The organism is Coriobacteriia bacterium, assembly GCA_018368455.1.
In the GTDB taxonomy this organism is placed as follows: Bacteria; Actinomycetota; Coriobacteriia; order Coriobacteriales; family UMGS124; genus JAGZEG01.
In genome coordinates this window covers 230,686-288,356 of sequence record JAGZEG010000001.1, presented here as the reverse complement: position 1 = coordinate 288,356, position 57,671 = coordinate 230,686, and the positions used below count along the sequence as shown (strand labels likewise).

The 57,671-nt window shown below is 65.3% G+C and carries 47 protein-coding genes and 3 tRNA genes (2 of these 50 only partly in view); 43 read left to right on the top strand and 7 right to left on the bottom strand.

All coding sequences use genetic code 11. The features are described 5' to 3' along the window. The 3 genes from smc to ffh all read left to right on the top strand — a co-directional run. On the top strand, positions 1-131 hold the final stretch of the coding sequence (gene smc / locus KHZ24_01240) for a chromosome segregation protein SMC (protein ID MBS5449828.1). The gene continues 3,511 nt to the left of window position 1, outside the view; 131 of the gene's 3,642 nt are visible here — the last part of the coding sequence; the start codon falls outside the window, past its left edge; its stop codon occupies positions 129-131. Positions 132-222: 91 nt separating this feature from the next. After that, positions 223-1,137, top strand: coding sequence for a signal recognition particle-docking protein FtsY (ftsY, locus tag KHZ24_01235; protein ID MBS5449827.1), 915 nt, complete (start codon positions 223-225; stop codon positions 1,135-1,137). A gap of 9 nt (positions 1,138-1,146) precedes the next feature. After that, complete coding sequence (gene ffh / locus KHZ24_01230) at positions 1,147-2,577, top strand: signal recognition particle protein (GenBank protein MBS5449826.1); 1,431 nt, start codon at positions 1,147-1,149, stop codon at positions 2,575-2,577. Positions 2,578-2,971: 394 nt separating this feature from the next. On the opposite strand, the gene KHZ24_01225 is transcribed toward ffh, so the two are convergent. Beyond that, complete coding sequence (locus tag KHZ24_01225; protein MBS5449825.1) at positions 2,972-3,673, bottom strand: HAD family phosphatase; 702 nt, start codon at positions 3,671-3,673, stop codon at positions 2,972-2,974. Between the two features lie 197 nt (positions 3,674-3,870). On the opposite strand from KHZ24_01225, the gene ftsH reads away from it, so the two are divergent. From ftsH to hemH, 7 genes are all read left to right on the top strand, one after another. Further along, positions 3,871-5,766, top strand: coding sequence for an ATP-dependent zinc metalloprotease FtsH (ftsH, locus tag KHZ24_01220; protein ID MBS5449824.1), 1,896 nt, complete (start codon positions 3,871-3,873; stop codon positions 5,764-5,766). A gap of 202 nt (positions 5,767-5,968) precedes the next feature. After that, on the top strand, positions 5,969-7,426 hold the full coding sequence (locus tag KHZ24_01215) for a L,D-transpeptidase family protein (protein ID MBS5449823.1): 1,458 nt from the start codon (positions 5,969-5,971) through the stop codon (positions 7,424-7,426). Between the two features lie 401 nt (positions 7,427-7,827). After that, positions 7,828-10,635 (top strand): isoleucine--tRNA ligase, encoded by a 2,808-nt coding sequence (gene ileS, locus KHZ24_01210; GenBank protein ID MBS5449822.1) that lies wholly within the window; start codon positions 7,828-7,830, stop codon positions 10,633-10,635. A 59-nt stretch (positions 10,636-10,694) separates the two neighbouring features. Beyond that, positions 10,695-11,189 carry a signal peptidase II gene (gene lspA, locus KHZ24_01205; GenBank protein ID MBS5449821.1) on the top strand — a complete coding sequence of 165 codons (495 nt, stop codon included), beginning with the start codon at positions 10,695-10,697 and terminating at the stop codon, positions 11,187-11,189. Next, positions 11,186-12,304: an RluA family pseudouridine synthase gene (locus KHZ24_01200; GenBank protein ID MBS5449820.1), complete on the top strand. Its 1,119-nt coding sequence runs from the start codon at positions 11,186-11,188 to the stop codon at positions 12,302-12,304. The genes lspA and KHZ24_01200 overlap by 4 nt, the downstream gene beginning before the upstream one ends. A gap of 112 nt (positions 12,305-12,416) precedes the next feature. Next, entirely contained in the window at positions 12,417-13,751 is a 1,335-nt protein-coding gene (locus tag KHZ24_01195) for a glycosyltransferase family 2 protein (protein ID MBS5449819.1), read from the top strand. A gap of 19 nt (positions 13,752-13,770) precedes the next feature. Next, positions 13,771-14,808 (top strand): ferrochelatase, encoded by a 1,038-nt coding sequence (hemH, locus tag KHZ24_01190; protein ID MBS5449818.1) that lies wholly within the window; start codon positions 13,771-13,773, stop codon positions 14,806-14,808. Positions 14,809-15,056: 248 nt separating this feature from the next. Here the strand turns inward: hemH and KHZ24_01185 are convergent, their stop codons facing one another. The 4 genes from KHZ24_01185 to KHZ24_01170 form a co-directional block, all read right to left on the bottom strand. Continuing rightward, entirely contained in the window at positions 15,057-15,779 is a 723-nt protein-coding gene (locus KHZ24_01185; GenBank protein MBS5449817.1) for an amino acid ABC transporter ATP-binding protein, read from the bottom strand. Next, a complete protein-coding gene (locus KHZ24_01180) occupies positions 15,766-16,488 on the bottom strand; it encodes an amino acid ABC transporter permease (protein MBS5449816.1) in 723 nt (240 codons plus the stop codon). The genes KHZ24_01185 and KHZ24_01180 overlap by 14 nt, the downstream gene beginning before the upstream one ends. Positions 16,489-16,615: 127 nt before the next feature. Continuing rightward, the gene (locus KHZ24_01175; protein ID MBS5449815.1) at positions 16,616-17,473 is read right to left on the bottom strand and encodes an amino acid ABC transporter substrate-binding protein; all 858 of its coding nucleotides are present in this window, start codon (positions 17,471-17,473) and stop codon (positions 16,616-16,618) included. A gap of 233 nt (positions 17,474-17,706) precedes the next feature. After that, positions 17,707-18,606, bottom strand: a complete 900-nt coding sequence (locus tag KHZ24_01170) for a DegV family protein (GenBank protein MBS5449814.1) — start codon at positions 18,604-18,606, stop codon at positions 17,707-17,709. Positions 18,607-18,831: 225 nt separating this feature from the next. Between KHZ24_01170 and KHZ24_01165 the strand changes: the two genes are divergently transcribed. Further along, on the top strand, positions 18,832-20,355 hold the full coding sequence (locus KHZ24_01165) for an IMP dehydrogenase (protein ID MBS5449813.1): 1,524 nt from the start codon (positions 18,832-18,834) through the stop codon (positions 20,353-20,355). A 167-nt stretch (positions 20,356-20,522) separates the two neighbouring features. Further along, positions 20,523-23,147 (top strand): leucine--tRNA ligase, encoded by a 2,625-nt coding sequence (leuS, locus tag KHZ24_01160; protein MBS5449812.1) that lies wholly within the window; start codon positions 20,523-20,525, stop codon positions 23,145-23,147. A 376-nt stretch (positions 23,148-23,523) separates the two neighbouring features. Here the strand turns inward: leuS and KHZ24_01155 are convergent, their stop codons facing one another. Next, positions 23,524-23,877, bottom strand: a complete 354-nt coding sequence (locus tag KHZ24_01155; GenBank protein MBS5449811.1) for a hypothetical protein — start codon at positions 23,875-23,877, stop codon at positions 23,524-23,526. A 31-nt stretch (positions 23,878-23,908) separates the two neighbouring features. Further along, complete coding sequence (locus tag KHZ24_01150) at positions 23,909-24,256, bottom strand: hypothetical protein (protein MBS5449810.1); 348 nt, start codon at positions 24,254-24,256, stop codon at positions 23,909-23,911. A gap of 409 nt (positions 24,257-24,665) precedes the next feature. Here KHZ24_01150 and KHZ24_01145 point away from each other — a divergent pair, with 409 nt between their 5' ends. From KHZ24_01145 to KHZ24_00995, 31 genes are all read left to right on the top strand, one after another. Beyond that, positions 24,666-26,273, top strand: coding sequence for a hypothetical protein (locus KHZ24_01145; GenBank protein ID MBS5449809.1), 1,608 nt, complete (start codon positions 24,666-24,668; stop codon positions 26,271-26,273). Between the two features lie 273 nt (positions 26,274-26,546). Beyond that, on the top strand, positions 26,547-27,101 hold the full coding sequence (locus tag KHZ24_01140; protein ID MBS5449808.1) for a ribosome maturation factor RimP: 555 nt from the start codon (positions 26,547-26,549) through the stop codon (positions 27,099-27,101). Positions 27,102-27,166: 65 nt separating this feature from the next. Beyond that, positions 27,167-28,396, top strand: a complete 1,230-nt coding sequence (gene nusA / locus KHZ24_01135; protein MBS5449807.1) for a transcription termination/antitermination protein NusA — start codon at positions 27,167-27,169, stop codon at positions 28,394-28,396. Between the two features lie 67 nt (positions 28,397-28,463). Then, positions 28,464-28,751, top strand: a complete 288-nt coding sequence (locus tag KHZ24_01130) for a YlxR family protein (protein ID MBS5449806.1) — start codon at positions 28,464-28,466, stop codon at positions 28,749-28,751. Positions 28,752-28,766: 15 nt separating this feature from the next. Continuing rightward, a complete protein-coding gene (gene infB, locus KHZ24_01125) occupies positions 28,767-31,463 on the top strand; it encodes a translation initiation factor IF-2 (protein ID MBS5449805.1) in 2,697 nt (898 codons plus the stop codon). A gap of 27 nt (positions 31,464-31,490) precedes the next feature. Then, complete coding sequence (gene rbfA, locus KHZ24_01120) at positions 31,491-31,937, top strand: 30S ribosome-binding factor RbfA (GenBank protein MBS5449804.1); 447 nt, start codon at positions 31,491-31,493, stop codon at positions 31,935-31,937. A 23-nt stretch (positions 31,938-31,960) separates the two neighbouring features. After that, positions 31,961-32,998 (top strand): bifunctional oligoribonuclease/PAP phosphatase NrnA, encoded by a 1,038-nt coding sequence (locus KHZ24_01115; protein MBS5449803.1) that lies wholly within the window; start codon positions 31,961-31,963, stop codon positions 32,996-32,998. Position 32,999: 1 nt separating this feature from the next. Next, positions 33,000-33,947 (top strand): tRNA pseudouridine(55) synthase TruB, encoded by a 948-nt coding sequence (gene truB / locus KHZ24_01110; GenBank protein ID MBS5449802.1) that lies wholly within the window; start codon positions 33,000-33,002, stop codon positions 33,945-33,947. A gap of 11 nt (positions 33,948-33,958) precedes the next feature. Beyond that, positions 33,959-35,011 carry a riboflavin biosynthesis protein RibF gene (gene ribF / locus KHZ24_01105; protein MBS5449801.1) on the top strand — a complete coding sequence of 351 codons (1,053 nt, stop codon included), beginning with the start codon at positions 33,959-33,961 and terminating at the stop codon, positions 35,009-35,011. Further along, on the top strand, positions 35,008-36,918 hold the full coding sequence (gene dnaG, locus KHZ24_01100; protein MBS5449800.1) for a DNA primase: 1,911 nt from the start codon (positions 35,008-35,010) through the stop codon (positions 36,916-36,918). Before ribF ends, dnaG begins: the two co-directional genes overlap by 4 nt. A gap of 161 nt (positions 36,919-37,079) precedes the next feature. After that, positions 37,080-38,366: an RNA polymerase sigma factor RpoD gene (rpoD, locus tag KHZ24_01095; GenBank protein MBS5449799.1), complete on the top strand. Its 1,287-nt coding sequence runs from the start codon at positions 37,080-37,082 to the stop codon at positions 38,364-38,366. 182 nt (positions 38,367-38,548) lie between these two features. Next, positions 38,549-38,623 (top strand) — tRNA-Asn (locus KHZ24_01090). A gap of 38 nt (positions 38,624-38,661) precedes the next feature. After that, positions 38,662-38,736 (top strand) — tRNA-Asn (locus tag KHZ24_01085). A gap of 137 nt (positions 38,737-38,873) precedes the next feature. Next, a tRNA-Arg gene (locus KHZ24_01080) sits at positions 38,874-38,950 on the top strand. Between the two features lie 127 nt (positions 38,951-39,077). Then, on the top strand, positions 39,078-39,893 hold the full coding sequence (locus KHZ24_01075) for an ABC transporter permease (GenBank protein ID MBS5449798.1): 816 nt from the start codon (positions 39,078-39,080) through the stop codon (positions 39,891-39,893). Between the two features lie 18 nt (positions 39,894-39,911). After that, entirely contained in the window at positions 39,912-40,709 is a 798-nt protein-coding gene (locus KHZ24_01070; GenBank protein ID MBS5449797.1) for an ABC transporter ATP-binding protein, read from the top strand. 13 nt (positions 40,710-40,722) lie between these two features. After that, positions 40,723-41,850, top strand: coding sequence for a glycosyltransferase (locus tag KHZ24_01065; GenBank protein MBS5449796.1), 1,128 nt, complete (start codon positions 40,723-40,725; stop codon positions 41,848-41,850). Between the two features lie 221 nt (positions 41,851-42,071). Continuing rightward, the gene (gene pyrR, locus KHZ24_01060; GenBank protein MBS5449795.1) at positions 42,072-42,677 is read left to right on the top strand and encodes a bifunctional pyr operon transcriptional regulator/uracil phosphoribosyltransferase PyrR; all 606 of its coding nucleotides are present in this window, start codon (positions 42,072-42,074) and stop codon (positions 42,675-42,677) included. Further along, positions 42,677-43,612 (top strand): aspartate carbamoyltransferase catalytic subunit, encoded by a 936-nt coding sequence (locus KHZ24_01055; protein MBS5449794.1) that lies wholly within the window; start codon positions 42,677-42,679, stop codon positions 43,610-43,612. The genes pyrR and KHZ24_01055 overlap by 1 nt, the downstream gene beginning before the upstream one ends. Further along, the gene (locus KHZ24_01050) at positions 43,596-44,897 is read left to right on the top strand and encodes a dihydroorotase (GenBank protein ID MBS5449793.1); all 1,302 of its coding nucleotides are present in this window, start codon (positions 43,596-43,598) and stop codon (positions 44,895-44,897) included. Before KHZ24_01055 ends, KHZ24_01050 begins: the two co-directional genes overlap by 17 nt. Next, on the top strand, positions 44,894-46,153 hold the full coding sequence (carA, locus tag KHZ24_01045; protein MBS5449792.1) for a glutamine-hydrolyzing carbamoyl-phosphate synthase small subunit: 1,260 nt from the start codon (positions 44,894-44,896) through the stop codon (positions 46,151-46,153). Before KHZ24_01050 ends, carA begins: the two co-directional genes overlap by 4 nt. Then, the gene (gene carB, locus KHZ24_01040) at positions 46,153-49,380 is read left to right on the top strand and encodes a carbamoyl-phosphate synthase large subunit (protein MBS5449791.1); all 3,228 of its coding nucleotides are present in this window, start codon (positions 46,153-46,155) and stop codon (positions 49,378-49,380) included. The genes carA and carB overlap by 1 nt, the downstream gene beginning before the upstream one ends. Before the next feature lie 24 nt (positions 49,381-49,404). Next, entirely contained in the window at positions 49,405-50,196 is a 792-nt protein-coding gene (locus KHZ24_01035; GenBank protein ID MBS5449790.1) for a dihydroorotate dehydrogenase electron transfer subunit, read from the top strand. Between the two features lie 11 nt (positions 50,197-50,207). Beyond that, positions 50,208-51,113, top strand: coding sequence for a dihydroorotate dehydrogenase (locus KHZ24_01030; GenBank protein MBS5449789.1), 906 nt, complete (start codon positions 50,208-50,210; stop codon positions 51,111-51,113). 17 nt (positions 51,114-51,130) lie between these two features. Further along, positions 51,131-51,853 (top strand): orotidine-5'-phosphate decarboxylase, encoded by a 723-nt coding sequence (pyrF, locus tag KHZ24_01025; GenBank protein MBS5449788.1) that lies wholly within the window; start codon positions 51,131-51,133, stop codon positions 51,851-51,853. A gap of 205 nt (positions 51,854-52,058) precedes the next feature. After that, the gene (locus KHZ24_01020; protein MBS5449787.1) at positions 52,059-52,367 is read left to right on the top strand and encodes an integration host factor; all 309 of its coding nucleotides are present in this window, start codon (positions 52,059-52,061) and stop codon (positions 52,365-52,367) included. 6 nt (positions 52,368-52,373) lie between these two features. Continuing rightward, the gene (gmk, locus tag KHZ24_01015) at positions 52,374-52,931 is read left to right on the top strand and encodes a guanylate kinase (GenBank protein MBS5449786.1); all 558 of its coding nucleotides are present in this window, start codon (positions 52,374-52,376) and stop codon (positions 52,929-52,931) included. A 57-nt stretch (positions 52,932-52,988) separates the two neighbouring features. Continuing rightward, on the top strand, positions 52,989-53,333 hold the full coding sequence (locus KHZ24_01010; GenBank protein MBS5449785.1) for a DNA-directed RNA polymerase subunit omega: 345 nt from the start codon (positions 52,989-52,991) through the stop codon (positions 53,331-53,333). 22 nt (positions 53,334-53,355) lie between these two features. Then, positions 53,356-54,657: a tRNA 4-thiouridine(8) synthase ThiI gene (gene thiI, locus KHZ24_01005; GenBank protein MBS5449784.1), complete on the top strand. Its 1,302-nt coding sequence runs from the start codon at positions 53,356-53,358 to the stop codon at positions 54,655-54,657. A gap of 451 nt (positions 54,658-55,108) precedes the next feature. Beyond that, entirely contained in the window at positions 55,109-55,849 is a 741-nt protein-coding gene (locus KHZ24_01000) for a ComEA family DNA-binding protein (protein ID MBS5449783.1), read from the top strand. Between the two features lie 155 nt (positions 55,850-56,004). Continuing rightward, on the top strand, positions 56,005-57,671 hold the 5' portion of the coding sequence (locus tag KHZ24_00995) for a ComEC/Rec2 family competence protein (GenBank protein ID MBS5449782.1). 1,054 nt of this gene lie beyond the right edge of the window; 1,667 of the gene's 2,721 nt are visible here — the first part of the coding sequence; the start codon lies at positions 56,005-56,007; the stop codon falls past the right edge of the window.

Below are 57,671 nucleotides of genomic sequence, written 5' to 3'. Positions count from 1 at the left end.
ACCAACGGCGCACGATGGAGCGTGCTGACGTCCTGTATGGCGTCTCCATGCAGGCCGATGGCGTGAGCCGCGTCATCTCGCAGCGCATCGGCGAGGCGACAAGCGCTGCTGCGGCTGCAAAACGCGGGTAAAAGGCTCTTCGGGCACAGGAGCGCCCCGAGGGGCGTTCGTCGTGTGGTAGGGTAGAAACGCTGTGCATGTCTGAGAGGAAAGGCACGACGTATGGGATGGTTCCAACGGCTCTCCGAGGGCCTGAGCAAGACGCGCAAGAAGATCACCGGCGAGCTCAACGTCCTGTTCGAGCTGGGTCCGAAGGTAGGCGACGAGTTCTGGGACGACCTTGAGGCCACGCTTATCATGAGCGACATCGGGGCGGGAGCCGCCGAGCAGGTGACGAGTCAGCTGCGCGAGATTTCACAGCGCGAGGAGCTCACCGGCGTGCGCGAGGTCAACAAGGCTCTCGTCAACTTGCTGGCCGAGGCGTTTACGCCCTGCGAGAGCGATCCGTTCGACGACACGCCGAGCTGCGTGCTGTTCGTCGGCGTCAACGGAGCGGGCAAGACGACGACCGTCGGCAAGATTGCCTCCGAGGCAAAGGACCGCGGCCTGCACCCCATCATCGGCAGCGCAGACACGTTCCGCGCGGCTGCCATAGAGCAGCTTGACGTGTGGGGCGAACGCGCGGGTGTGCAGGTCGTCAAGCGCGAGCGCGGAGCTGACCCCGCCAGCGTGTGCTACGACACACTCGACGCCGCCGAGCGGCAGGGGAGCAACCTCGTGCTCATCGACACGGCCGGTCGCCTGCAGACGTCGACGGACTTGATGCGCGAGCTGCAAAAAGTCGTGCAGGTCACGCGCAAGCGCGCGCAGATGCCTGTGCACGTCGTGCTCGTCATCGATTCGACGACTGGTCAGAACGGCCTCTCGCAGGCAGGCGAGTTCAACAAGGCGCTCGGCATCGACGGCGTCATCATGACGAAGCTCGACGGCACGGCAAAGGGTGGCATCGCGCTGGCCGTCTCGCACGACCTGCACCTGCCCATCCTGCGCGTAGGCGTCGGCGAGACGATCGAGGACCTGCGACCCTTCGACGCGCATGAGTTCGCCCAGGCCCTCATCACCGGTCAGGAGGACTAGCCCATGGCCATGTTCGAGAACCTCTCCAACCGCTTGCAGGACACGTTCGACAATCTGCGCGGCAAGGGGCGCCTCACGGAGGCCGACATCGACGTTGCCATGCGCGAAGTACGCATGGCCCTGCTCGAAGCCGACGTTAACTTCAAGGTCGTCAAAGAGTTCGTCTCGAAGACGAAAGAGCGCTGCCTGACGTCTGAGGTGCTCGACTCGCTGACGCCGGCGCAGAACGTCGTGCGCGTCGTGCTCGACGAGCTCATTGAGCTGCTCGGCACAACGGAGAGCCGCCTCGTGCTTTCGAGCCGCATTCCGAACGTCATCATGCTCGTCGGCCTCCAGGGCTCAGGCAAGACGACGGCGGCCGCCAAGCTCGCCTATCTGCTCAAGGGACAGGGGCACGCGCCCCTGCTCGCCGCGTGCGACGTCTACCGCCCCGCCGCCGCCGACCAGCTCGAGACACTCGGCGGAGAGCTGGGTGTCAAGGTGTTCCGCGGCGACGGCCAGCACCCTGTGCAGATTGCCAAGGACGCTATCCGCGCGGCTGTTGACGACATGAAGGACGTCGTCATCGTCGACACGGCGGGTCGCCTGCAGATCGACGAGGCCATGATGCAGGAGGCCGAGGACATCAAGGCCGCCGTGAAGCCCGATCAGATCCTCATGGTCGTTGACTCCATGACGGGCCAGGACATCGTGAACGTCGTGCAGGCGTTTGCCGAGCGCGTCGACTTCGACGGCGTCATCATGACGAAGCTCGACGGCGACGCGCGCGGCGGCGGCGCCCTGTCCGTGCGCAGCGTCACGGGCAAGCCCATCAAGTTCATCTCCACCGGCGAGAAGCCCGACGCGTTCCAGGTGTTCCACCCCGACCGCATGGCCCGTCGCATCCTGGGCATGGGCGACATGGTGTCCATCATCGAGAAGGCCCAGGAGCAGGCAGACGAGGAGCAAGCCCAGGCTGCGGAGCGCATGCTGAACCAGGGCCTGACGTTCGATGACTTTCTCGTGCAGCTCAAGTCCATCGAGAAGATGGGTGGCTTCGCGTCTATCCTGTCGGCGCTGCCCGGCGGCGACCGCATCATGCAGAAGATGGGCACGGGTGGTCTGGACGAGTCACTCACGAAGAAGACCGAGGCCATCATTCACTCCATGACGAAAGAGGAGCGCGCGAAGCCCAAGGTCATCAACGGGTCGCGTCGCGCCCGCATCGCTCGGGGTGCCGGCGTCGAGGTCTACGACGTCAACACGCTGATCAAGCAGTTCGATCAGATGAACAAGATGATGGGCAAGATGCGTACGATGGCGCAGCAGCAAGGCGGCAAAGGCAAGAAGAGTCGCAAACGTGGCTTCGGCGGCATGCCGGGCCTCGGCTCGCTCGGCGGACTGGGGAACATGGCCGAGATGCAAAAGCTGATGAAAGACATGATGTCCAAGTCGCAGTAGGCCGAAGCTTGGGGGCGTGTGTTGGAGCCCCTGGTTGTCTCACGTTGGGGGCTTCGACACATTACTCTGTGCTCAAACAGCTTCGCCGCAAAGGGCGCGGCTGCAGAACTGCGCCAGAGCAATGTGTCGAAGCCCCTTCGCATGCGCGTTCGGGGCTCCAGTGGGGGACGCTTGCTAGAGCTTCGGCTGCGCCCTTGGCATCATGTCGGAAGCGTGACTTAAAAACACTAAGAGCAAACTTTTTTCTTCTTCTCTTTTCCGCTCGAACGGCGCGCCTGCCGGGGTTTGGGCTCGTGCTCTGGCGCAGTTCTGCAGGGCTCGGCACATAGTGCCGAGCGGGCCGAAGCTGTTTGAGCACAGAGCACCAGCCCAAACCCCCAGCACAGTAACCTTGCTACGACAGCACCCGCGACCCGTACCGCCCCGCCACGAACTCCTCCACGTCGATCTCGCCGTACCCCCGTATCGCGTGATCGGCCAGCGCCGTGAGCTCCTCGTAGGTGCCGGAGTCGTCCTTGTCGTAGATGCCCATCGTGCGGAAGCGCGTCGGACTCAGCGTACGCAGGGCGTAGGCGGCGTCCTCGAAGACCCACGTCGCCTCGATGGGGCTCCCGAGGAGCGTGCGAGCATGTTCGTAAACAACCGGTTCACGCTTTGAGACCCCCACGTCGTCGGTTGAGACGACGGCGAGCAGCAGCGTGTCGATGCCCGTGTGCTTCACGCCGGCGTCGAGCATGGAGTGCGGGCTCGACGACGCGATGGCGCACGGGATGCCTCGCTTGCTCAACTCCCTGAGAAATTCCAGCGCGCCGGGACGCAGTACGCTGCGCTCGGCGTAGTAGCCCACGGCGTAGGCCTCGATCATGTCCTTGACGTCCTGTTCGTTCACACCTAGGCCGAGCTCGTGATGGTAGTAGCGTGCCGTCTCGTCCAGGGTGAAGGAGCGCAGCATGTCGTGCTCGGCATCGGAGAGCTCGTGGCCGCAGCGGACGGCAAACTCGTCCTCCATCGTGAGCCACAGGTCCATCGTGTCCATGAGCGTGCCGTCGCAGTCGAATATGACGCCCTGGACGGGTGTTGCGGAGACGCTGTTCATCGGCATGCCTCTCTGTTGGCGACGGGCCGGGTTGTCTGAGCATAAGGCTACACGTTTTGTGTGCAGGGTCGCACATGCGCGTCACCAAGCGCAGAATACCCTCCCAATCGGGGTACAAGGGCGCAGGATTGACGTAAACAATACGCTGCTCCTCGGGTTTGCCTGGGGCGCGACGGAGAAGGGACGGGGTATCGCCTATGGAGATGGATCAGAGCAAGAAGCGACGCACAATGATCTTGTATGTCATCATCGGCATACTTGTCATCGTGTTGCTCAACACGCTTGTCGCCCCCAACCTGGGGCAGGGCAAGGTCGAAAAGGTCTCCTATACCGACATGGTTCACATGGTCGATGCCGGGGAGATCGAGGAGTTCAACTACAACGTCTCGACGGGCGAGATGACGTTCTCCGCCAAGCAGGGAGAGAACGGCGAGCTCAAGTACTACGCCACGACGTACTGGCCCGGCGACGACAACCTGCTGCCGAGCCTGTACAACTCGGGCGCCAAGGCGTCAACGCAAGTTGTGAGCTCCAATGGCGGAACGGCCATGCTCGTCTATCTGCTGACGTTCTTCCTGCCGCTGTTCATATTCATCGGCTTCGGCTGGTGGATGAACCGCAAGCTCAAGAAGCAGATGGGCGACGATAACCCCTCGATGAGCTTCGGCGGCTTCGGCATGACGGGGCTGGGCAAGTCGGGTGCCAAGATCGTAGCCGAGAAGGAGACGGGCGTCACGTTCGCCGATGTTGCCGGTCAGGACGAGGCCAAGGAGCAGCTCACCGAGATCGTCGACTTCCTCGACAAGCCTGAGCGCTACGAGGAGATCGGCGCAAAGCTGCCGCGCGGTGCCCTGCTCGTCGGCCCTCCCGGCACAGGCAAGACGCTGCTCGCCAAGGCTGTCGCAGGCGAGGCTCACGTGCCGTTCTTCTCCATCTCCGGCTCCGAGTTCGTTGAGATGTTCGTTGGTCGCGGCGCTGCCAAGGTCCGTGACCTGTTTAAGCAGGCCAAGGAGAAGGCGCCCTGCATCGTGTTCATCGACGAGATCGACACGATCGGTAAGAAGCGCGACACGGCGGGCTTCTCGAGCAACGACGAGCGCGAGCAGACGCTCAACCAGCTGCTCACCGAGATGGACGGCTTCGACAACCACAAGGGCATCGTCGTGCTCGGCGCCACGAACCGCCCCGAAACGCTTGACAAGGCCCTGCTGCGCCCCGGGCGCTTCGACCGCCGCGTACCGGTCGAGCTGCCCGACCTCAACGGCCGCACGGCCATCCTCAAGCTGCACGCCAAGAACGTGAAGATGGCGGGCCCCATCGACTTCGGCATCATCGCGCGCTCCACCTCTGGCGCGTCGGGCGCCGACCTCGCCAACATCGTCAACGAAGCTGCGCTGCGTGCCGTGCGCGAAGGCCGCAAGGGCGTCATTCAGGAGGACCTGCAGGAGTCGGTCGAGGTCGTCATCGCCGGCCAGCAGCGCAAGTCCATGGTCATATCCGACGAGGAGAAGCGCATCGTCTCGTATCACGAGATCGGCCACGCCATCGTCGCCGCCAAGCAGAAGGGCACAGCCCCCGTCACGAAGATCACGATCGTGCCGCGCACGTCGGGCGCGCTCGGCTACACGATGCAGGTCGACGAGGACGAGAAGTTCCTGACGACGGAGAAAGAGGCTCGCGAGAAGCTTGCCACGCTGTGCGGCGGACGCTCGGCAGAGGAGCTCGTCTTCAACTCGGCGACGACGGGTGCGGCTAACGACATCGAGCAGGCCACGAAGCTCGCGCGCAACATGATCACGCGCTTCGGCATGAGCAAGGAGTTCGGCATGGTGGCGCTCGGCACCGTGAACAACCCTTACCTCAGCTCGGACACGACGCTCACGTGCTCCGACGGCACGGCGCAGCGCGTCGATGACGCCGTCGTGGCGCTTGTCGAGGATGCCCACCAGACGGCGCTGCAGATCCTGCGCGAGAACATGTTCAAGCTGCACGAGCTTGCCGCCTACCTGCTGCGCAAGGAGAGCATCACCGGAGACGAGTTCATGGCCATCCTCAACGACACCGGCCAGGCTGGGTCCACGCCTCAGGCATAGGGCCACGTGTGAGGGCGTTGCACTTGTGTTGCACGCGCCGATGTAAGATTGCGGGGTGCTTGCAGTCGAACGCAAGCACCCCGCTTGCGTTTATATTCAGCCTGATGACACAGGTTGAGCACCCTGACGCGCCATCGTTACGTTACGATGACACATGTCGTTTCCGATCGAAGAGAGGAGCGCACGGCCTATGCCAGCGCACATGGCGCATATGGAGCAGCGTCCTGTTCCGCAGCCGCAGAGCCACCGCGCCCTGCGTATTGCCGGCATCACGGCGGGTGTCGTTCTCGCCCTCCTGGTTATCGCCTATGCAGCCGGTTGCATCTTCTTCATGGGTCGCCTGTGGCCGAACACGCACGTCGACAACATTGACTTCTCGCTCAAGTCGCGCGCCGAGGCCCTCGACGAGCTCGCGACGATGTCGTCCGACCTTACGATGCGCGTGAGCGGGCAAAACGTCGACTTCACGCTGACGTCGGCCAACGCTGGCCTTAGCTTTGACACACAGGCTGCTGTCGAGCAGATGATCTCGCACGTCTCTCCCTGGCAGTGGCCCGTACAGATCGGCCTCATGCACGACGAGAGTGACGTCGTGTCGACGTCCTTCAATCGCGACCTCATCCAGGCCGCCGTCGAGGCCGCCATCGCCCCGTACAACGCGACGGCCAGCGATCCCGTCGATGCGTCCGTGGCCTACGACCCCACGTCGATGTCCTACGTCGTGCTGCCGGGTGCGCTCGGCACGAAGCTCGATCCCGTCGCCGTGACGGACGCCATCGTGGCGGCCCTGTCGAACGAGAGCGAAAGCGCGACGCTCACGAGCGACGTGCTCGTGCGCCAGAACATCACGGCGGACGATCCCACGCTGCAGCAGAGCGCGGCGACGGCAAACTCCTATCTCGGCGCGAGCTCGAACCTTACGGTCAACGGCACGGTCGTGGCGACGATCAACGGCAATCTCGTGAAGGACTGGCTCGTCTTTAACCCGGACGGCACGGTCGCGCTCGACGACGCGCGTCTTGTCGAGTGGGTCAACGCCCTCGAGGCACAGATCGATGACGTGGGAGGCACACACACGTACACACGTCCCGACGGCAAGGTCATTACGGTATCGGGCGGCACGTACGGCTGGATCACGGACGGCGCTGCCATCGAGCAGCTCGTGCGCGACACGATCACGAACGCCGTTGTCGGCGACCAGGAGCTGCCGTTCAAGCAAACGGCTGCCGTCTATAACCCCGGCGGCCAGGTGTGGGGCGCGCGCTACGTCGACGTCGACATCTCGGAGCAGTACGCCCGCTTCTACGACTACGATGGCTCGCTCATCTGGGAGACACCTGTCATCACGGGCGCCACGTTCGACGACCGCGAGACGCCGACGGGTGTGTACACGCTCAACAACAAGGCGCTCAACCAGACGCTCATCGGCAAGGCGGACCCAGTCACGGGCGAGCCCATCTACCGCACGCCTGTAACGTACTGGATGCCGTTCATCGGCAACGCGGTCGGCCTGCATGACGCGAGCTGGCAGAGCTCGTTTGGCGGCACGCTCTACACGACGGAGGCGGGAAGCCACGGCTGCATCAACCTGCCTCCGGACAAGGCGGCAGAGATCTGGGACCTGATACAGATCGGCGACGTTGTCATCACGCACTACTGATCTGTAGGTAGCGTGGGAAGGGCATTGTGACGAATGCCTTTCCCGCCCTGGTCGGTATGATGCTTTCCAAAGCTGTGATGGGGACGAGTAGGTTGGGTTGCGCGGCCTTGAGCGAGCGGGGATGGTGAGAGCCCGCGGTTGCGTCCGACTGAACATCACCCCGGAGCTGCGGCCCCAAAGGAGGCGATACCAGTCTCCGAGTAGGCGTCGCCGGATTGGCCGCCGTCACATGGCCAGCCGAGTATGGCGGATGTCCGCTCGCTGGGTGGTTCACACACGAAGTCACCGCTCCCGCTTATCGCGAGAGCATCACGGCGCTTCGTCCCAGCAAAACGGGACGGGGCGCCTTTTTCGTGCGGGACGCCTCGGCAAGAACGCGTGTAAGAGGAAAGGAAGCAAGGGTGTCCAGCGACTACAAGCACACGATGAACCTGCCGAAGACAGACTTCCCCATGCGCGCCGGCCTCGCGAAGAGCGAGCCTGGCCGTCTGGAGCAGTGGCGTGAGAACGACGTCTATCACCTCGCGCTCAAGAAGAACGAGGGCCACGAGAAGTTCGTGCTCCACGATGGTCCGCCCTACGCCAACGGCCCCATCCACCTGGGCCACGCGTTGAACAAGATCAGCAAAGACATCATCAACCGTTACTGGATGATGCAGGGCCGCGAGGTTCCGTTCGTCCCCGGTTGGGACTGCCACGGCCAGCCTATCGAGCACAAGGTCGAGGAAAAGCTCGGTACCAAGAAGTTCAACGAGACGCCTGTTGCGCAGATCCGCGAGATGTGCCAGCAGTTCGCCGTCGAGAACATCGATCTGCAGCGCCAGGGCTTCCGCCGCCTGGGCGTGCTTGCCGACTGGGACAACCCGTACCTGACGCTCTATCACCAGCACGATGCCGCCGACATCGAGGTCTTCAAGGCCATCTTCGACAAGGGCGCCATCTATCGCGGCCGCAAGCCTGTGCACTGGTGCAAGCACTGCCACACGGCTCTCGCCGAGGCTGAGATCGAATACGGCCCCGAGAAGGGCGCGTCGCTGTTCGTCGCCTTCGAGTTCGTCGACCGCCCCAAGGGCCTCGAGGCCTTCGATGGTCCCGTCGACGTCGTCATCTGGACGACGACCCCCTGGACGCTGCCGGCCAACGCCGGCGTCGCGTTCCACCCCGAGGCAGAGTACGTTGCCGTCGCCCATGACGGTCGCGCCGCCGTCATGGCACGCGCCCTCGTCGAGCGCGTGTGCGGCAAGGCCGGATGGGAGCCCACGCTCGTCACGAACGCCGATGGTACGCCGTGGGCGCTGCCGGGCGCCGCGTTCGAGGGCCTGACGTACAAGCACCCCATCTTTGATGGCGTCACGGGTCGCTGCATCTATGCCGACTACGTGAGCCTCGAGGACGGCTCTGGCTGCGTCCACACCGCTCCTGGCCACGGCGTTGACGACTACAACGCCGGCGTGCGCTTCGACCTGCCCATTGTCATGCCTGTCGACGACGACGGCCGCCTGTACAAGGGCGACGAGTATGGCAAGGGCGGTCCGTTCGGCGGTCTGGACACCGACGAGGCCAACCCCAAGATCATCGCGTGGCTGCAGGAGCGCGGCACGTGCGTGGCGGTCGGCACGCTCGAGCATAGCTACCCGCACTGCTGGCGCTGCAAGCAGCCTGTCATCTTCCGCGCCACGGACCAGTGGTTCGTGTCCATGGACAAAACGGGTCTGCGCGAGGAGGCCGGCCACATCATCGACAACGAGGTGACGTGGTACCCGGCGCACGCCTCGAAGCGCATCGGCGCCATGGTGGCGCAGCGTCCCGACTGGTGCATCTCCCGCCAGCGCAACTGGGGCGTGCCCATCCCGAGCTACACGTGCGCTGACTGCGGCGAGAAGGTCATGAACGACGCGACGCTCGACGCTGTCATCAAGCTGTTCCACGAGAAGGGCTCCGACGCCTGGTTCACCGACGAGCCGGCCTCGTATCTGGGCGACGCCTGCACATGCCCTGCGTGCGGCGGCCACAACCTCAAGGCCGACCGTGACATCCTCGACGTGTGGTGGGACTCCGGCGTCTCGTGGAAGGCCGTGTGCGAGGGCCGTCCCGAGCTCGTCTACCCGTGCGACATGTACCTCGAGGGTTCCGACCAGCACCGCGGCTGGTTCCAGAGCGCGCTGCTCACGAGCGTCGCCGCTAACGGCGTCGCGCCCTACAAGGCCGTCGTGTCCCAGGGCTTCACGCTCGACGGCCAGGGACGCAAGATGTCCAAGAGCCTTGGCAACGTCGTCGACCCCAACAAGATCTGCGACCAGCTCGGCGCCGACATCATCCGCCTGTGGGTCGCCTCTGTCGACTCGTCCGTCGACGTAGCCTGCGACGACGAGATCCTCAAGCGCACGAGCGACGCCTATCGTCGCTTCCGCAATGTCATGCGCTTCCTGCTGTCTGAGCTGTACGACTTCGACCCCGCGACCGACGCCGTCGCCGTCGAGGACCTGCTGCCGCTCGACGCCATGGCGCTGGCACGCATGTGCGAGGTACACGACGCGGTGAGCGAGGCCTATGCCGGCTATCGCTTCAACGTCGTCTATCGCACGCTGTACGACTACGTGGTGACGGAGCTTTCTAACGTCTATCTCGACGCGCTGAAGGATCGCACGTATTGCGACGCGCCTGCCTCGCGCGAGCGTCGTAGCGCCCAGACCGTCATGGCCCAGATGCTCTCCATGCTCGTGCATGACCTGCAGCCCGTCCTGGCGTTCACATGCGACGAGGTCATGGGCTTCCTGCCCGAGGCGCTCAAGGAGGGCCAGACATACGCGGCTCTGCTCGACTGGTATGTCAACCCGCTGAGCCGTCCCGACGAGGAGCGCCTGCTCGAGGGCTATCGAACGGCGCTTGCTGTCCGCGACGTCGTGACGAAGGCACTCGAGGACGCCCGCGCTCAGAGCGTTGTCTCCAAGAGCCAAGAGGCTGCCGTCACGGTCCGCGCCCCGCAGGCCACGGTTGACGCGCTGGCTGCCGGCGGCGCCGACCTCGCCGAGTTCTTCATTGTGGCGCGCGTCGACGTCCTCGTTGGCGAGGGCGACGACGTCACAGCGGACGTTGCCGTTGCCCAGGGTGAGAAGTGCCCGCGCTGCTGGAACGTGCGCGAGCTGGGCGAGGACGGCTTGTGCGCGCGCTGCCACGATGCCGTGCACGCCGCCGAGGTCACCCAATAGTGACGCCTCGCGCGTCTCATAGAACGCTTCCGACCAGGCGCTGGGTCCTTGTCGCCTTCGTGGTCCTCGTCGTCGCTATTGTGGCGCTCGACCAGGCCACGAAGGCGGCAGCCCGCGCCTGGCTCTCTGCGGGCGACGGTGTCACGCTTGTGCCCGGCGTCGTCGAGCTGACGCTTGTGCGCAACGTCGGGGCGGCGTTCGGCGTGCTGGGCGGGCACATCGGTGCCTTCGTCGCCTGTGCCGTCGTCGTCGTTGCCGTGTGCGTCGCCTGGCTTGCGCTGGCTCGGGGGCACACGCGCCTCGAGACCGTCGCGCTCGGCATGGTGTGCGCCGGGGCGATCGGCAACGTCATCGACCGGCTCGCCCTCGGCTATGTTACGGACATGATCAGGCCGCTCTTCATTGATTTCCCGGTATTCAACGTGGCGGACATAGCTATCACCTGCGGTTTCGTGCTGTTCCTCGGAGCAGTCATCTTTGGGAGCGGCGCGCTGGGATCGCGGGCGGGTACACAGGACGACGAGAGCGCAAGCGGACAGGAGGCGGGCCGATGAGTGACACCGTGGCGTGCGACGCACCGTATGAGGAAGACGACGAGCTCACACTTGGCGACGCGTCCCGTCACTGCGAGGGACCGCGCTCAACGTATCGCGTCTTGGTCGATGCAGAGGCCGACGGCCGTCGCCTTGATGCCTTCCTCGGCGCCCAGACGCCCCTGGCGAGTCGCAGCCTCGCGGCGCGCCTCATCGAAGGCGGAGACGTGCAGGTCAACGGCGAGGTACAGGACTGCAAGCGCTTCGTCGTGCACTCAGGCGATCGCATCGAGGTCCTGCTGCCGCCTACCGCTCCCCAGTCCGTCACGCTGGAGCCGCAGCGCATCCCGCTGGATATCCGCTACGAGGATGACCACCTCATCGTGCTTTCAAAGCAGCGCGGTCTCGTCTGCCACCCCTCGCCGGGCCATCCCGACCACACGCTCGCAAACGCCTTGCTGTTCCATTGCGGCGCGTCACACCTCGGCACGCTGCAGGGCGAGGACCGCCCCGGCATCGTGCATCGCCTCGACATGGACACGACGGGCCTCATGCTCGCCGCGAAGGACAACGACACGCAGGCTGCTCTTCAGGACGCGATTCGACTCCGCTCCGTTGACCGCCGATACGTCACGCTCGTGCAGGGCTACATCGCTCCGGACACGGGCATTGTCGACGCCCCCATCGCCCGCAGTACGCGTGACCGCCTGCGCATGGCCGTCTCGGAGGACCCGCTTGCCCGCCAGAGCGTCACGACGTTTTCCGTACTCGAGCGCTTCGAGGCAGGGCGGCGCGACGATGGTTACACGCTGCTCGAGTGCAAACTGTTCACGGGGCGCACGCACCAGATCCGCGTGCACATGGCCTATATCCACCACCCCGTCGTGGGCGATCAGCTCTACGGACGAGGCTCGGAGGCTGCCAACCTGGGTCTGGACCGCCAGTTCCTCCACTCGTGGAGCCTTGCGTTCGACCATCCCGTCAGCGGGGAGTCCCTAGGATTTATCGATCCGCTGACCTATGAGCTGCAGGAAGCACTAGAATCGTTGGATGGTCGCTCCATGGGGCGCACCGAGCGCGGCGTCGAGGTTCTCAGCGCGCTCGAGGCCGCAGCGGAGCAGGATCGCTATTGGTAGGTCGCCAAAACGCCGCGCGGCCCGATGTCGATCCAACGTAGGGCGGCCGGCGTGCAGGCGCGCGCCTCGGTCGCGAGGGCGGACAACGAGCAGAGAGGCGAGTCGGCGCCGTATGGAGATCACCCCCATCTTCGTCTTCAACCTCATCATCTTCCTTTTCTTCCTCTTCGCGTTCTTCTACCAGATCGTCTACATCCTCGTTGCGCTGCGACGTCATCATGCGCCGGACCACGAGGCAACGACATTGCATCGCTACGCGTTCGTCATCTGCGCTCACAACGAGGGCCTTGTCATCGGCGAGCTCGTTGACTCCATCAAGGCGCAGGACTACCCCAGCGAGCTCATCGACACATACGTGTTTTGCGACAACTGCTCGGACGACACGGCAGCTCGGGCTCGCGCGCATGGGGCCATCGTGTACGAGCGTCCTTCGGGCGGCCAAGTCGGCAAGAGCTGGGTCATGGACTACGGCCTCGAACGCATCATGCGCGAGAAGCCCGGAGCCTACGAGGGTTTCTTCGTTTTTGACGCCGACAACGTGCTCACGCCCTCGTACGTGCGCGAGATGAACAACGTGTTCGACGAGGGCCGCTACGCTGCGGTCACGAGCTACCGCAACTCGAAGAACTTCGACTCGAGCTGGATATCGCGGGGCTACGGCATCTGGTTCCTGCGCGAGGCGACCTACCTCAACAACGCGCGCATGATCCTGGGCACGTCGTGCGCCATCTCGGGCACGGGCTACCTCATCTCGGCGCGCGTCATCGAAGCCATGCGTGGCTGGGATTTCCACCTGCTGACGGAGGACATCCAGTTCTCCATATTCTGTGCCCTGCACGGCCTGCGCATCGGCTATGCCCACAAGGCTATGTTCTACGACGAGCAGCCTGTGACGTTCTCGGCGTCCTGGAAGCAGCGCATGCGCTGGACGAAGGGCTTCTACCAGGTGTTCGTGAAGTACGGGCCAAGCCTTGTGCGTTTCCGCTCCCAGAAGGCCACCGTCGTCGGAAACGACGCCTCGGGGGATGCGGCCGTGTCCAAGCAGCGCCATCGTGGCGGGTTTGCCGTCTATGACATGCTCATGACCATTGCGCCCGCCATGATCCTCACGCTCGTCTCGGCATCGGTTAACGGCATCTACCTCATCATCGGTCTGCTGTTCCCCGGCTTTGTGACGCCGTATGAGACGCGCATGTGCCTCGGGTCGTTCGTCATGACGTTCGTGAGCTTCTACGTCGTGTTTCTTGTCCTGGCGCTGCTCACGACCATCACGGAGCGCAAGAACATCCACGACACGACTGGTCATCTCATCTGGAACCTGTTCACGTTCCCCGTCTTCATGCTGAGCTACGTGCCCATCGCCCTGGCTGCTGCCGTGAAGAAAGTCGACTGGGTCCCGACGCGCCACACGATCTCGAAGTCCCTCTCTGACATCAATTCCGACTAGCGCCGCAAGGAGCCAGCTCATGATCACGAACACGTCTCCGTCTGCCGATATCGCGTGCGGAAAGGCGCTTTCTCAAAAGACGGGCGTCCTGCTCGTCACGACAGGCTCTCCCACGGCACCGACACCGCAGGCCGTGCACGACTATCTCGAGGCGTTCCTCTCCGACAAGCGCGTCGTCGACTTGCCGCCCTGGCAGTGGCAGCCTATCCTGCGCGGCATCATATTGCCGCGCCGCTCGCCGAAGAGCGCCAAGCTCTATGAGGACATCTGGATGGGGGAGGGTTCACCGCTCACGGTGTACACGGAGCGCCAACGCGCCGGCATCCAGGCGGGCCTCGTGGCAGCCGGGCATGCAGATGTGCCGGTCGTGACAGCCGTGCGCTACGGTGAGCCGTCCATTCGCTCCGGCCTGGGCAAGCTGCTCGACGAGTACGGCGTCGGTCGCGTCATCGTGTTGCCGGTCTACCCGCAATACGCGTCGGTGACGAATGGCACGATGGCCCAGGAGGTCCTACAGGTTCTGTGCGAGCGCAAGCGCATCCCGGGGCTCGACTTCATCGACTCGTTCTGCTCGGACGAGGGCTATCTGGACGCCCTCGCGGCCAACGTCGCCGCGCACTGGACGTACGTTGACGACGGCCGCCATGCCATCGTGTTCACATATCACTCGACGCTCGTTGCCGATGTCGAGGCGGGCGACGTCTATCGTGCTCAAGCGGAGCTGACGGCCCGCGAGGTGGCCCGGCGCCTCGGCATCCCCGAGCACGCCTGGCATATCGGCTTCCAGAGCGTGTTCGACAAGCGCCCTTGGCTCGGCCCGCTCACGGCAGAGGACGTGCTGCCCAGGCTTGCCGCAGAAGGCGTGACGAACGTCGCCGTCTGCGCCCCAGGCTTTACATGCGAGTGCCTCGAGACGCACAACGACATCGACGTCGACCAACGCGGCGTGTTCGAGTCCCTCGTGCCCCAGGGATCGTTCACGTACGTTCCCTGCCTCAACGACGACCCGGCCTTCCTGAAAGCGCTCACGAACCTCGTGCTGCGCCACCTTGTATAAGAGGTTCCTTCAACCTGCCGGGTCGACGGGTATGTCATCCGGCGCTTCCACATTGCATTCGCGTGCCGTGGCCATCGGAGGAACGTGGGGTATTTCGTCCGCCGCGAGTTCCGCAGTGCATAAAAGAGGGGCGGAAGTTGCGTTCCTATCTTTAGGATACGCAGCTTCCGCCCCTCTGCATGTGCGGGACGAGGACTGTCTGAGCGCCGGATGAATTACCCCACGGTCCGGCTGGTCAGGAAGACGGGCTAGAGCACCTTGCTCAGGAAGTCTTGCGTGCGCTTCTCCTTGGGGTGGGCAAACAGCTCGGCAGGGGAGCCCTGCTCGACGATGTTTCCTCCATCCATGAACAGGACGCGGCTCGCGACCTCGCGCGCAAAGCCCATCTCGTGCGTCACGACGACCATCGTCATGTTGTCCTGCGCAAGCTCGCGCATGATCCCGAGGACCTCGCCGACCATCTCAGGATCCAGGGCGCTCGTGGGCTCGTCGAACAGCATGACCTTCGGGCGCATCATGAGCGAGCGGGCGATGGCGATGCGCTGCTTCTGGCCGCCGGAGAGCTGGCTGGGATAGGCGTCTGCCTTGTCGGGCAGGCCGACGCGCTCAAGCAGGCGCTTCGCCTCTGTCTCAGCCTCCTCTGCGCCCATGAGCCTGAGCTTCGTCGGCGCCAGTGTGAGGTTGCGCTTCACGGACAGGTTGCTGAACAGGTTGAAGTGCTGGAACACCATGCACATCTGGCGGCGCACGGCGTCGACGTCAACGTGGGGGCGCGTGATGTCCTGGCCGTCGAACACGATCTGGCCCGACGTCGGCACCTCCAGCAGGTTCAGGCAGCGGAGGAACGTCGACTTGCCCGAGCCTGACGGCCCGATGATGACGACCTTCTCGCCAGGGGCTATGTGCTCGCTGACGTCATTGAGCACCACGTGGTCGCCAAACGCCTTGACGAGGTGATTAACGGTAATCACTTTGACGCAGCCTCCTCTCGATGGCGCCGAACACGAACGATAGGATCATGACAAGCGCCAGGTAGATGAGGGCGATGGCCACGAACGGAATGAGCGCCTGGAACGTGTTGCCCTGGATGATCATCGCGCCCTTCGTCAGGTCCTTCAGCCCGATGACCGTGACGATGGACGTCTCCTTCATGAGCGTGATCGCTTCGTTGCCCAGGGCGGGCAGGATGTTCTTGAACGCCTGGGGGATGATGACGCAACGCATGGTCGTGGCGTACGACAGGCCGAGCGAGCGGCCGGCCTCCATCTGGCCCGAGTCAACGGACATGATGCCCGAGCGCACGATCTCGGCCACGTAGGCGCCTGAGTTGAGGCCGAATGTCACGACGGCGCACGCGATCATGTTCGGCTGCGTCGCACGCGCCGAGGCCCACACGACGAACCACATGATGAGCAGCTGTACCATCGTCGGCGTGCCGCGGATGACCGTGATGTAGACGACGGCTACGGCGTTGAAGAACCCGAGGATGGGGTTCTTGCGCCGCCCGGGCTGCTGCTGGTCATGCGCCGATCGGATGATGGCCGCCAGCACGCCCAGGATGAGGCCGAGTATGCAGGCGAGCGCTGCGACCTCGAGCGTGACGACGATGCCATTCAGGAAGTACGTGTAGTTGTCCTGATAGATGAATGTCTGGTAGAAGCCCTGCTGGATGGTCTGTATGAACTCTTCCACAGGCGCACCCCTTTCAAAAGAAAGGGTCAGGTGACCACGAAGCTCACGGCCGCCCGACCCTTCGTCCTATCCCGCACGACGTAGCCCGCCGGAAGCGACGGGAGAAAGTCGCCCGTTACTTCTTGTCGGCAGCCGCGCTGTCAGAGGACGCCTTCGTGTCAGCGACAGACGAACCGGCAGCCTCGCCGTCGTGGTCGCCGATGTACGTGTCGAGGACCTCCTGGACGCTGCCGTCGGCGATGAGCTCCTTGAGGGCACCGTTGATGGCCTCGAGCAGGGCGTCGTTGTCCTTGCTGACGGCGATGGCGTAGTCCTCCTTGACGTACTCCGTGTCGAGGATCTTGAGGCCGGGGTTGGCGGCCACGAAGTTCTTGGCAGGCTCGTTGTCGATGACGACGCAGTCGACCTTGCCGTTCAGGAGGGCCTGGACGGCGGTAGCGCCGTTCGTGTAGGGGATGACGCGATCCTCGCCATAGTCGTCGGAGCAGTAGATGTGACCCGTCGTATTCTCCTGCACGCCGATGAGGTAGTCGGTGTTCTCTGCCAGCGAGTCAGGGCCGGTGATCTCGGAGCCCTCCGGAACGATGATGACCTGGATGCCCGTGGCGTAGGAGTCCGTGAAGTTGACGTTCTTCTTGCGCTCGTCGTTGACGGTCATGCCAGCGACGCCCATGTCGATCTTGCCCGTCTGGACGGCCGTGATGATGGAGCCGAAGTCCATGTCCTGGATCTCGAGCGTCAGGCCGAGCTTCTCGGCGATGAGGGCAGCCACGTCAGCGTCGATCCCGATGATCGTGTCACCGTCATAGTACTCGTAGGGAGGGAACGCGGCGTTCGTGCCCATCGTGAGCACGCCCTCTGCCACCGTGGTGAACGCGGGCTTGTCGGAAGCAAACGCCATGCTGCCGCCCGCAAGCAGGCCAACGGCGAGCCCGGCAGTGGCAGCGCAGAAACGACGACGAGTGACGACCATGAAATGCTCCTTCGCAACAGTGCCCCAAGGCACATCCAACTCACGTGTGCAACGTCGACTGAATGCGGCCGACATGCATATTTGCACTATATCTTTCTTTCTAATGCATAGACTCGGCATTCAGAAAAAACGTTTCGCCGTTCAAGCGGCCACAAAAATGAGGCCGTCAGCCCACACTCGACGAAAGGCGAGGGGACTGACGGCCTGGGAAGATGTGCCAGGGGGAGCGAGGCCTAGCGGTGAGATGCCTCCGCGTCGTAGTAGAACAGCGCGAGCGTACCCGGTCCGGAGTGCGCGCCGATGACGGGATCGACGTAGGTGATGAGCGGATATGGCATCGGGTCGGACGGGTTGGAGCACCGTTCCATGATCATGTCGGCCAGCAGCTTGGCGTCGTCGTAGCAGTCGCCGTGCGAAATGTAAATCGGCCGCTGGGACAACGGCTCCACCGGCGTCGAGTTCACGAGATGGTCGAGCAGGGCGGAGATGGACTTGCGGCGGCCGCGCACCTTGTCGACGACCTTGAGCGTTCCGTCCACGTCGACGTGCATGACGGGCTTGATGCCCAGCGCCGTGCCGAACACGGCGGACACGGCCGAGACACGTCCACCGCGCTTGAGGAACATGAGGTCATCGACCGTGAACCAGTGACAGATGTTCAGGCGGTGCTCGAGGGCCCACGCGTAGCACTCCTCGATGGAGTGCCCCTGCTCGCGCATGCGGGCGACGTACGTGATGAGCAGACCCTGACCTGCGCTGGCGGCCAGCGAGTCCACGCACAGCAGCTTGCGATGGGGGTATTCGGCCGCGAGCTCACCCAAGACGCGCGACACGAGCTCGTACGTGCCTGACAGGCCAGAGGAAAAGCCGATGTAGAGAACGTCCTCGCCCTGCTCGAGCAGCTCGCGCGCCAGGTGCTGGGCCTCGGCGGCATCAGCGAGCGACGTCGTGGCGACCTTGCCCGAGCGCAGCTTGTCATAGAACGCGCTGAAGTCGGCCTGGACGCCGTCGGTGAAGCTCGCATACTCCTGGCCGTCGATGAGATAGCGCAGCGGCATCATCGCGAGCTCATACTCCTTGACGAGCTCCGTCGGCAGGTTGCAGCTCGTGTCGGTCAGGATGGAGAAGCTCATGGCTTGCCTCCTTGATAAACTGCCTCGGATGGGGCGTAGTTGTGGAACAGGTGTGTTGACGTGCGCATTGTATCAGTTTCAAGAGAGCGAACATCGCGAGCAGTTCGGCGGTTGCCTTCGCATACAATTCAGCAAATGCCCCCGTGACGGTGACCCAGCGTCGTCGCGGGGTGGGACGTCCCCGTCCCACCGTCGGAGAGGGTGACTACAGAAAGGAACCGGTAGATGGCGTACTACTACCCCGAGGCTGCGCACACGTTCAGCGAGTACCTGCTCGTTCCGGGATACAGCTCCTCCGAGTGCATCCCTGAGAGGGTGAGCCTCAAGACGCCGCTCACGAAGTTCCGCCGCGACGAAGAGCCGCGCATCACCCTCAACATCCCGATGGTCTCGGCCATCATGCAGGCCGTTTCCGGCACGCGCATGGCCGTGTCTCTGGCCACTGAGGGCGGCATGTCGTTCATCTACGGTTCGCAGACGCCCGAGCAGGAAGCCGCGATGGTTCGCGAGGTCAAGAGCTACAAGGCCGGCTTCGTCAAGAGCGACTCCAACCTGTCGCCCGACATGACGCTCGCCGACGTCCTCGAGCTCAAGGAGCGCACGGGCCACTCCACGATGCCCGTCACGGCCGACGGCACGCCCGGCTCGCGTCTCGTTGGCATCGTTACGAGCCGCGACTACCGCGTCTCGCGCATGGATCCCTCCACGAAGGTCTCCGAGTTCATGACGCCGCGCGAGAAGCTCGTTTGCGCCCCGTCCACGTGCACCCTGTCCGAGGCCAACGACATCATCTGGGACAACAAGCTCAACTCGCTGCCTGTCGTCGACGATGAGGGCCGCCTGCTTTACCTCGTGTTCCGCAAGGACTACGACTCGCACAAGGCCAACCCCAACGAGCTGCTCGACAAGCACAAGAGCTACATGGTAGGCGCTGGCATCAACACGCGCGACTACGCCGAGCGTGTCCCTGCCCTCATCGAGGCCGGCGTCGACGCACTGTGCATCGACTCGTCCGAGGGCTATTCGGAGTGGCAGAAGCGCACGCTCGACTGGATTCGCGCCAACTACGGCGAGGACATCCCCGTGGGTGCCGGCAACGTCGTCGACGCCGAGGGCTTCCGCTTCCTGGCTGAGGCCGGCGCCGACTTCGTGAAGGTCGGCATCGGTGGCGGCTCCATCTGCATCACGCGCGAGCAGAAGGGCATCGGTCGTGGCCAGGCCACGGCCCTCATCGACGTGTGCGCCGAGCGCGATCGCTACTTCGAGGAGACGGGCGTCTACGTGCCCGTGTGCTCCGACGGCGGCATCGTGCACGACTACCACATGACGCTCGCCCTTGCCATGGGTGCCGACTTCATGATGCTCGGCCGCTACTTCGCTCGCTTCGATGAGTCGAACAGCCGCCGCGTCAACGTGAACGGAACGTACATGAAGGAGTACTGGGGCGAGGGCTCGGCGCGCGCCCGCAACTGGCAGCGCTACGACCTGGGCGGCAAGAAGAGCTCCATGTCGTTCGTCGAGGGCGTCGACTCCTACGTTCCCTACGCGGGCTCGCTGAAGGACGGTGTGGCGGGCTCGCTTGCCAAGGTGCGCTCCACCATGTGCAACTGCGGCGCGCTCACGATCCCCGAGCTGCAGGAGAAGGCCAAGATCACGCTCGTCAGCGCCACGTCGCTCGTTGAGGGCGGCGCGCATGACGTCGTCGTCAAGAACGCAAACCAGACGGTCACGGGTACGAACGCAGAGTAACCGCGGCCTGCGACGCGCTGCCCAAGCAATGCTTCGCAGCTGAACCAGCACGTTTATGCGCGGCGGGAGACGCCCCACGGACTCCCGCCGCGCTTCGCGTATCTCAGGCGAGGCGTCCAGCGGGCGCAGGATCTCGCCTTCGATAGGACCGCACGACGCACAGGAGGATGTCAGACATGACGCAGAGCGATACCGAGCGTCCCGAGGGCCGCGTCCCGGCCTACGACGCGCAGGCGATCGAGACGAAGTGGCAGAAGGTCTGGGACGAGACGAACCTCTATGCCACGGACGAGGACCCGGCCAAGCCGAAGAAGTACGTGCTCGAGATGTTCCCATACCCCTCAGGCGACCTGCACATGGGTCACGCCCGCAACTACACGATCGGCGACGCCATGGCGCGTCAGGCCCGCATGCGCGGCTACGACGTGTTGCACCCCATGGGCTTCGACGCGTTCGGCCTGCCTGCCGAGAATGCGGCCATCAAGCACCACACGCAGGCCGGCGCCTGGACGTACAAGAACATGGACAACGCCCTGGCCACGATGCGCCGCATGGGCTTCTCCTACGACTATGACCGCCTCGTGCGCACGTGCGACCCCTCGTACTACAAGTGGGGCCAGTGGCTGTTCGAGAAGATGTGGGAGCGCGGCCTCGTCTACCGCAAGAAGAGTCCGGTGAACTGGTGCCCCACGTGCAAGACGGTGCTCGCCAACGAGCAGGTCACCGACGGCGTCTGCTGGCGCTGCGGCTCCGTGCCTGAGAAGCGCGACCTCGAGCAGTGGTACCTCAAGATCACCGACTACGCCCAGGAGCTGCTTGACGACCTCGACAAGCTGACGGGCTGGCCCGAGCGCGTCAAGCAGATGCAGGCCAACTGGATCGGCCGCTCCGAGGGCGCCGAGGTCGACTTCACGCTGTGCGACGCCGATGGCAACGCGACGGACACGAAGATCACCGTGTTCACGACGCGCGCGGACACGCTGTTCGGCTGCTCGTTCTTCCTGCTCGCGCCCGAGTACAAGGGCCTGCTCGACCTCGTTGCCGGCACGCAGTATGAGGCCGGCGTGCGCGAGGTCATCGAGGGCAGCGCCAAGATCACGGCCGTCGAGCGCGCCCAGGGCGACCTCGAGAAGCACGGCGCGTTCACGGGCCGCTACGTCATCAACCCCGTCAATGGCGAGAAGGTGCCCGTCTGGGTCGCCGACTACGTCATCTCCGACTACGGCACGGGCGCCGTCATGGCCGTGCCCTGTGGCGACCAGCGCGACTTTGAGTTCGCCCGCAAGTATGACCTGCCGATCATTCCGATCATCCTGGGCGAGGACGACCCGCTCTACCCGCAGCTGCACGCCGAGCAGGGGCGCATCGTGACGTCTGTCGACTGGGATAGCGCCATGGTGACGGAGGGCACGCTCGTCCAGTCCGGCAAGTACACCGGCATGACGGGCGGCAAGCACTCCGAGGGCGAGGCGGCCATCGTCGCCGACCTCGAGGCGTCTGGTGCCGGCCACCGCACGGTCCAGTTCCGCCTGCGTGACTGGCTCATCTCGCGCCAGCGCTACTGGGGCAACCCCATCCCCGCCATTCACTGCGAGCACTGCGGCATCGTGCCCGTGCCCGAGGACCAGCTGCCCGTCACGCTGCCCGAGAACCTCGACCTCGGTGCCGGCGAGACGCTGGCCCAGTGCGCCGACTTTTACGAGACGACGTGTCCCGTGTGCGGCCGTCCCGCCCGCCGCGAGACGGACACGATGGACACGTTCACGTGCTCGAGCTGGTACTACCTGCGCTACTGCGACCCGCACAACGACACGGCGCCTTTCTCCAAGGACGCCGTCGACCACTGGATGCCCGTCGACAACTACATCGGCGGCATCGAGCACGCCATCCTGCACCTGCTCTACTCGCGCTTCTGGACGAAGGTCTGCCGCGACCTGGGTTTGTGCTCCATCGACGAACCGTTCACGAATCTGCTGTGCCAGGGCATGGTGAAGGACGAGCACGGCGAGACGATGTCGAAGTCCAAGGGCAACGTCGTGCCCCCGTCGTCGGTCATCGAGCCGTACGGCGCCGACACGATGCGTCTGAGCATCCTGTTCATCGCACCGCCCGAGAAAGACTTCGACTGGGATCCGAAGGCCGTTGAGGGCTGCAACCGTTTCCTCAAGCGCTCATGGCGCGTCGCATGCCTGCTTGCCGGAAGCGCCGGCGCAGCGGCCCTGGAGGCTCCCGACGCTGCGCCCGCCGTCGACGTCGCCACACTCGACGAGGCAGGCAAGACGCTCTATCGCGAGATCCATCGCACGCTAGCCCAGTGCACGCGCGATTTTGACCGCCAGCAGTTCAACACGGCCATCTCCGCTGTCATGGAGCTCGTGAACGCGGCGAGCGCCTACCTGAACGCAACGGAGGGCCCCGACGGTCCCGACGGTGCGGGCGTTTGCCGTGACGCCAACCTGTGCGCCCTGGCCGCAAGCGACATCGTGCGCGCGCTGGCACCCATCTGCCCGCACTGGGCTGAGGAGCTGTGGCACGCGCAGCTCGGCCAGAGCGGCTCTGTGTACAACGCGGCGTGGCCGGCGTTTGACGTCGAGGCAGCCAAGGCCGACGACGTCGAGGTGGCCGTACAGGTGAGCGGAAAGCTTCGCGCCCGCATCAGCGTGCCGCGCGGCGCCGACCGCGAGACGCTCGAGGCCGCAGGACGCGAGGCCGTCGCGAAATGGCTCGAGGGCAAGAGCGTCGTCAAGGTGATCGCGGTGCCTGACAAGCTGGTCAACATCGTGGCGAAGTAGTCGCTGGCAGCACGGGCTCGGGCCCTCTGCCCGGCGCCCGGGCAGTCCTCGTACCGAAACGCTGGAGGGGCAGGGGTTGCGTTTCCTTAAGATGGGAACGCGCCCCTGCCCCTCCTCGTTGCACTGCGGAATCTCGCGGCGGGCAGAGGGCCCGAGCCCTGCGTCGCGTACTAGCCTTCTCTTTGGAGAGAATAAAAGCCCCCATGCTGTCGTGGTATTGCAGCATGGGGGCCAGGGACGATGGGGTCTAGGATTGCTACGAGTCGCAGAGAAGCGCCCCGTTGAATCCTTTCATGTCGTCGCTTGCCACGCTACGCATGGCCACGGCTAAGCGCGTCAAGCGTTGCCACTCTCTGCCTCATCTCCCGAGCTTGCATTAATAATATAAATCGGTGTTGCAGAGAATCTTCCCGTTGTCACCCTTCGAGTCGTTACGCGCTGCGCTCATGGCACCAACGACAGCGCATACAACGCCGAACGTTAAGACCGAGGTGATGGCTTCGCTTTTGTTGCAGCCGCCTGCCACCGAGTCGAGCTCGGCGTCGGTGATTTCGCCCTGCTCGGCCGCCTTTGCCTTCAGGAACTCCGTCAGCTGCTCGGGCGTCGCGTCGCAGCCACGCTCGGCCAGGAAGGCGGACAGGCCCTCGGGGGTCTTTGCGGCTTCGGCGAAGGCCGCCCTCTCGGCCTCGTCGGCGAGAACGGTGCTGTAGAGCTCGTCTAGCGTCGCCATGGTGCGTCCCTTCTTCCGGGAGATCGCATTCCTAGTCAAATGTGTCGCAGAGAATTTGCCCGTCCTTTCCTCCAGGAGCGTCATATACCGCACTCATGACGCCCATGATGGCGCAGGCAACGCCGACGGTGACGGCCGAAGACACACCTTCCCAGACGTTGCAGCCACCGGCCACGGAGTCGAGCTCGGCGTCGGACATCTCGCCCTGCCCGGCCTGCCTCTCCTTGAGGAACTCGGCCAGCTGCTCGGGCGTCGCGTCGCAGCCACGATCGGCCAGGAAGGCGGACAGCCCCTCGGGGGTCTTTGCGGCCTCAGCGAAGGCCGCCCTCTCGGCCTCGTCGGCAAGCACGGTGGTGTAGAGCTCGTCTAGCGTCGCCATGGTGCGTCCTTTCTCGTGGGTTCTCTCCGTGCGGGCAGCTGCAACCACGCTGCCATTATACGTGTCGCGCTTCGAGGTCCTTTCCTCAGGGGAAGGGAGCCGGTCCAAGAGGAACGAACGTTCCCGTGCGCGACACGAGCGGAAAACCAGCGCCCTAACAGCCAATATCCCGCACCGTCAATGTCACGATAACCTGGGCCTTGCAACAAAAGGACAACAGGAGATGAACCCTGTCTTCGCCGGTATGGGGGCGACCCTCAAACATGACAAGAGCGTAAAAGCGCACGCGCGCATGGGGCAGAAGCGGATTGCAGGGATTACTATAGCGTCGGCTTATGCCATGCCCGAATGGCGTGAGATACACGCCAAATTGGGACAGGGGAGCAAAATCACAAGAAGGGTCTGGACGATGATCTCGTTCGAGACGAGGGGGACTTCCATGAACAAACAAGGTCATACTGAGAAGGACACGCCAAACGTGGGCCTGCGCATCGCGGCAGTGGGAGGATTAGCCGTTGTCCCACTTGTGCTCGCCATCGCAGGTTGTTCTATCCCCAAGCTCGGCACGGAGCTTGACGGTAGCAACCCGGCGGCTACAGCCTCGTCAGCTGCATCCGAGGAGACCGAGCACGCCACAACGTCTGTGCAAGACGCCACGTCCTCGGCTGCGCAGGAGGAAGAAACGCCCCTGCCTGTTCGCTATGGCACCGTTTATTCCGAGGTAACGCCAGAGGGCGTCACGATTTCAACGCCGCACTACGACGTAGTAGTTCCCGACGGCACGCTGCCCGAGGGGTGGTCTTTTACGTACCGTGACGCATACACGGACGTGCGTTCCATGGGTGTCGAAATGAACGATCTCGGCCTTCTTTCAGGCCGTGCCCTGACGTTCTATGACGCAGATGGCGCCGAAGTCGCACAGGTCCTCTGCGCCTCTGGCAACTGGGATGGCCTCACGCAGGCGTATGCGACATATAACACGGGCCTCACGCTGCCCGACGAGCCGACGACGCATATCGTTGTCGCCGTTCCTTACCCTGCGGATGCAGTACCGTATGCCGACGCCTTCGATGATCAGGCAGCTAAGGAGCTGGCCGGGGCGCTTTCCATCACGCCCAAGCTCACCGTCTCTTCCACGGCGTTTGGCTCGACAGCCAAGGATGGCGAAGCCGATTCCACGGGCGCTTCCGCTCCCGCCGGTAGCAGCGCAAAGTCGTCCTTTTCGCGCGATAGGGTCGGCGCATCCGATGGGGAGGTCGGCAGCGGCACACACGTTGTGGCAACGCCCCTCTCTCCGTATGACGCCTCGGGCAAGGTGGCCAGCGTCGCGCAGACTTCAGAGGGGACCTCGATCTATACGCCTTATTACGCCGTGACCGTTCCTGCAGATCTGTTCAAGGGTGCATGGGACTACACGTACAGCGATGTGCTCCTGGCACAGGACGGCGACAACATCGCTGGCCACGCCCTAACGATTTACCCGATGGGCAGTCCTGCGAGCCTGGAGTCGGTGACGTTCTTCGCGGCAAAGGGCGACCCAGCCACGCTGTCGCTCGATTCCTCCATCGACCTCAGCGACGCGGAGGTGCAGGCTGTCGGCGCGCTCGCGGCCGATCCGAACTGGACGGTATACGTAGCGGTGCGCAACCCGTATTACGGGCCCCACGCCGCTACGGGCATCTCCGACTTCTACGACGCGGCGTCCTCTCGCCAGGACGCGCTCGACGCGTGGGCTGACGCGCTCGACGTGGCGTGCTACGCGAGCACAGTCAGCGTGGTCGAGGCTCCGGCCTCCTCTCTCGATGGGGCAGCCTCCTCGTCCTCTCACGAGTCCGCCGGTCTCGATAGGTGCTCCGCCTCGTCGAGCGCAAAGGGCGACGCCATGGCCAGCTCTGGCGCCGATCCCATTGCGTCAACCGATGGCGAGGTCGGCGGCAACGCTGAGCTTGCCAGCGAAGATGGTAGCGAAAGCTCCCTGAGCGACGAAGACGCCGCCTCATCGGAGCATGACGCGTAACATCCCATACACGTGGCTACCAACCGGGTTTATGGGTGTTTTTCGCGCTCGGCAAACATCGGCAAGCTCGCTCTAGCCGTGGCTCTAAGGGCGTGCTAAACTCGCCATGGTAGTTAACCTGTGATGGTAATGTGAAGGAAGTGGGAGTCATCCCACTTCCTTTTTTTGAGACCAAATCACGGTGAAGTCGCATCGCATCGCGCGAGGCGCTTGTCAGATTGATCGGTTGGTGCGCCCCCGTGGAGCGCAGCGGCCAACAGGGAAGGATATGCCGTGGCGCAGAAGGACAAGGCGAACGACATCCTCGCCGCCCTTGAGGCGGTTGCAGGGGAGCAGGGCCTCGACATCGTCGACGTTGAGGTTGCAGGCCCGGCGAGCCACCCCATCGTGCGTGTGCGCATCGACACGCTCGACGAGCAGGGCACGATCGACATGAACGAGGTCGTCGCCCTCACACCTTGGGTGTCTGACGTCGTCGAGGGGCTCGACCCGTTCCCTGGCTCATACGAGCTCGAGGTTTCCTCGCCCGGTCTCGATCGACCGCTGCGCCGCGAGCGCGACTTCGCCCGCTTCATCGGCGAGCGCGCTGAGGTTCGTGCGAGTCATCCCGTGGAGGACCGCACAAAGGGCACGGGCGTCATCGCAGCCGTCGAGGACGGCGTTGTGACGCTGAGCGTCGACGGAGCTGAGTGGCACATTCCGGTGAGCGACGTCTCGCGTGCCCAGCTCAAGCCCGACTTCGACAAGGTATTCGCCGCCGCAAAGAAAGCCGCCAAGCAGGCCGGCGATCTCGAGGCGGCCGGCGAGGACGACACTGACGAGGCATAAAGACAGACATGACGCGGCCTGCGAGGTCGCGAGAGCGTAGCAGCAGGTAGGAAAGGACAGGACAGATGGCCACTGAAATGATCGAAGCGCTGCAGGCCCTGGCGCAGGAGAAGCACCTCGACGAGCTCTACGTGCTCGACCGCCTCGAGCAGTCGCTCGCCAAGAGCTATGCCGACATCCTCGACCTCGAGTGGGGCGCCAAGGTCACCATCGACCGTCAGACGGGCAAGATCTACGTCTACGAGCTCGTTCCCAAGGGCGAGCCCGACGAGGAGACCGGCGACTACACCGAGTTTGACATGAAGGACGTCACGCCGCGCGACACGAGCCGCATCGCCGCCCAGCACGCTAAGGCCGAGATCGCGTCCATCGTGCGCAACGCCGCCCGCGAGCAGATCTACGAAGAGTTCTCCAAACGCGTCGGCGAGCTCATCACGGGCACGGTCCTGCAGACGACGCCTGACTTCACGATCCTCAAGATCCGTGAGGGCGTCGAGGCCGAGCTGCCTCACTTCGACAAGCGCCGCAACCCCGACGAGCGCAACGAGCGCCCGAACGGCGAGTACTACCAGCACAACCAGCGCGTCCGCGCCATCATCATCGACGTGCGCGACCCGAAGGCCGCCCAGAGCGGCACGTCGACGCGCGGCGAGCACAACCGCCCGCCCATCATCGTGAGCCGCACGCACCCCGACCTCATCCGTCGCATGTTCGAGCTCGAGGTCCCCGAGGTCTACGACGGTGTCGTCGAGGTCAAGGCCATCGCCCGCGAGCCTGGCACGCGCTCGAAGGTTGCCGTGAACTCGCTGGACTCGCATCTCGACCCCGTGGGCGCCTGCGTCGGCCCCAAGGGCTCGCGCGTCCGCATGGTTGTGTCCGAGCTGCGCGGCGAGCGCATCGACGTCGTGCTGTGGGACGCCGACCCTGCCCGCTACGTCGCCAACGCACTGTCGCCCGCCAAGGTCACGCGCGTGCTTGCCGACACGGAGAATCAGTACGCCACCGTCATCGTGCCGGACGACCAGCTGTCGCTCGCCATCGGCAAGGAGGGCCAGAACGCCCGCCTTGCCGCCCGCCTCACGGGCTGGCACATCGACATCAAGAACGAGTCGCTCGCCGCAAACCTCATGGGCTCCATCGCGCCGCTCATGAACACGTCGGACAGCGCCGAGCCCGCAGGCGACGCACGCTGCGAGTACGTCGACGAGACGGGCACGCGCTGCCGCAACCAGGCGCGCCCCGGCTCGCGCTTCTGCGGCGTGCACGAGCACATGGACGATGACTCGCTCATCTAAAGCTCTTCCAACGCACCGTAGCGTGCGTTTATGGCATCATTGGTGAGTCGCAGGCGAAAGGGGCGCGATGGCGCAGATACGCGAGAGGACGTGCGTCGCATGCGGACAGACGGGCAGCAAGACGACGCTCGTCCGCTTCGTCCGACATGCCGACGGAACGGTGGACGTCGACCCGACGGGTCGTCAGCCGGGCCGCGGCGCCTACCTCTGCGCCGAGCAGACCTGCTTTGACGTGGCTCACAAGCGTCACGCCCTGGATCGCGCGCTCCGGGTGCGTATTGGCGAAGACGGCTATGCGCGCCTCGGGACAGAATTCGACATGCTGTGCGTCGGGCACAGTGACGACGTACAGTAAGGACAGGTGGTGTACATGGCCAAGATTCGCGTGCATGAGCTCGCCAAGGAATTTGGCATGAGCAGCAAGGAGATGCTCGGTCATCTCCAGGATATGAAGATTCCCGCCAAGTCGGCGAGCTCGACGCTCGAAGACGCCTACGTCAATCTTGCGCGCAAGAACCTCGCTCCCATCCTCGAGCAGCGTGCGGCGGAGATCGAGGCCGCGCGACAGGCTGAGGAAGAGGCAAAGCGCGCCGAGGAGGAGGCCAAGCGCATCGCGGAGGAGAAGGCCCGCCAGGAGGCGGAGGCCCGCCGCGAGGAGGAGCGCCGCATCGAGGCTGAGCGCCGTGCCGCCGAGGAGGCGAAGCGCGCCGAGGAGGAGCGCATTCGTGCCGAGGAGGAAGCCGCTCGCAAGGCCGAGGAGGAGAAGCGCAACCACGGCGACAACGCCCCGAAGTCGACGCCCTCGTTCTCTTCGCTGCTCGAGCAGATCGCCCAGCAGGAGCGCGCGCTTGCCGACGCCGCCAAGGAGCGCGAGCGCCAGGCTGCTCAGAAGAGCGAGGCCTCCAAGGCCGGTGCCGCTGACCGCTCCGGTCGCGGTCCCAAGCGCTCTGGCTCGAACGCCACCCCTGCGCCCAAGGGTCAGCGCGGCCCTGTCGCCGCTCCCGCCGGCCGCCCCGCAGCTGACGCCGACACGGCGCGCTCTGGCAAGAAGGGCCGCAAGGCGGGCCGTGACGCGGCTCCCGTCGCCGAGGCAGCTGCAGGCGAGGATCACTACGCCCGCATGGCCCGCGAGGCCGAGGCCTACAACCGCGATCGCATCCTTGCCGAGGCCCGCGAGGCCATCGCTGAGGCGAACCGCGAGACTGGCCGCCGCAAGAAGCGCAAGGAGCGTCGCGAGGCCGCCGCGGAGGAGGAGCGTCACGAGGCCGCCATCAAGGAGGCCCTCGCTAACGACCAGAACCCCGAGGATCTCGACGTCGTCAAGCTTGGCGAGAACCCGACGGTTTCGGAGTTCGCGGAGGCGCTTGGCGTTCCGGCCAACGACATCATCAAGCGGCTGTTCCTGCTCGGCTCCCCGCTGACGCTCACGCAGACGATGAGCAGTGACCTCGTCGAGCTCATCGCCGACGATCTCGGTCGCCGCGTCAAGATCATGACGGCGGAAGAGGAGAACACGTTCTCCTTCTATGACGACCCGAAGGATCTCAAGCCGCGTCCCCCTGTCGTCACGGTCATGGGCCACGTCGACCACGGCAAGACGTCGCTGCTCGACGCCATCCGTCACACGGGCGTTGCTGCGGGCGAGGCCGGCGGCATCACGCAGCACATCGGCGCGTCCGAGGTCAAGATCAACGGCAAGGAGATCACGTTCGTCGACACGCCCGGCCACGAGGCCTTCACGGCCATGCGTGCGCGCGGCGCCAAGGTCACGGACATCGCCGTGCTCGTCGTCGCTGCTGACGACGGCGTCATGCCGCAGACGATCGAGTCCATCAACCACGCCAAGGCCGCAGGCGTGCCCATCGTCGTTGCCGTCAACAAGATCGATAAGCCCACGGCCAACCCCGACCGCGTGCGCCAGGAGCTCACGGAGCATGGCGTCATCCCCGAGGAGTGGGGTGGCGAGAACATGTTCGTCAACGTGTCGGCCAAGAAGGGCATCGGCATCGACGACCTGCTCGAGACGATCCTGCTCCAGGCCGAGGTGCTCGAGCTCAAGGCAAACCCCGACACGTTCGCGTCTGGCTACGTGCTCGAAGCCAAGCTCGACCGCGGCCGCGGACCCGTCGCGTCCGTCATCGTGAAGCGCGGCACGCTGCACGTCGGCGACATCGTGCTCGCCGGCATGTCCTACGGTCGCGTACGTGCCCTGCTCGACCAGCACGGCCGCCGCATCAACGACGTTCATCCCTCCGAGGCCGCTGAGATCCAGGGCCTGGGCAGCGTCCCGGCCGCCGGCGATGAGTTCCGCGTGTTCAACGAGGAGCGCCAGGCGCGCGAGCTCGCTGACCAGCGCGCGCTCAAGGCCCGCCTCGCCGAGCAGGAGAAGCGCAAGCACGTCACGCTCGAGAACCTGTTCGAGACGATGGACGAGAGCGACGTCAAGGAGCTCAGCCTCGTCGTGAAGGCCGACGTTCAGGGCTCCATCGAGGCTCTGGAGGGCGCGCTCGAGAAGATCGACCAGTCCGAGGTCAAGATCCGCGTCATCCACGCCGCAGTTGGCGCCGTGTCCGAGACCGACGTCACGCTTGCCGCCGCGTCCAACGCCATCATCATCGGCTTTGGCGTGCGCCCCGATCCCAAGGCGCGCGACGCCGCCGAGCGCGAGGGCGTGCAGATCAAGACCTACCGTGTCATCTACCAGGCCATCGACGACATCGAGGCTGCTCGCCAGGGCATGCTTGCGCCCGAGTTCGAGGACAAGGACACCGGTGCCGCTGAGGTCCGCGAGACGTTCAAGGTGCCGCGTGTTGGCACGATCGCGGGCTGCATGGTCACGAACGGCGAGATCAGCCGCGACGACAAGGTGCGCGTCGTGCGCGACGGCGTTGTCGTGTACGAAGGCACGATCGGCTCGCTGCGCCGCTTCAAGGATGACGTCAAGAGCGTCAAGAGCGGCTATGAGTGCGGCATCGGCATCGACGGCTTCCAGGACATCCACCTGGGCGACGTCATCGAGTCCTACAAGACCGTCCAGATCGAGCGCACCGCAACGCCGTCGAAGTAACTGCCGCGCGGGGAGGAGGGTTTCACCATGAAGCAGAACGCCGCAACGCGCCGCCTGGCGCGCGAGGCGCGGGAGAAGATCGCCTCGATTCTCATGCTCGAGGTCTCCGACCCGCGTCTTGACCTGATCACGATCACGTCGTGTGAGGTGTCGGTCGATCGATCGCTGTGCCGCGTGTACGTGGCGGCACAGCCCGGCACCTACGACGACGTACTCGCCGGCCTCGAATCGGCTAAGGGGCGCATTCGTTCGCTGCTTGGCCGCTCGCTCACGTGGCGCGTCACGCCCGAGCTCGACTTCGTCATCGATACGACGACGGACGAGGCCATGCGCATCACGGAGGCGCTCAAGAACGTGCCTCCAACAATGAGCGTGCCTAAGGACGAGTTCGGCTATCCCATCGAGGATGACGCGGACGTCGATCTCGACGGGGATGACGAGCAGGACGACCCGGCGGGTGGTCAGGCGCTGTGATGTCCTCATCCACCTGCTGGCCCATGCCGCTCGATGAGCGCGAGCGTTCGGCGTTCGCGCTCATCGAGGCGGCCATTGAAGAGGCCGACACCATCGCCATCTCGGGTCACACAGACCCTGACGGAGACGCGCTTGGCTCCAACCTGGGCCTTGCTGCCATCATCGCCCAGCGCTGGCCCGAGAAGCACGTCACATCCCTGCTCGCAAACGACGCCGACGTTCCGCGCGTGTACGCTCAGCTTCCTGGGGCAGACGGGCTCGTGTGGGCCTCGAAGTACACAGACACACCCGACCTGTTCATCAGCGTGGACACGCCGATGCCCGAGCGGCTCAAGAATGGTGCCGCCGTGTTCGAACGTGCCCGCGCAACCGTCGCCATCGACCACCATCCCACGCTGCAGGAGTTCGCGCAGATCAACCTCGTGCGCGACACGGCCGCTTCCGCAGGCGATATCGTGTACGACTTCATGCGCTACCTGGGCGTGGAGCCGTCGCTCTCCGTGGCGACGTGCCTGCTAACGGCCATCCTCACGGACACGGGCCGCTACCAGTACCAGAACACTGACGCCCACGCACTGCGGGCTTCGGCCGACCTCATCGACGCCGGCGCGTCCCCCGCCCAGATCGCGACGTGGGTGTACCAGAGCGACACCGTCGCCTGCATGCACCTCAAGGCTCTGGCTATGGAGCGTCTCGCCCTCGACGAGACTGGGCGCATTGCTTACAGCTGGGTTACGTGCGAAGACCTCGAGCGCCTGCATGCGAAGCCCGAGGACTGCGAGGGCCTCATCGACGTTGTACGCTCCGTCGCCGACATCGATGCGTGCGCGTTCTTCCGCGAGCGTGCGGACGGCACGGGCGTGCGCGGCAACCTGCGCTCCAAGGGGAGTCTCGACGTCGCGTCCGTCGCCGAGCGCTTCAACGGGGGAGGGCACCGCTCCGCCGCCGGCCTGACCTACGAGGGCGCCATGCCCGACGCCCTGCGCGACGTCGTCCAAGCCCTCTCGCAGGCCCTTACGGCCCACCACGCGGCCGTGGCGCCGCATGCGTGCGAGGCGTAGCATGGGACGCCGCCCCGCATCGACGAGCGGGCTCAACCTGCTCGTTGGCATAGACAAGCCAGCCGGCATGACGTCGCACGACGTCGTGGCCCGCGTGCGCCGTGCGTTGCACGAGCGCCGCATCGGCCACGCCGGCACGCTCGACCCGCTCGCGACGGGCGTCATGGTGCTCGGTGTAGGTCAGGCGACGCGCCTGCTCGGCTTCGCGACCGCAGAAGACAAGGAGTACCTCGCCCGCGTCTCGTTTGGCCATGAGACGACGACCGACGACGCCGAGGGCGAGACGCGCTGCGAGGCATCGACCCCCGAGCATGTGCTCGACCTTGCCTTTGCGCAGGACTCCATGAACTTGCTACTCAACATGACGCAGCAGGTCCCTCCGGCGTACTCGGCCATCTCCGTCGACGGCGTGCGTGCGTATGCCGCAGCGCGTCGCGGCGAGGAGGTCGCGCTTGACCCGAGGCCGATCCGCGTACTCTCCGCCCTGGCGCTCGCGACGGGCACCGACGACGACGGCGCCCCGTTCTGGGACATCATCGTGCATGTCTCCAAGGGCACGTACGTGCGCGCCCTCGCGCGCGATCTGGGGCGCGAGCTGGGTAGCGCGTGCCACCTGCGCCAGCTGAGGCGCACGCGCTCTGGCAGCGTCTCGCTGTCGCAGTGCGTCTCTCTGGATGAGCTCGAGTACCTCGGGGTACAAGCTCTTCGCCCGCTCGACCCCGCTGCCGTGCTCGGGCTACGCACCCGCGCACTGTCCGAGCGGGAGAGCGCCGCCGTGCGCAACGGCACGCCGGTTGACTGCGGCGTTCTGGCAAACGCCCGAGAGGGCGAACGGGTCGCGCTCGTGTCCGGCGGGCTGCTGCGTGCGGTCGCGACGGTGCGACGCGGGCGCCTCGAGCCTGCGGCCGTCTTCCCAGACGGCATCGACGGAATGAACGACGAAGGGTAGCGATGGTGACGATGGACGACATCACCCCCCTGGAGCTCGCACGTCGCGCCTTTCTCGTGCAGCCCTCTCATGACGGCGCCTCCGCCTCGCCTGCACAGGGCTCCGCCAGCGAAGCGCGCCTCATACGCCTCGATCTCGACCAGGATGCGCCATACATCGGCCCCGCGGTCTGCTCGATCGGCGCGTTCGACGGCGTCCACCAGGGGCATCGCTTCCTGTTCTCGCACGTCGTGCAAGACGCGCGTGACAGAGGTATCGCCAGCGCCATCGTAACGTTCGAGCCCGACCCCGACGAGCTCTTCTTGCCGCGCGAGCGCGTGCGAAAGCTGCTCAGCGACGAGGATCGCGCCGCGTACCTGCGTACGTTCGGCACCGACTACGTTATCATCGTCTCGTTCACGCGCGAGCTTGCCTCGCACAGCTGCGAAAGCTTCCTGCACGACGTCCTCGGACGCGTCATGGAGGTCAAGGCCATCCACGTGGGCGCCGACTTCCGCCTGGGGGCCGGCAACGAGGGGACGGTCGACAGTCTGCGCGCAGTGGGGGAGCGCGACGGGTTCGACGTGCACGGCCACGTCCTGCGACGCTTCGACGACCGGACCGTCAGCGCAACACGCGTCCGCAACGATCTGGCTGCCGGCAACATTGACGAGGCGACCGATCTGCTATGCCGTCCCTATTACCTGAGGGGCACGGTCGTCAACGGTCGCCACGAGGGTCGCGACCTGGGATTCCCCACGGCTAACGTGCAGATCACCTACCCGTACGTCATGCCCGCCGAGGGCGTGTACGCCGGCTTCGTCGAGGCGCGCGGCGTCGCGTGGCCCGCTGCCATCAACGTCGGCATTCCGCGCACGTTCGCCGGCAAGCAGGGGTGCGCGGAGCTCGAAGCGAACCTCATTGGCTTCACCGGCGACCTTTACGGCGAGTCCGTGCGCGTCGCGTTCACGAAGTTCCTGCGCCCGCAGCGCAAGTTTGACTCACTTGACGAGCTCATCGCCACGGTCAACGGCAACATTGACTGGGTTGCCTCCGCCTACGGCACAAAGGGTCTGACGCTGTGATCAGCCCCGAAGAGGTCCAGAAAGTCCGCGAGGCAACAGATCTTGCCGCCCTCGTCGGCGAGACGGTCGCGCTGCGGCCGCAAAACGGCGAGCTGTGGGGCTGCTGTCCCTTTCACCACGAGAAGAGTCCGTCGTTTCACATTCGCACGCGCCTCGGCACGTGGTTTTGCTTCGGCTGCCAGCAGGGCGGTGACTGCTTCAAATACGTGCAGCTGCGCGACAACGTCGAGTTTCCTGAGGCGGTTCACATTCTGGCCGACCGTGCGGGCATCGAGTTGAAAGACGACGAGACCCGCTCGCGCCGTCACGGCTCGTCCTCGCGCAAGGCCCGCCTGTTTGCAGCCATGGAAGCGGCGACGGCGTTCTACCACGCGCAGCTCACGCGCGTGCGCGACGGGGGGCCTGCCAAGGCGCGCTCCTACCTCGCCGGCCGTGGCATGGGCAGCGCGGTCGCTGACCGCTGGAACCTGGGCTATGCCCCGGGCGGCGGCGCACTCATCGGCGAGCTCACGCGCCAGGGCTTCACGCGCCAGGAGCTCATCGACGCCCGCCTTGCCTCCGACAAGGGCGGCAAGTTGCGCGATTTCTTCTTCGACCGCGTCATCATCCCCATCTGCAACCCCGAGGGCCGCGTTATCGCGCTCGGCGGGCGCTCCCTCGACCCGAGCGCGCCGGCGAAGTACATAAACTCGGGCGAGTCGACGCTCTACTCAAAGAAGCAGACGGTCTTCGCGCTCGACCGGGCAAAGTCCGGCATCACGGCGGCTCAGGAGGCCATCATCGTCGAGGGCTACTTCGATGCCATATCCATGCACGAGGCGGGCATCAGCAACGTCGTCGCCCCGTGCGGCACGGCGCTAACGCCAGCGCAGATGAAGCGCATCACGTCGTTTCTGCAGAGCGGCGCCTCGTCAGTGAGCCGCGGCCGCATCGTGTGCCTGCAGGACGCCGACTCCGCCGGCCAGAAGGCTGCAGAGCGCGCGTTCGAGTATGCGGGCACCGTGCCTACACCCATGTATCGCCTCACGCTGCCCGACGGCAAGGATCCCGACGAGTTCCTGCGTGCCCACCCCGTCGAGGAGCTGCGCTCGCTGCTCGACGGCGCTGTGCCGCTCGCGCGCTACGTCGTCGACAGGCATATCGACCAGTTCGACACGACGACGCCCGAGGGGCGCGTCAACGCGCTCGCCGACGTCGTGCAGGCCATGGGCCCGGTCAAGGGAACGCCGTTGGGCGAGGAGTACGTGCAGTACGTCGCGGACCGTCTCATGACGGACGCGACGACCGTGCGCACGTCACTTGCGCGCGTCCAGTGGGCACCCCGCCCCGACTACGACGACGCCCCCGACGAGCCCATCGTTTTCGAAACGCGCACGGACCGACTTGACTTGCGCGACGACCTGCGTCCCCCCGCCACGGCGTCCGCTCCGATGCTCGCGACGTTGCTGCCCGGCGACGCGCGCATGATCCGCGTCGAGCGGGAGGTGCTTGCGACGATCGCCGCAGACGTTGACGCGTCGCGCGCCTTTGCCGACCGCGTCGCCTCCATCGTGTGGGCCGATCCCCGTGACGAGGCCATCGCCTGGGCCCTGCTCGCCACGCCGGAGGGGACAACGCCGCTGCAGGCCATCGGGGCAGCAGAGTCCGTTGTGCCCGAGGGGGCGACCATCCTCGCAGCCGGCGACTCAGCCCTTGCAAGCGAGCAGGACAACGGGCGTGCGCTCAACATCCTGCTCGATGACCTCGAGATGAAGTCGCTGCGACGCCAGATCGATCAGGGCCGCGCACGCCTCAACGCCCTGGACGCGACGGGTGATCCCGATGCGTTCAACACGCTGTTCGCAGAGCTGACGGGCTATCAGCGACGCCTCAAGGAACTCGAGACCGGCTTGCGTGCGATGAAGTAGGGGAGATCGAGCACCGCGTGCTTGAATGACTGCCGCTCGGCGTGGATAATAATTCGTTTGTAAGAGACGCATCGGTTTTGGGTACACGGCAGAGGAGGTTTAGTCTCGGCCGTGCGCATTATGCGCGACTCACGGTGAAAGGACAGGGTTTGACGAAGACGATGAAGGACGTTGCCCTCTCGGACGAGCTGAACGCTTCGGTTGAAAAGCTCGTGCTCAAGGGCAAGACCGAGGGTTCCATCACCGAGGACGACATCCAGATAGCTCTTGCCGACGTCGACACGGACGGCGACGAGCTCGAGGCTGTCTACGATGCCATTCGCGCTCAGGGCGTCGACATCAAGGCGTCTGGCGATGCCGTCGATGCCGAAGAGGAGGAGAGCTTCGCCGAGGAGGAGATCGAGGACGAGATCGACACGTCGGAGGCCGCCGTCGTCGACATCGAGCTCCCCAAGGTGACTGCCCCCACTAAGTCGCGCCGCAAGGCACATGGACGTCGCAACGAGCCGCAGGCCCCCGTGCTGCTCACGGGCGACCCCGTGCGCATGTATCTGAAGGAGATCGGCAAGGTAGACCTGCTCTCCGCCTCGGAGGAGATCGACCTGGCCATGAAGATCGAGGCGGGTCTCGAGGCCACGAAGCGCCTTGACGACGCCGAGGACTCGGGCGAGGAGCTGCCCCGCGCCGAGCTGCGCCGCCTCAACCGCGTCGAGCAGGTGGGTCTCGACGCCAAACAGCGCCTCATCAGCGCAAACCTGCGCCTCGTCGTCTCCATTGCCAAGCGCTACGTCGGCCGCGGCATGCTGTTTCTCGACCTCATCCAGGAAGGCAACCTCGGCCTCATCCGCGCAGTCGAGAAGTTCGACTACACGAAGGGCTTCAAGTTCTCCACGTACGCCACGTGGTGGATCCGCCAGGCCATCACGCGCGCCATCGCCGACCAGGCCCGCACGATCCGCATCCCCGTGCACATGGTCGAGACGATCAACAAGCTCGTGCGCGTCCAGCGCAAGCTGCTGCAGGACCTCGGCCGCGACCCCACTCCGGAGGAGATCGCCGAGGAGATGGACATGACGCCCGACCGCGTCCGCGAGATTCAGAAGATCTCGCAGGAGCCCGTGTCGCTGGAGACGCCTATCGGCGAGGAGGAGGACTCCCAGCTCGGAGACTTCATCGAGGATGGCCAGGCTATCGTGCCGCCCGACGCCGCAAGCTTCTCCATGCTCCAGGAGCAGATCAACCAGGTGCTCGACACGCTGGCCGAGCGCGAGCGCAAGGTCATCGAGCTGCGTTTCGGCCTGACGGACGGCCATCCCCGCACGCTCGAGGAGGTCGGCAAGGAGTTCGGCGTCACGCGCGAGCGCATCCGTCAGATCGAGAGCAAGACGCTGGCCAAGCTTCGCCATCCCAGCCGCTCCAGCAAGCTGAAAGACTATCTGGAGGACTAAGCTCCTGACGCGATTCCTATCGTCTTCCGCGCGGCCCGGGCACGCAGCGATGCGCCCCCGGGCCGCCTTCTTTCTCGGAGGCCTACGTCTCCGAATTTATGGACTCATCTCCATATCCGAAGTTTCTGCTTGCGTTGCAGGGCAGCTTGTCTATACTAATCACCGCTGTTTGAGCGCCGCATTCCCCGATAGCTCAATGGTAGAGCACTCGGCTGTTAACCGAGTTGTTGTAGGTTCGAGCCCTACTCGGGGAGCCACTTGCTTTTCCTCCGGGAGCATACCTCCCTTTTGACATTCCCCGATAGCTCAATGGTAGAGCACTCGGCTGTTAACCGAGTTGTTGTAGGTTCGAGCCCTACTCGGGGAGCCAGCTCCTCTAAGACCCTCGCATTGCGGGGGTCTTTTTGTATATCGGTCTACCTCTGTCTCACTGCGCATGTATTTCTGTGACGCCTGCACCTGGTTCTGGCAGCGGCGCCATCCCTGTGGTACCATCGCTTGCGCAATGCCCCCTTAGCTCAGCGGATTAGAGCGTTCGCCTCCGGAGCGAAAGGTCGACGGTTCGAGCCCGTCAGGGGGCACCAGCTTGCCTTCATTACGCCCCGCGGCGTCTTTCGAGATGTCGCGGGGCGTTTTCGAGATGGGATTGTGCCGGTGACTGACACCCAAGCCTCGACCACGCCCGCATCAAAAGCCGCCTCGCGCCAGGTCATGCGCAGCACGCTGTTCATCCTTCAGCAGCTCGTCACGAAGGACTTTAAGCTCAAATACCGCCGCTCGGTGCTCGGCGTTGCATGGAGCGTTCTGAACCCGCTGCTCATGATGGCCGTCATGACGCTCGTGTTCAGCAATATGTTCCGCTTCAACATCGACCACTACCCGCTGTACCTCATTTTGGGTACCGTGCTGTTCACGCTGATGAGCGACGCAACGTGCGGGGCCATGAGCTCCATTATCGACGCCGCGCCGCTCATCAAGAAAGTCCGCGTGCAAAAGGCGGTCTTCCCGATCGAGAAGGTGCTCTTTTCCCTCGTGAATTTCGCGCTTTCCCTCGTCGCCGTCGCGGGCGTCATGCTGTTCTTCCACTTCACGTCCCCGGCTGACGACCCGTTCTACATCCACGGCACCACGATGCTCATGGGCATCATCCTTGTGCTGTACGTCGTCGTGTTCTCCGTGGGCATCGGTCTCATCCTGTCGGCACTCTCCGTGTTCTTCCGTGACGTCATGCACCTGTGGGGCGTCGTCATGACGGCATGGAACTACCTCACGCCCGTGTTTTGGCCGCAGAACCTCGTCGAGTTTACGGCCGGCATGCCTAACCCGGGCCTCGCCCAGGCGCTCGTGGCCGTTGAGAACTTCAACCCCATGTACCACTTCGTCGTCTACTTCCGCGACGTCATGATGTATGGGACGATCCCCGGCCTGCAGGAGAACCTCATTTGCCTTGCGTTTGCCCTCGGCACGCTTGCAGTGGGCATCCTCGTGTTCCGTAAGACGCAGCACAAGTTCATCCTGTACATCTAAGGGAGGCGCACGCAGCACATGAGCGACGAAAGCATGCAAACGCCCGACGTGAGCCATGCGGCGCCGGCGAAGGACACGCGCGACGTCATTGTGGACGCCAGCCACGTCAGTATGGTGTTCAACATGGCCTCAGAACAGCTCAATAGCCTCAAGGAGTACTTCATCAAGCTCATGAGGCACGAGCTGATGTTCAAGGAGTTTCGCGCCCTCAACGACATCACGTTCCAGGTTCGCCGCGGCGACGTGTTCGGCCTCGTCGGCACGAACGGCTCCGGCAAGTCCACGATGCTCAAGATCGTGGCGGGCGTGCTTGAGCCCTCGGAAGGCAGCTGCACCGTGCACGGTACGATCGCGCCGCTCATCGAGCTCGGCGCCGGCTTCGATATGGAGCTAACGGCGCGAGAGAACATCTACCTCAACGGCGCGCTGCTCGGCTACTCCAAGCAGTTCATCAACGAGCACTTCGACGACATCGTCGACTTCGCCGAGCTGCGCGACTTTCTGGACATGCCGCTCAAGAACTACTCGTCGGGCATGGTGGCGCGCATCGCGTTCTCCATCGCGACCTCGACGCGCCCCGATCTGCTCATCGTCGACGAGACGCTCTCTGTCGGCGACTTTCTGTTCCAGCGCAAGTGCGAGGAGCGCATCCAGCGCCTCATCAACGACGACAACGTCACGGTCATGATCGTCAGCCACGAGACGTCACAGATCGAGCGCCTGTGCAACAAGGCCGTGTGGATCGAGAAGGGGCACTTGCGCCAATTCGGCCCGGCAAGCGAGGTCTGCGCGGCCTATCGCAGCCTGGGCGCCTAGAGAAGGAGCGCGCATGACCACGCAGAACATCGACGTCACGCTCATCGTGCCGACGTACAACACGGGCGCCTTTCTCGACCAGGCCCTGTCGACAGCGCGTCAGAACGACGTCGCTCGCATGGAGATCCTCGCCGTCAACGACGGTTCGACCGACGACAGCCTCTCCATCATGCGGCGCCACGAGCAGGAAGACCCGCGCGTGCGCGTCATCGACAAGCCGAACGGAGGCTACGGCTCAGCCTGCAACCGTGGGCTGTCTGAGGCGCGCGGTACCTATGTCGCCATCCTTGAGCCTGACGACTACGTGCGTCCGCACTTCTACGACGAGATGCTCGCGTTCGCGCGGACGTTCCCCGAGCTGCCCGACGTCGTGAAGACGCCCTACACGCGCGTTTACCTGCCGTGCACGCCCAAGGAGCGCCTGTACCACTGCGCGTACGCCCACCGGCTCACGCTGGCACACCAGCCGTTCACGATCTTTGATGAGCCACGCCTGCTTCAGCACCACCCCAGCATCTGGTCGGCCATGTACCGCCGCGCGTTTCTCGAGGAGCACGGCATCCGCTTTAAGGAGGCCAAGGGCGGCGGCTGGGTTGACAATCCGTTCCTCGTCGAGACGCTGTGCCAGGCACGCTCCATCGTGTTCCTCGAGAAGGAGTTCTACTGCTACCGAGAGGACCTGCCCGGTTCGTCGTCCATGCTGCGCGCGACCAATCTGGCGTTTGAGCGTTGGAACGACATGACGGACGTCCTCGATCGCCTCGGCGTAGACGACGCCGGCGTGCGCCGCGCCCACGCAGTTCGCGGCGTGTCGTACCTCTCGGGCATTATGGAGGAAGCCAAGATCGCCGGCAGCGACGCTGAGACGCAGATGCGCCACATGTTCGAGCGCATGCCGGTCGACAGCGTCTTCACGAACCCGAACATCTCCAACCCCATCAAGACGCTGTTCTGTACCGTCCGGGGCATCGAGCCGACGTTCGACAAGGGCCTGTACCGCCGCGCACTCGTGAACGAGTTCGTCTACAGCGTGCGCAACAACGGCCTGGGCTTCGGCCTGTCGCGCTTCGCCCTGTTCATGGGGCGTCGCTCGCGCATCAGCCGCAACAACCCCAACATCACGCGGGGCGCCGGCATCTAGCTTGCACCCGTTCGCCGTGGTGATCGGGTGCGCGGGGTATGCAAGAGCAGTGGTGAGCGCTACACTACGTCTGACCTTTAAGCGCGGTACTGAGAGACCGACAAGGTGGCGCAGATGAAGACAGCGTACGACTCACAACCTCATCGTATAGCGGGACGTCCGGACGCGCGACGCGCGTGCGGGCGTCCTTTTTTGTGCGTCAGCGTTAGGAAGGAGGAGGCATGAGCGATACCACCACGTTCGCTCCCAAGGCCATCGTCATGGACGGCGAGGCCATAGAGCGCGCGCTCACGCGCATGGCCCACGAGATCCTCGAGACGAACGACGGCGCGTCAAACCTGGCGCTCGTCGGCATCGTCACGCGCGGCAAGGTGCTCGCAGAGGCGCTGGCCAGCCGCATCGAGCAGATCGAGGGCGTGAAGGTGCCGCTCGGCTCGCTTGACATCAGCCTATACCGCGACGACTTCGGCACGCGCCTGTCGCCCGTGCTCCACGACACGTCGCTACCGTTCACGCTCGACGGGACGACGGTCGTGCTCGTCGACGACGTGCTGTTCACGGGCCGCACGATCCGCGCTGCGCTCGACGCCCTCATGGACTACGGCCGCCCCTCGTGCGTGCGCCTGGCCGTCGTCGTGGATCGCGGCCATCGCGAGCTGCCCATCCGTGCCGACTACGTGGGCAAGAACGTGCCGTCCTCCCGTGCGGAGACCGTGCGCGTCGCCCTGCCGCCCTTCGACGACCACGCGGCCGTCGAGATCTGGGACGGGGCCACGTGGAAGCAGGCCAAGGCCGCCCGCGCGAGCGCAAAGGGAGGCAACCTCTGATGCTGAGCGTGCGCAACCTCATCAACACGACGGACCTCACCGTCGACGACATCGAGCAGATCCTCACGGCGGCGCACACGTTCGAGCAGGTGAACTCGCGCGCCATCAAAAAGCTACCCACGCTGCGCGGGCGCTCGATCGTCAACCTGTTCCTCGAGCCCTCGACGCGCACGAAGAGCTCGTTCGAGCTGGCGTGCAAGCGCCTGGGCGCCGACACGCTGTCCGTGGCCGGGTCTTCGTCGTCCGTCGTTAAGGGCGAGTCGCTCGTCGACACGATCCAGACGCTTGACGCCATGGGTGTCGACATGTTCATCTGCCGCGCCAAGTTCGCCGGCTCGCCCGAGATCATCGCCCGCACGACACAGGCGCGCGTCATCAACGCCGGCGACGGCAAGCACGCGCACCCCACGCAGGCCCTGCTCGACCTCTACACGATCCGCAAGCACCTGCCGAGCTTCGAAGGCCTGCGCGTCGGCATCGTCGGCGACTGCATCCACTCGCGCGTCGTGGGCTCGCTCGCTCCGGCGCTGACGAAGATGGGCGCCCGCGTCACGCTCGTTGGCCCGCACGCATTCATGCCGGCCCGCCCCGACGTGCTCGGCGCCGACTTCACGGACGACCTCGACGCCGTCCTGCCCGAGCTCGACGTCCTGTACATGCTGCGCGTCCAGAGCGAGCGCCTCGACGGGGCAACGCTGCCCTCCGAGCGCGAGTACCGCACGCTGTTCGGCGTGGACGGGAAGCGCTTTGCGCATGCCAAGCCGACGGCCATCGTCATGCACCCCGGTCCTGTCATGCGCGGCGTCGAGCTGAGCTCCGAGGTCGTTGACGACGCCCGCTGCGTCAAGAACGAGCAGGTCAACTCCGGCGTCTCCGTGCGTATGGCCGCCATCTACCTGCTGCTGGGAGGAGAAGCCAATGGCATATCTGATTAAGGGCGCCCGCGCCGTCGATCCGCAGGTCGACCTCGACGCCGTCGTTGACGTGCTGCTCGCTGACGACGGCACGATCGCCGCGCTCGGCGACGCCGTGCAGGCCCCCGAGAGCTGCACTGTCATCGACGGTGCCGGCAAGGTGCTTGTGCCCGGCCTGTTCGACATGCACGTCCACTTCCGCGACCCCGGCCAGGAGTACAAGGAGACGATCGAGGGCGGCGTGCGCTCGGCAGCCAAGGGCGGCTACACCGACGTCGCCACGATGCCTAACACAAACCCCGTCACGGATACGGGCGCGCTCATCGAGTTCCAGCGCGCCAAGGCTCAGCGCGCAGGCTTGGCGCGCGTGCACCCCATCGGCGCCATCACGAAGGGGGAGAAGGGCGAGGGCCTAGCCGACATCGCTGACATGGCTGCGGCTGGGGCCTGCGCGTTTTCCGACGACGGGCGCGGTGTGCAGCTTGCCGGCATGATGCGCTCCGCCATGGACTACATCGCCCAGTTCAACCTGCCCGTCATCTCGCACTGCCAGGACGAGTCGCTCGTCGGCCACGGCGTCGTCAACGAGGGTGCCGTCTCGACGCGCCTTGGCTTGGCGGGCTGGCCGGCGCTGGGCGAGGAAGTCCAGGTCGACCGCGACATCGAGATCGCCAGGCTCACGGGCTGCCCCTTCCACGCCGCCCACGTCACGACGGCGGCTGGTGTCGCCTACGTCACACGCGCCAAGGAGGAAGGCGCCGACGTCACGTGTGAGGTGTGCCCGCACCACCTGTTCCTCACCGAGGACGACATCACGGACGCCTACGACACGAACTACAAGATGAACCCGCCGCTGCGCACAGCACAGGACGCCGCGGAGCTGCGTGCGGCCCTGTGCGACGGGCGTATCGACTGCCTTGTGAGCGATCACGCGCCCCACGCGCCCCACGAGAAGGACCTCGAGTTCGAGCGCGCGCCGTTCGGCATCGTCGGCCTCGAGACGGAGCTTCCGCTCGTACTCACGCACCTCGTGAACCCCGGCCTCATGACCTGGCAGCGCCTCGTCGAGGTCACGGCTATCAACCCGCGTCGCATCTGCCGCCTCGCACCCGTGCGCATCGAGGTCGGCGGAGAGGCGACGCTCACGCTCATCGACCCGCACGCACCGTTCACCGTGACGCGCGAGTTCATGGCAGGATCGCAGTCCAACACGCCCTTCCTGGGCGCCGAGCTCGACGGCCGCGCGACGCACGCTTTCGTCGCCGGTCGCGCAATACTGGAGAACGGAGAGGTGGTGTCCCAGTGAACCCGCTGGTAGATGATGGTTCGACCCCCCGCGCCCTGCTTGCTCTCGAAGACGGATCCACGTTTTTGGGCTGGGCGGCAGGCGCCGAGGGCGAGACGTTCGGCGAGATCGTGTTCAACACGTCCATGGTGGGCTACCAGGAGATCGTGAGCGATCCTTCCTATGCCGGCCAGATCGTGACGCTGACCTACCCGCAGGTCGGCAACTACGGCGTCACCGACCTGGACGTCCAGAGCGACGTGCTGCACCTGCGCGGCCTCGTCGTGCACGACATGTGCCGCACGCCGAGCAACTGGCGCAGCCAGGGCAGCCTGCCCGACATGCTCAAGAAGCGCGGCGTCGTCGCCATCGAGGGCATCGACACGCGCGCCCTCACGCTGACGATCCGCGACAAGGGCGCCATGCGCGCGGCCATCTCGACGACCGACCTCGACCCGACAAGCCTCGTCGCCCGTGTCCAGGCCGCCCCGCGCATCTCGGAACACAACTTCGTGCCCGACGTGTCACCCAGCGAACCTGTGACGCACCCGGCTCAGGGCGAGCGTCGCTTCAAGGTCGTGGCCTACGACTGCGGCGAGAAGCTCGGCATCCTCAAGAACATGACGAAGCTCGGCTGCGAGGTCACAGCCGTGCCGTGGGACACGCCTGCCGAGAAGGTGCTGGAGATGGACCCCGACGGCGTGTTCTTCTCCAACGGCCCAGGTGACCCCGAGCAGGTCGGCCCCACGGCCCAGGCTGCCCGCGAGCTGCTAGGCAAGAAGCCGATCTTCGGCATCTGCCTGGGCAACCAGCTGCTCTCCATCGCAGCCGGCGGCCAGATCGAGAAGCTGCCCTACGGCCACCACGGTGGCAACGAGCCCGTCATGAACCTGCTGACGGGCAAGGTCGAGATCACGGCCCAGAACCACAACTACGGCCTCGTGTTCGATGAGTCGTTCGGTCCCATCGTGCCCGAGCTGTCCGGCGGTCGCACGGAGCACGTCGCCGACCTGCGCGAGTGGTCGCGCGCCGGCATCGCGCCCGTCGTTCAGAACGAACGTTACGGCCGCATCCGCCTCACGCACGTCAACCTCAACGACGGCACGCCCGAGGGCATCCAGTTCCTCGACGTCCCGGCGTTCTCCGTGCAGTACCACCCCGAGTCGTGCCCCGGCCCCGTCGACGCGAGCTACATCTTCACGTCGTTCTGCCGCCTGATGGAGGGCCAGCGCGACGACTACCTTGCCATCGACGTCCGCGAAGGGAGGCGCTTCTAGTGCCGCGTCGCAGTGACATCAAGAAGATCCTCGTCATCGGCTCCGGCCCCATCGTCATCGGCCAGGCGTGCGAGTTCGACTACTCGGGCACGCAGGCCTGCCGCGCGCTGCGCGCCGAGGGCTACGAGGTCGTGCTCGTCAACTCCAATCCCGCCACGATCATGACGGACCCCGACACGGCGGACCGCACGTACATCGAGCCCATCACCGTCGAGGCCGTCTCTCAGGTCATCGAGAAGGAGCGCCCCGACGCCCTGCTGCCGAACATGGGCGGCCAGACGTCGCTGAACTGCGCCGTTGCCCTGGGTGACGCCGGCGTTCTCGAGAAGTACGGCGTTGAGGTCATCGGCTGCGACCTCAACTCCATCCGTACCGGCGAGGACCGCGAGCTGTTCGCCGAGGCCATGAAGGACATCGGCCTATCCGTGGCCCGCAGCGGCTTCTGCTACTCCATGGCCGACGCCGAGCGCGTCGCCGAGGAGATCGGCTTCCCGCTCGTCGTGCGCCCGTCGTTCACGCTCGGCGGTGCCGGCGGCGGCATGGCCTACGACATGAAGCAGCTGCGCGACATCGTCGAGCAGGGCCTCGACCTCTCCGCCAACCACGAGGTGCTCGTTGAGCAGAGCCTCGAGGGGTGGAAGGAGATCGAGATGGAGGTGATGCGCGACCGCGCTGGCAACGGCATCATCATCTGCTCTATCGAGAACCTCGACCCCATGGGCGTGCACACGGGCGACTCCATCACCGTCGCGCCGTGCCAGACGCTCTCCGACGTCGAGCTGCAGCGCCTGCGCGACTACTCGCTCGCCATCCTCGAGCGCGTCGGCGTGGCCACAGGCGGCTCCAACGTGCAGTTCGCCGTCAACCCCGACGACGGCCGCGTCGTCGTCATCGAGATGAACCCGCGCGTCAGCCGCTCGTCGGCGCTCGCGTCCAAGGCGACGGGCTTCCCCATCGCCAAGGCGGCGGCCCTGCTCGCCGTCGGCTACACGCTCGACGAGATCACAAACGACATCACGCGCGTCACACCCGCCTGCTTCGAGCCGTCCATCGACTACTGCGTCGTCAAGGTGCCGCGCTTCGCGTTCGAGAAGTTCAAGGGCACGGACGAGACGCTCACGACGCGTATGAAGTCCGTCGGCGAGGTCATGTCCATCGGCCGCACGTTCGAAGAGGCGCTCGAGAAGGCCTTCCGCTCGCTGGAGCAGGGCCACGCCGGCCTGGGCGCAGACGGCAAGGACGACTTCGACGAGGCGCGCTTCCGCGAGCTGCTGAGCCGCCCGACGCCCGAGCGCCTGTTCTACGTGGCGGAGGCGCTGCGCCGCGACTGGGACGTCGACGACATCTTCGAGCTTACGCACATCGACCGCTGGTTCCTCGACCGTATGCTCGACCTCGTGCGCGCCGAGCGCCGCATCGCCGAGCTCGGCCTTGACGGCCTCGATGCCGAGCGCATGCTGCAGGCCAAGAGCCTCGGCTTCTCCGACGTGCAGATCGCCCACCTCACGGGCTCCGATGAGGACAGCGTGCGCGCGCGCCGCAAGGAACTCGGCGTGCTGCCCGTCATCAAGACCGTCGACACGTGCGCCGGCGAGTTCCCGGCCCGTACGAGCTACCACTACAAGACGTACCAGGTCGGCGGCGCCACCGAGTTCCACGAGGCGGACAAGCCCCGCGCCGTCATCCTGTCGGCCGGCCCCAACCGCATCGGCCAGGGCATCGAGTTCGACTATTGCTGCGTCCACGCGGCCTACGCGCTGTCGGCCAAGGGCTACGAGACCGTCATGGTCAACTGCAACCCCGAGACGGTGTCGACGGACTACGACACGTCCGACCGCCTGTACTTCGAGCCGCTGACGTTCGAGGACGTCATGGACATCGTCGAGCTCGAGAAGCCCGCCGGCGTCATCTGCACGCTCGGCGGTCAGACGCCCATCAACCTGGCCGCACGCCTGCACAAGGCCGGCGTGCCCATCATGGGGACGCAGCCCGACGCTCTCGACCTCGCCGAGGACCGCGAGCGCTTCAGCGAGCTGCTCGACCAGCTCGACATCGCCTACCCGCCGTCGTCGACGGCCGAGACGTACGACGAGGCAGTCGACGTCGCCAAGCGCATCGGCTTCCCGCTGCTCGTGCGCCCCAGCTACGTGCTGGGCGGCCGCGGCATGGCCATCGTGTACGACACGAAGAGCCTGCGCGGCTACATGGACGAGGCGGCGCACGTCTCGCCCGACCACCCCGTCTACCTCGACGCCTTCCTCGAGGACGCCATCGAGCTCGACGTGGACGCCCTATGCGACGACCACGAGTGCTACGTCGGCGCCGTGCTCGAGCACATCGAGGAGTGCGGCATCCACTCCGGTGACTCGGCCTGCTGCACGCCGCCGTTCACGCTGTCGGACAAGATCGTCGAGCGCGTGCGCGACGTGACGCGCCGCCTCGCGCTTGCCTGCCACGTCGTCGGCCTACTCAACGTGCAGTACGCGGTCAAGGACGAGCAGATCTTCGTCATCGAGCTCAACCCGCGCGCCAGCCGCACTGTGCCGTTCGACTCCAAGGCTACGGGCGTGCCGCTTGCCAAGTACGCCGCCCGCATCATGGCGGGGGAGAAGATCGCCGACCTCAACCTGCCGGCAGAGGGTCGCGAGCTCGGCTACTATGCCGTGAAGGAAGCCGTCATGCCCTGGGGCCGCTTCCCGGGCGCTAACGTCGTGCTCGGCCCCGAGATGAAGTCGACGGGCGAGGTCATGGGCGTGGCGGAAAGCTTCCCGGCCGCGTACGCCAAGACGCAGCTCGCCATCGACTACTCGCTGCCCACGGGCGGCACGGCGTTCATCTCCGTGTGCGATCGCGACAAGCGCGCCATCGCGCCCATCGCCCGTGACCTGGCCAACCTGGGCTTCAAGATCGTCGCGACGTCCGGCACGGCCAAGACGCTGCGTGCGGCCGGCATCGCGTGCGAGACGACGCGCCGTATGAGCGAGATGCACCCCAACATCGGCGACGCCATCGCCTCGGGCGAGATCTCGCTCATGATCAACACGCCGCGCGGCCAGGACACCCGCAGCGACGGCTTCCTGCTGCGCAGCGAGGCCGTGCGCCACGGGCTGTGCTACATGACGACCATGAGCGCCGCAACGGCCCTCGTGCAGGCCATTCAGACCGTGCAGCACACAGCACTGCCCGTCTACGCCCTGCAGGACCTCGCGACCCTCGCGAACCACTAGGCGAGAAGAAGGAGAGGAGCAAACGTGCCCACCCCCTCAACGGCGACGCGCCACACGCTGACCGTCGTCTCGAACGAGCCCATGACGTGCGACGTCATGCGCATGCGCTTCACCTGCCCCGAGCTTGCCCGCTCCATCGAGCCGGGCCAGTTCTTTGACCTCGCCGTTCCGGGCGACCCGAGCCAGCTCGTCCGCCTGCCGTTTTCGTACTCGGCAGCCGACGCCCAGACGGGCGAGGTCGAGTTCGGCTACCTGCTCAACGGCGACGGCACGCGCCGCCTCGCGCAGGTCAAGCCGGGCGCGCAGCTCGACGTGCTCGGCCCGTGCGGCCACGGCTGGCGCTTCCCCGAGGGCATGAAGGCCGCCCTGCTCGTGGGCGGTGGTTCGGGCGTCGTGCCGCTCGTAAGCCTGGCCCGCGAGCTCATCGCGCGCGGCGTGGCCGTCGACTTCATCGAGGGCGCCGCTGCCGAGCGCCGTGTCATCTTCACGGACGACCTGCGCGAGATGGGCGTGCGCACCCTCGAGATCGCCACGGACGATGGGTCCGTCGGCATCAAAGGTTATGCCAGCGTGCCGTGCGAGCAGATGCTCGCCGACAACGCCTACGACGTCGTGTACGTTTGCGGCCCTACACCGATGATGCGCGGCATCGCACAGATCGTCGACAAGGCCGGCGTCGCGTGCCAGGTGTCCATGGAGAAGATGATGACGTGCGGCTTCGGCGCCTGCGCCACGTGCGTCTGCGACACGACGGGCGGCCGCAAGGGCGTCTGCATGGCTGGCCCCGTGTTCGACGCGAAGGAGGTCGTCTGGTGAGCAAGGTGAACATGGCCGTCAACCTCGGCGGCATCCCCATGAAGAACCCGGTGAACACCGCAGCCGGCACGTTCGGCGCCGGCTGGCAGTTCTCCAACCTCATGGACGTGTCCAAACTCGGCGCGTTCACGACGAAGGGTGCGGCCAGCGTCGCGTGGCCTGGCAACCCCCAGCCGCGTATGACGGAGGTCAAGTGCGGCGTCATGAACTCCGTGGGCCTGCAGAACCCCGGCGTCCGCGGCCTCGTCGAGGAGTCGGGCGAGTACCTGGCCGACATGAGCACGAAGACGAGTGTCATCTGCCAGGTGGCCGGCCACTCCGTCGCCGAGTACGTCGAGGCCGTCGAGCTGTTCGAGGAGCTCGCCCCCTGGGCGGCCGGCCTCGAGATCAACATCTCGTGCCCCAACATCGCCGCCGGCGGCTGCGCCATGGGCTCGACGCCCGAGGGCGCGTCCGAGGTCATCAAGGCCTGCCGCGCCGCCACGAAGCGCCCGCTGCTCGTCAAGATGGCGCCCGAGCGCGTGCCCGAGGTCGCCCGCGCCTGCGAGGCGGCCGGCGCTGACGTGCTGACCGTCATCAACTCCATCCCCGGCATGGCCATCGACGTGCGCACGCGCAAGAGCAGGCTCGCGCGTCCCACGGGCGGCCTGTCTGGCCCCTGCTTGCACCCCATCGCGCTGCGCATGGCGTGGGAGGCGTGCAACGCCGTGTCCATCCCCGTGTGCGGCGTCGGCGGCATCACGTCGGGCGTCGACGCGGCCGAGTTCATCCTGGCGGGCTGCACGGCCGTCTCCGTCGGCCTGCAGAACCTCGTCGAGCCCGGCAGCGCCCTACGCATCCTCGCAGAGCTTGAGGAGTGGGCCGAGAGCCAGGGCGTCAAGGACATCAACGAGCTCATCGGGGCGTTCGAATGCTAGGGGAGGGCGACGCTTCCATGAGCCCCGTTGCCGAACGCGTCATCGTCGCCATGGACTGCACGCACGAGCGCGCTCTCGAGCTTGCCGACCTCATGGCCGGCAAGCTCGCGTGGGCCAAAGTGGGCATGGAACTGTTTTACGCTGCCGGCACCCCTGTCGTACGCGACCTCAAGGCGCGCGGCCTACACGTGTTCCTCGACCTGAAGCTGCACGACATCCCCAACACGGTGCGCCAGGCGGCGCGCGTGCTCGCGGGCCTGGGCGTCGACATGCTCACGATTCACGCCGGCGGCGGCCCCGCCATGGTCGCCGCCGCGCGCGCGGGCCTCGACGAGGGTGCCGAGGCCGCCGGCCTTCCCGCGCCGAAGTTACTCGCCGTCACGGTGCTCACGAGCATGGATGACGAGGCGCTGGCGTCGGTCGGCGTGAATCGTCCCGCCGCCGAGCAGGCGGTGCTTCTGGCACGGATGGCCTATGCGTCCGGCGCGGACGGCGTCGTCTGCTCGGCGCAGGAGTCCACCGCCATGCGCGCTGCGCTGGGGGAGGACGCCCTCATCGTGACGCCGGGCATCCGCCCCGCCGGCGCCGACGCAGGTGACCAGGCGCGCGTCGTGACGCCGGGCGCCGCCATCGCGGCGGGCTCGACGCACCTCGTCGTGGGCCGTCCCATCACGAGGGCCGCCGACCCGCTCGCCGCGCTCCTTTCCGTCGAATCCGAGGTCGCCGAAGCGCTCTCGTAAGGCATCGCTAGGGGGCAGGCGCGGGTCACCCGCCACGCGTCTGCCCCCAAACGGGGTTCCACTCATCGTGCAATTTCGTGCGGATGCTTGAAAACGCGCAGGTGGTGGGATACCCTCTACGAGGCTTTAAAAACACAGCCGCTCGTTTTGCCACGTATGCAAGCGGGCGGTACGCAGTGATACGCAGACTACGTTTGGAGGCACCATGGCTCTCCCCCAGCTTTCCGCCGAGGACCGTCAGAAGTATCTCAAGAAGGCCGAGGAGGCTCGCCGCGCTCGTGCGCAGCTGCGCGAGGACATCAAGTCCGGTCAGGTCTCCCTGCAGGAGGTCTTCGAGATGGACGATGACGTCGCCAAGCGTATGAAGGTCTCCATCCTTATCGAGTCTCTGCCTGGCTATGGCAAGGCCAAGGCCGCCAAGATCATGGAAGAGCTCAGCATTTCCGAGTCGCGCCGCGTTCAGGGTCTGGGCATCCGTCAGCGCGAGCAGCTCATCGAGAAGCTCGGCAAGTAGGCAGCCTTGCGTAGGAGGCTGTTCGTCTTCTCAGGACCTCCGGGGGCGGGGAAGGGCACGGTCATCGCGCGCGTACGCGCCGTCCGTCCCGACCTCGCCCTCAGCGTGTCTGCGACGACCCGTGCCCCGCGCCCAGGCGAGGTAGACGGCGTCTCGTATCACTTCCTCAGCGACGCCCAGTTCGACGAGCTCGTTGCGACCGGCGGGTTCCTTGAGTGGGCGCACGTGCACGACCACCGCTACGGTACGCCTCGGCTTCACGTTGAGCAGGTGCTCGAAAAGAGCTCCCTCATCCTGGAGATCGACCCCCAGGGCGCCTTTAACGTCCGGGAGAGCATGCCTGATGCCGTGCTCGTCTTCATCGCCCCGCCCAGCCTCGACGTGCTGCGCGAGCGACTGACTGGACGGGGCACCGAGGACGAGGCCTCGCTGGCCAAGCGCCTCTCCGACGTCCAGTCGTTCATGGACGCGTCGACACGCTATGATGAAGTGGTGGTCAACGACGTGTTGGACGACACGGTCGCCCAGGTGCTTGCTATCATAGACCGTTACGAGAATTGCTAGTTTCGAGGCGTATTCCACCACCATACGGTGGATCGCCGTTTTCTGGAGGCCTGTGCCATGTCTGTTGTGAACCCCACCATCGACGACCTGCTGTCGGTCACCGACGAGAATCGCTTCCTGCTCTGTGAGCTGGCCGCTCGCCGTGCCTGCGACATCAACGACATGATGCGCAACCAGCACAACCGCGCTGAGCAGCTCGCCGACATCGAGGACGTCTCCATGTTCATGAGCGACGACGAGGGACGTGCGCCCAACCCCCTGTCCATCGCCTTCGACGAGCTTGCACCGCGCAAGGACGACGAGGGCACTCCTGAGCCGGGCCTCATCAGCTACGACGCCGCCACGCTCCACCGCGACCTCGGTCTTGACGACGAGGCTGTTTCCGACGCCAGCGCCGAATAGCAAAAGGCAGGGATAGCCCAGCATGGCCTCGTACGTCTGCCTCGTTCACTACCACGAGATCGGCCTCAAGGGCAACAACCGCAGCAACTTCGAGAAGAGGCTCGTCCTGAATCTTAGGGCGTGCCTCTCTCATACTGCGGCCACGTCCGTTGAGCGTATCTCTGGCCACGTCCTTGTACGCATGGAGCCCAAGGCAAGCGCCGATGAGGTAGCCGTCGTCTTCGAGCGCGTGCTCAAGACGCCGGGCGTCGCACGCGTGTCACTTGCCCAGTGCTGCGAGCTCTCGAGCGAGGACTACTGCCGCGCAGCCTACGAGGAGCTCATGGCGTCGGGCGACTTCACGACGTTCAAGGTAAGCGCGCGCCGCTCGAACACCGACTACCCGCTTGGCTCGCTCGACCTCAACCGCGAAGTCGGCTCGTATCTCTGTGAGCGCCTCCCCGACAAGCTCGTTCGCATGAAGGGGCAGGATCGCACCGTTTTCGTGTACGTTATCCAAGGCAGCGCGTACGTGTACGTGAGCACGGAAGAGGGCGTCGGCGGTCTTCCCGTCGGCAGTGCTGGTAAGGTCATCTCACTCATCTCGAGCGGCATCGACTCGCCAGTCGCGTCGTGGGAGATCATGCGCCGCGGCGCTGTCGTCATCGGACTTCACTTCTCAGGACGCCCCCAAACGACCGACACGTCCGAATGGCTTGTGCAAGACCTCATGGAGCGCCTTGCCCCGGCAGGCGGCTTTGGCAGGCTGTATGTCGTGCCGTTCGGCGACATACAGCGCGCAATCGCAAGCGCCGTCCCCGATGATCTGCGCATCCTCATGTACCGGCGCATGATGTTTGCGTTCGCTTGCCGCCTGGCACGCGTCGAGGGCGCAAAGGCGCTCGTGACAGGCGAGTCGCTGGGCCAGGTCGCCTCGCAAACGCTCGAGAACATCATGGTGACGGACGAAATGGCAACGCTTCCCGTGCTGCGCCCGCTCATCGGTAGTGACAAACGCGAGATCATGCGGCGTGCCGAACAGCTCGGCACGCTCGAGATTTCGACTGAGAAAGCCGACGACTGCTGCACGCTGTTCATGCCGCGCAGCCCCGAGACGCACTGCACGCTGCGCAAGGCGCACGCCGCTTGGGACCTGTTCGATCACGAAGCCATGCTCGACGACATGATGGGCCTACTCGAGTACCGCAGCTTCGACTGTCCGTCGTACGTGGCGCCGCGCGCCTGGTGGCGTCCCCACGAGACGCTGGCACCGGCAGGTCCGGCCGAGTCACGCAAGGATGTACGCGCTGCGGAGGCCGCACCATCAAAGGCTAACGGCGAGTAGCCACGACATCTTCTGTTCTGCCTACGAGGCCGCCCTGACGGAAGTCGAGATCCGTCTGGGCGGCTTTTCTGTGGGTGGCCCGATCTGATGAGCGTCTTACAGTGCCTTACGCCGCAGGTCAGAGAGCACGTTGTCAGATCTGCGTCAGACGTGATCGAACAGTTTGCTGGCAGACGATGCCCGAGAGCCCTTGCCTCCTACCCTGGAACATCGGGAGGCGATGGAGATGCAGATTTCTCGAGACGAGTTCAGGCAGCGCCAAGGCTCGCAGCAAGACGGAGTTGCAAGGAGCACCGCCGCGCGGGGCCGTCGATCTCGCAATGTCAGAGACGACGCGCCTTGCGTCTATGCAGCTCCGGGGCACGGGCCTTCCATTGACGCGCCGTTTTACAGCAACGCAGACATCCATACCGAAAGAGCGGGGCTGGCCGAAAGCTTACGCCTCTCGGAGGTGCCAAGGCCCGTCCTCGTTGCCCTCATCGTGCTCGTTGCGCTTGCGATCGCGGCAGGTCTCGTCTTGCGCGCGCAGCTGTGCACGAGCGGCGTCACGATTCCGCGACACGATGATCTATCACTCGACGGCACACGGCCTGTCTCGGATACGGGTGATATGGTCGATAACTTTGTCCAGGCAGGCAGCCCCGCCCAGGAAGCCGTGCCGGAACAGGCAGCCGATCCACGCGACGCGTCCAACGGCAGAGCCGATACGGGCGTCCCCGTGCTCGTCGAAGGCGGGGGAGAGCCAGCCGAGAGCCGTATCGCCGTACACGTTGCAGGAGCCGTCGAGCACCCGGGTGTGTACGAGCTGCCCGACTCGGCGCGCGTTAAGGACGCGGTCGACGCGGCGGGAGGCCCGGCCGCAGACGCAGACCTTGACGAGCTCAACCTTGCCGAGCATATCAGAGATGGCATGAAGATCCGCGTCCCCTTTGTGGGCGAGCAGGCAGAGGTCAGCGGTGGGGAGCAGGAGACACCGGCAAGCACGAGCTCAGCCACGCCAACGCTCGTCAACATCAACACGGCAGACATCTCTCAGCTTGAGACCCTGCCCGGCATCGGGCCCTCCACCGCACAGGCCATCGTTGACGAACGCGCGTCAGGCGGGCCGTTTTCCGCGCCGGAAGACCTCTTGAGGGTCAGCGGCATCGGCAACAAGAAGTTTGCCAAGCTCCAGGGGTTGATCTGCGTATGACGCCCTCGCGCCACGCCCAGATCGCCAAACGACTCCACGCGAAACTGAGACGTCGGGCCTCCCTTGGCGCGCGAGCCAGCGACGCACCGCACCGGCCCATCCTCTCGCCTCTGCTCCTGTCTCTAGCGTGCGCCTGGGGAGCCGCACGTGCGAGCGTGTCTGCGGGGACTGCGGCGGCGTTCGGGGAGCGCTGGCTCGGAGTTGAGCCTTACCTGCTCCTCGCGCTCCTGTGCATGGCCATACTGGCGACAGGCCTTGCCACCTCGTGCCGCCTTGCGCCCGCGCGTCCGTTCGTCATTCTCGCTCTCACAGGCCTGCTTGGCGGCGGAATAGCGGGCGGCATGTTCATTGAGGAAACGCTGACGGCAGGGGATCATCTGAGGTCAGAGCCCGTTTCAGCGTATGCGTTCATCGTTGAGACGGACCCGAAGGTGGGATCAAGGGGCGAGATCTCGTTCGAAGCGTCCGCCATCCCAGACAACCTTGACAACGAGGCCGTGCCCGGCACGCACGTCCGCGTGACGCTTCCGGCTGATGCAGCCACACGGGAGCCGCTGCGCATGGGCCGCCGCGTACGCCTCGTCGGAAGTTGGGAAAAGCCAGATGCGAGCGAGTGGGGCAGGACGTTGCTTGCCCGGGGCTGCGCCGCCGGCATCAAGGCAAAGCGCTGCAGTATCGAGGGCAGCCAACGGGGAGTTGTCGGTGCAATCCGGCGTATGCGGGCATATCTTCTGGACGCCATCGAGTCGCGCGACGACCCCGGGCGCGCCCTTGTCGCCGGCGTCGTCCTCGGCGAGCAGGCGTCGCTTTCCACATACCCCGTAAGCAAAGACTTCGCGAACCTGGGCCTCACGCACCTCGTAGCGGTCTCAGGCTCGCACCTTGCCGTCATAGCCGGCATTATGAGCATCGGCCTAGGTGGCCTGAGGCTGCGCCCCGGGGTGCGTCTGACGACGCAGATCATCGTTCTCGGAGCCTACGTCATCCTCAGCGGGCTGCAGCCAAGCGCCTTGCGTTCGTTCGCCATGGTGCTGGCAGCGCAAGTCGCCACGGTATCCGGCAGGCGCGCCCACGTTCCCTCCGCGCTGGGTGCCGCCGCCCTGCTTATGCTGCTCTTTGACCCGTCAAACGCCGCAGGTATGGGCTTTACGCTCTCGGTCCTGTCGATCCTCGGCATTAGCACGCTATCTGGCCTCGTTGCCCATTGGATCACATCTCTCACGCATCCAATATGCATGCCAGGAGGGCTACGTGACTCCCTCGCACTCACGCTCGTCTCCCAGGTGCTCACGATGCCCGTGACCTTGCCCGCGTTCGGCGTGCTCCCTGTGCTGTCGCCCCTGGCAAACGTGTTACTCGCGCCCGTCATGACCGCCCTGCTCCCTGTAGGGCTCGTCTGCGTTCCCCTGGCCTCGATAGCGCCTTCCGTGGCCCCAATTGCACTTGCCCCCTGCGACGCTCTCGCCAACATCGCGTGTGGACTCGCCGGCCTGCTTGCCCGTGTACCGTATGCCGCGCTGCCGTGCGACATTTCCCCCGTGCCCTGCGCACTCGTCACCATCTTCCTCGTTCTGGCCGTCTACGCCGCATGGCCGCTGCCCAGCCCCCGCACGGCGCGACTTGTGCTGGCCGTCCCCCTTGCGGCCGTCTTCCTGACGTTCATGAGCTGGCGTCTGCTGGCACCCGCACGAATTGTCGTGCTTGACGTTGGGCAGGGAGACGCCATCCTCGTGCAGCAGGGGGCCGCGTCGATGCTCGTCGATACGGGCCCTGACGACGCCGTGCTCTCAGCCCTGGCTCGCAAGCACGTCCTCCATCTCGA

What these genes read in the sequence shown, in the direction of transcription:
- ftsY (MBS5449827.1), top strand. Translation starts at nt 223, where the DNA reads ATGGGATGGTTCCAACGGCTCTCCGAGGGCCTGAGCAAGACGCGCAAG.
- ffh (MBS5449826.1), top strand. Translation starts at nt 1,147, where the DNA reads ATGTTCGAGAACCTCTCCAACCGCTTGCAGGACACGTTCGACAATCTG.
- KHZ24_01225 (MBS5449825.1), bottom strand. Translation starts at nt 3,673, where the DNA reads ATGAACAGCGTCTCCGCAACACCCGTCCAGGGCGTCATATTCGACTGC.
- ftsH (MBS5449824.1), top strand. Translation starts at nt 3,871, where the DNA reads ATGGAGATGGATCAGAGCAAGAAGCGACGCACAATGATCTTGTATGTC.
- KHZ24_01215 (MBS5449823.1), top strand. Translation starts at nt 5,969, where the DNA reads ATGGCGCATATGGAGCAGCGTCCTGTTCCGCAGCCGCAGAGCCACCGC.
- KHZ24_01200 (MBS5449820.1), top strand. Translation starts at nt 11,186, where the DNA reads ATGAGTGACACCGTGGCGTGCGACGCACCGTATGAGGAAGACGACGAG.
- KHZ24_01195 (MBS5449819.1), top strand. Translation starts at nt 12,417, where the DNA reads ATGGAGATCACCCCCATCTTCGTCTTCAACCTCATCATCTTCCTTTTC.
- hemH (MBS5449818.1), top strand. Translation starts at nt 13,771, where the DNA reads ATGATCACGAACACGTCTCCGTCTGCCGATATCGCGTGCGGAAAGGCG.
- KHZ24_01175 (MBS5449815.1), bottom strand. Translation starts at nt 17,473, where the DNA reads ATGGTCGTCACTCGTCGTCGTTTCTGCGCTGCCACTGCCGGGCTCGCC.
- KHZ24_01170 (MBS5449814.1), bottom strand. Translation starts at nt 18,606, where the DNA reads ATGAGCTTCTCCATCCTGACCGACACGAGCTGCAACCTGCCGACGGAG.
- KHZ24_01165 (MBS5449813.1), top strand. Translation starts at nt 18,832, where the DNA reads ATGGCGTACTACTACCCCGAGGCTGCGCACACGTTCAGCGAGTACCTG.
- leuS (MBS5449812.1), top strand. Translation starts at nt 20,523, where the DNA reads ATGTCAGACATGACGCAGAGCGATACCGAGCGTCCCGAGGGCCGCGTC.
- KHZ24_01155 (MBS5449811.1), bottom strand. Translation starts at nt 23,877, where the DNA reads ATGGCGACGCTAGACGAGCTCTACAGCACCGTTCTCGCCGACGAGGCC.
- KHZ24_01150 (MBS5449810.1), bottom strand. Translation starts at nt 24,256, where the DNA reads ATGGCGACGCTAGACGAGCTCTACACCACCGTGCTTGCCGACGAGGCC.
- KHZ24_01145 (MBS5449809.1), top strand. Translation starts at nt 24,666, where the DNA reads ATGATCTCGTTCGAGACGAGGGGGACTTCCATGAACAAACAAGGTCAT.
- nusA (MBS5449807.1), top strand. Translation starts at nt 27,167, where the DNA reads ATGGCCACTGAAATGATCGAAGCGCTGCAGGCCCTGGCGCAGGAGAAG.
- KHZ24_01130 (MBS5449806.1), top strand. Translation starts at nt 28,464, where the DNA reads ATGGCGCAGATACGCGAGAGGACGTGCGTCGCATGCGGACAGACGGGC.
- infB (MBS5449805.1), top strand. Translation starts at nt 28,767, where the DNA reads ATGGCCAAGATTCGCGTGCATGAGCTCGCCAAGGAATTTGGCATGAGC.
- rbfA (MBS5449804.1), top strand. Translation starts at nt 31,491, where the DNA reads ATGAAGCAGAACGCCGCAACGCGCCGCCTGGCGCGCGAGGCGCGGGAG.
- KHZ24_01115 (MBS5449803.1), top strand. Translation starts at nt 31,961, where the DNA reads ATGCCGCTCGATGAGCGCGAGCGTTCGGCGTTCGCGCTCATCGAGGCG.
- truB (MBS5449802.1), top strand. Translation starts at nt 33,000, where the DNA reads ATGGGACGCCGCCCCGCATCGACGAGCGGGCTCAACCTGCTCGTTGGC.
- ribF (MBS5449801.1), top strand. Translation starts at nt 33,959, where the DNA reads ATGGACGACATCACCCCCCTGGAGCTCGCACGTCGCGCCTTTCTCGTG.
- rpoD (MBS5449799.1), top strand. Translation starts at nt 37,080, where the DNA reads ATGAAGGACGTTGCCCTCTCGGACGAGCTGAACGCTTCGGTTGAAAAG.
- KHZ24_01075 (MBS5449798.1), top strand. Translation starts at nt 39,078, where the DNA reads ATGCGCAGCACGCTGTTCATCCTTCAGCAGCTCGTCACGAAGGACTTT.
- KHZ24_01070 (MBS5449797.1), top strand. Translation starts at nt 39,912, where the DNA reads ATGAGCGACGAAAGCATGCAAACGCCCGACGTGAGCCATGCGGCGCCG.
- KHZ24_01065 (MBS5449796.1), top strand. Translation starts at nt 40,723, where the DNA reads ATGACCACGCAGAACATCGACGTCACGCTCATCGTGCCGACGTACAAC.
- pyrR (MBS5449795.1), top strand. Translation starts at nt 42,072, where the DNA reads ATGAGCGATACCACCACGTTCGCTCCCAAGGCCATCGTCATGGACGGC.
- KHZ24_01055 (MBS5449794.1), top strand. Translation starts at nt 42,677, where the DNA reads ATGCTGAGCGTGCGCAACCTCATCAACACGACGGACCTCACCGTCGAC.
- KHZ24_01050 (MBS5449793.1), top strand. Translation starts at nt 43,596, where the DNA reads ATGGCATATCTGATTAAGGGCGCCCGCGCCGTCGATCCGCAGGTCGAC.
- KHZ24_01030 (MBS5449789.1), top strand. Translation starts at nt 50,208, where the DNA reads ATGGCCGTCAACCTCGGCGGCATCCCCATGAAGAACCCGGTGAACACC.
- pyrF (MBS5449788.1), top strand. Translation starts at nt 51,131, where the DNA reads ATGAGCCCCGTTGCCGAACGCGTCATCGTCGCCATGGACTGCACGCAC.
- KHZ24_01020 (MBS5449787.1), top strand. Translation starts at nt 52,059, where the DNA reads ATGGCTCTCCCCCAGCTTTCCGCCGAGGACCGTCAGAAGTATCTCAAG.
- KHZ24_01010 (MBS5449785.1), top strand. Translation starts at nt 52,989, where the DNA reads ATGTCTGTTGTGAACCCCACCATCGACGACCTGCTGTCGGTCACCGAC.
- thiI (MBS5449784.1), top strand. Translation starts at nt 53,356, where the DNA reads ATGGCCTCGTACGTCTGCCTCGTTCACTACCACGAGATCGGCCTCAAG.